At 66.9% G+C, this 55257-nt stretch carries 59 protein-coding genes and 1 pseudogene (1 of these 60 running past the window's edge); 28 read left to right on the plus strand and 32 right to left on the minus strand.

Features of this window, described 5'->3' with window-relative positions; genetic code table 11:
* Positions 1–9: 9 nt before the first annotated feature.
* Positions 10–432, plus strand: coding sequence for a YciI family protein (locus QM693_RS18040; protein WP_037236036.1), 423 nt, complete (start codon positions 10–12; stop codon positions 430–432).
* Positions 405–1729: pseudogene (locus QM693_RS18045) on the plus strand (RNA polymerase sigma factor). The gene QM693_RS18040 and the pseudogene QM693_RS18045 overlap by 28 nt, the downstream one beginning before the upstream one ends.
* 17 nt (positions 1730–1746) lie before the next feature.
* On the opposite strand, the gene QM693_RS18050 reads toward QM693_RS18045, so the two are convergent.
* The 3 genes from QM693_RS18050 to QM693_RS18060 all read right to left on the minus strand — a co-directional run bounded on the left by QM693_RS18050 (position 1747) and on the right by QM693_RS18060 (position 4340).
* Positions 1747–2127 carry a VOC family protein gene (locus QM693_RS18050; RefSeq protein ID WP_283353036.1) on the minus strand — a complete coding sequence of 127 codons (381 nt, stop codon included), beginning with the start codon at positions 2125–2127 and terminating at the stop codon, positions 1747–1749.
* A gap of 138 nt (positions 2128–2265) precedes the next feature.
* Positions 2266–3459, minus strand: a complete 1194-nt coding sequence (gene acmB, locus QM693_RS18055) for a methyl acetate hydrolase AcmB (RefSeq protein ID WP_283353037.1) — start codon at positions 3457–3459, stop codon at positions 2266–2268.
* Positions 3460–3530: 71 nt separating this feature from the next.
* Positions 3531–4340 carry a DUF1932 domain-containing protein gene (locus QM693_RS18060; RefSeq protein WP_283353038.1) on the minus strand — a complete coding sequence of 270 codons (810 nt, stop codon included), beginning with the start codon at positions 4338–4340 and terminating at the stop codon, positions 3531–3533.
* A 107-nt stretch (positions 4341–4447) separates the two neighbouring features.
* Between QM693_RS18060 and QM693_RS18065 the strand changes: the two genes are divergently transcribed.
* Positions 4448–5116, plus strand: coding sequence for a GntR family transcriptional regulator (locus tag QM693_RS18065; protein ID WP_283335731.1), 669 nt, complete (start codon positions 4448–4450; stop codon positions 5114–5116).
* A gap of 14 nt (positions 5117–5130) precedes the next feature.
* On the opposite strand, the gene QM693_RS18070 is transcribed toward QM693_RS18065, so the two are convergent.
* The 3 genes from QM693_RS18070 to QM693_RS18080 are packed head-to-tail and all read right to left on the minus strand — an operon-like array spanning position 5131 to position 8896.
* The gene (locus tag QM693_RS18070; RefSeq protein WP_283353039.1) at positions 5131–6477 is read right to left on the minus strand and encodes an MFS transporter; all 1347 of its coding nucleotides are present in this window, start codon (positions 6475–6477) and stop codon (positions 5131–5133) included.
* Between the two features lie 35 nt (positions 6478–6512).
* Positions 6513–7880: an MFS transporter gene (locus QM693_RS18075; RefSeq protein ID WP_280782783.1), complete on the minus strand. Its 1368-nt coding sequence runs from the start codon at positions 7878–7880 to the stop codon at positions 6513–6515.
* A gap of 41 nt (positions 7881–7921) precedes the next feature.
* On the minus strand, positions 7922–8896 hold the full coding sequence (locus tag QM693_RS18080) for an amidohydrolase family protein (RefSeq protein WP_280782784.1): 975 nt from the start codon (positions 8894–8896) through the stop codon (positions 7922–7924).
* A 359-nt stretch (positions 8897–9255) separates the two neighbouring features.
* On the opposite strand from QM693_RS18080, the gene QM693_RS18085 reads away from it, so the two are divergent.
* Genes QM693_RS18085 through QM693_RS18105 form a run of 5 tightly spaced genes read left to right on the plus strand, consistent with a single transcriptional unit; the run spans position 9256 to position 13111 of the window.
* On the plus strand, positions 9256–9993 hold the full coding sequence (locus QM693_RS18085) for a PIG-L deacetylase family protein (RefSeq protein WP_280782785.1): 738 nt from the start codon (positions 9256–9258) through the stop codon (positions 9991–9993).
* Entirely contained in the window at positions 9990–10706 is a 717-nt protein-coding gene (locus tag QM693_RS18090) for a 4-carboxy-4-hydroxy-2-oxoadipate aldolase/oxaloacetate decarboxylase (protein ID WP_283353040.1), read from the plus strand. Before QM693_RS18085 ends, QM693_RS18090 begins: the two co-directional genes overlap by 4 nt.
* Positions 10706–11797, plus strand: coding sequence for a 4-oxalomesaconate tautomerase (locus tag QM693_RS18095; RefSeq protein WP_283353041.1), 1092 nt, complete (start codon positions 10706–10708; stop codon positions 11795–11797). The genes QM693_RS18090 and QM693_RS18095 overlap by 1 nt, the downstream gene beginning before the upstream one ends.
* Positions 11794–12759, plus strand: a complete 966-nt coding sequence (locus tag QM693_RS18100) for a VOC family protein (protein WP_283353042.1) — start codon at positions 11794–11796, stop codon at positions 12757–12759. Before QM693_RS18095 ends, QM693_RS18100 begins: the two co-directional genes overlap by 4 nt.
* Positions 12760–12790: 31 nt before the next feature.
* Complete coding sequence (locus QM693_RS18105) at positions 12791–13111, plus strand: DUF2218 domain-containing protein (protein WP_283353043.1); 321 nt, start codon at positions 12791–12793, stop codon at positions 13109–13111.
* Here QM693_RS18105 and QM693_RS18110 read toward each other — a convergent pair.
* From QM693_RS18110 to QM693_RS18125, 4 genes are all read right to left on the minus strand, one after another.
* A complete protein-coding gene (locus tag QM693_RS18110) occupies positions 13096–15591 on the minus strand; it encodes an ATP-binding cassette domain-containing protein (RefSeq protein WP_283353044.1) in 2496 nt (831 codons plus the stop codon). The genes QM693_RS18105 and QM693_RS18110 overlap by 16 nt on opposite strands.
* 52 nt (positions 15592–15643) lie before the next feature.
* Positions 15644–16057: a VOC family protein gene (locus QM693_RS18115; RefSeq protein WP_005260756.1), complete on the minus strand. Its 414-nt coding sequence runs from the start codon at positions 16055–16057 to the stop codon at positions 15644–15646.
* A gap of 13 nt (positions 16058–16070) precedes the next feature.
* Positions 16071–16511, minus strand: coding sequence for a helix-turn-helix transcriptional regulator (locus QM693_RS18120; protein ID WP_105414745.1), 441 nt, complete (start codon positions 16509–16511; stop codon positions 16071–16073).
* A gap of 63 nt (positions 16512–16574) precedes the next feature.
* Positions 16575–16742, minus strand: coding sequence for a hypothetical protein (locus QM693_RS18125; RefSeq protein WP_009476923.1), 168 nt, complete (start codon positions 16740–16742; stop codon positions 16575–16577).
* Positions 16743–16942: 200 nt separating this feature from the next.
* Between QM693_RS18125 and QM693_RS18130 the strand changes: the two genes are divergently transcribed.
* The 12 genes from QM693_RS18130 (at position 16943) to QM693_RS18185 (ending at position 27001) form a co-directional block, all read left to right on the plus strand.
* A complete protein-coding gene (locus QM693_RS18130; RefSeq protein ID WP_283353045.1) occupies positions 16943–17644 on the plus strand; it encodes an RNA polymerase sigma factor in 702 nt (233 codons plus the stop codon).
* 12 nt (positions 17645–17656) lie between these two features.
* Positions 17657–17881 (plus strand): anti-sigma factor family protein, encoded by a 225-nt coding sequence (locus QM693_RS18135; protein ID WP_105414927.1) that lies wholly within the window; start codon positions 17657–17659, stop codon positions 17879–17881.
* A gap of 118 nt (positions 17882–17999) precedes the next feature.
* Positions 18000–18305, plus strand: a complete 306-nt coding sequence (locus QM693_RS18140; protein ID WP_283335741.1) for a hypothetical protein — start codon at positions 18000–18002, stop codon at positions 18303–18305.
* A gap of 121 nt (positions 18306–18426) precedes the next feature.
* A complete protein-coding gene (locus QM693_RS18145; protein WP_283335742.1) occupies positions 18427–19296 on the plus strand; it encodes a MurR/RpiR family transcriptional regulator in 870 nt (289 codons plus the stop codon).
* A 148-nt stretch (positions 19297–19444) separates the two neighbouring features.
* Positions 19445–20614 carry an ABC transporter ATP-binding protein gene (locus tag QM693_RS18150; RefSeq protein ID WP_283335743.1) on the plus strand — a complete coding sequence of 390 codons (1170 nt, stop codon included), beginning with the start codon at positions 19445–19447 and terminating at the stop codon, positions 20612–20614.
* Positions 20614–21972: an extracellular solute-binding protein gene (locus QM693_RS18155; protein WP_283353046.1), complete on the plus strand. Its 1359-nt coding sequence runs from the start codon at positions 20614–20616 to the stop codon at positions 21970–21972. The genes QM693_RS18150 and QM693_RS18155 overlap by 1 nt, the downstream gene beginning before the upstream one ends.
* A gap of 30 nt (positions 21973–22002) precedes the next feature.
* On the plus strand, positions 22003–22752 hold the full coding sequence (locus QM693_RS18160; RefSeq protein ID WP_283335745.1) for a tyrosine-protein phosphatase: 750 nt from the start codon (positions 22003–22005) through the stop codon (positions 22750–22752).
* 25 nt (positions 22753–22777) lie between these two features.
* Complete coding sequence (locus tag QM693_RS18165; protein ID WP_283353047.1) at positions 22778–23641, plus strand: phosphodiesterase; 864 nt, start codon at positions 22778–22780, stop codon at positions 23639–23641.
* Complete coding sequence (locus tag QM693_RS18170) at positions 23641–24594, plus strand: carbohydrate ABC transporter permease (protein ID WP_283353048.1); 954 nt, start codon at positions 23641–23643, stop codon at positions 24592–24594. Before QM693_RS18165 ends, QM693_RS18170 begins: the two co-directional genes overlap by 1 nt.
* Before the next feature lie 8 nt (positions 24595–24602).
* Positions 24603–25496 carry a carbohydrate ABC transporter permease gene (locus QM693_RS18175; protein ID WP_283353049.1) on the plus strand — a complete coding sequence of 298 codons (894 nt, stop codon included), beginning with the start codon at positions 24603–24605 and terminating at the stop codon, positions 25494–25496.
* 32 nt (positions 25497–25528) lie between these two features.
* Positions 25529–26371: a metallophosphoesterase family protein gene (locus QM693_RS18180; RefSeq protein ID WP_283353050.1), complete on the plus strand. Its 843-nt coding sequence runs from the start codon at positions 25529–25531 to the stop codon at positions 26369–26371.
* Between the two features lie 171 nt (positions 26372–26542).
* Positions 26543–27001, plus strand: a complete 459-nt coding sequence (locus tag QM693_RS18185) for a nitroreductase family deazaflavin-dependent oxidoreductase (RefSeq protein WP_105414774.1) — start codon at positions 26543–26545, stop codon at positions 26999–27001.
* A gap of 82 nt (positions 27002–27083) precedes the next feature.
* Here the strand turns inward: QM693_RS18185 and QM693_RS18190 are convergent, their stop codons facing one another.
* Genes QM693_RS18190 through QM693_RS18210 form a run of 5 tightly spaced genes read right to left on the minus strand, consistent with a single transcriptional unit; the run spans position 27084 to position 31710 of the window.
* Positions 27084–28271, minus strand: a complete 1188-nt coding sequence (locus QM693_RS18190) for a serine hydrolase domain-containing protein (protein WP_283353051.1) — start codon at positions 28269–28271, stop codon at positions 27084–27086.
* Positions 28272–28320: 49 nt separating this feature from the next.
* Positions 28321–28629: a DUF202 domain-containing protein gene (locus tag QM693_RS18195; RefSeq protein ID WP_283353052.1), complete on the minus strand. Its 309-nt coding sequence runs from the start codon at positions 28627–28629 to the stop codon at positions 28321–28323.
* Positions 28626–28964 carry a YidH family protein gene (locus tag QM693_RS18200; RefSeq protein WP_283353053.1) on the minus strand — a complete coding sequence of 113 codons (339 nt, stop codon included), beginning with the start codon at positions 28962–28964 and terminating at the stop codon, positions 28626–28628. Before QM693_RS18200 ends, QM693_RS18195 begins: the two co-directional genes overlap by 4 nt.
* Positions 28961–30145, minus strand: coding sequence for an acyl-CoA dehydrogenase family protein (locus QM693_RS18205; protein ID WP_283353054.1), 1185 nt, complete (start codon positions 30143–30145; stop codon positions 28961–28963). The genes QM693_RS18200 and QM693_RS18205 overlap by 4 nt, the downstream gene beginning before the upstream one ends.
* A 14-nt stretch (positions 30146–30159) precedes the next feature.
* Entirely contained in the window at positions 30160–31710 is a 1551-nt protein-coding gene (locus tag QM693_RS18210) for an acyl-CoA synthetase (protein ID WP_283353055.1), read from the minus strand.
* Positions 31711–31829: 119 nt separating this feature from the next.
* Between QM693_RS18210 and QM693_RS18215 the strand changes: the two genes are divergently transcribed.
* Positions 31830–32450: a TetR/AcrR family transcriptional regulator gene (locus QM693_RS18215; RefSeq protein ID WP_283353056.1), complete on the plus strand. Its 621-nt coding sequence runs from the start codon at positions 31830–31832 to the stop codon at positions 32448–32450.
* Here QM693_RS18215 and QM693_RS18220 read toward each other — a convergent pair.
* Complete coding sequence (locus tag QM693_RS18220; RefSeq protein WP_283353057.1) at positions 32396–33742, minus strand: MFS transporter; 1347 nt, start codon at positions 33740–33742, stop codon at positions 32396–32398. The genes QM693_RS18215 and QM693_RS18220 overlap by 55 nt on opposite strands.
* A gap of 321 nt (positions 33743–34063) precedes the next feature.
* On the opposite strand from QM693_RS18220, the gene QM693_RS18225 reads away from it, so the two are divergent.
* Positions 34064–34744 (plus strand): class I SAM-dependent methyltransferase, encoded by a 681-nt coding sequence (locus QM693_RS18225; RefSeq protein ID WP_283353058.1) that lies wholly within the window; start codon positions 34064–34066, stop codon positions 34742–34744.
* A gap of 13 nt (positions 34745–34757) precedes the next feature.
* On the opposite strand, the gene QM693_RS18230 is transcribed toward QM693_RS18225, so the two are convergent.
* A complete protein-coding gene (locus QM693_RS18230) occupies positions 34758–35978 on the minus strand; it encodes a cytochrome P450 (protein WP_283335760.1) in 1221 nt (406 codons plus the stop codon).
* A gap of 144 nt (positions 35979–36122) precedes the next feature.
* Between QM693_RS18230 and QM693_RS18235 the strand changes: the two genes are divergently transcribed.
* Positions 36123–36902: a hypothetical protein gene (locus QM693_RS18235; RefSeq protein ID WP_283353059.1), complete on the plus strand. Its 780-nt coding sequence runs from the start codon at positions 36123–36125 to the stop codon at positions 36900–36902.
* Positions 36903–37105: 203 nt separating this feature from the next.
* A complete protein-coding gene (locus QM693_RS18240) occupies positions 37106–38512 on the plus strand; it encodes a guanine deaminase (RefSeq protein WP_283353060.1) in 1407 nt (468 codons plus the stop codon).
* 54 nt (positions 38513–38566) lie between these two features.
* Here the strand turns inward: QM693_RS18240 and QM693_RS18245 are convergent, their stop codons facing one another.
* From QM693_RS18245 to QM693_RS18270, 6 genes are all read right to left on the minus strand, one after another.
* A complete protein-coding gene (locus QM693_RS18245) occupies positions 38567–39034 on the minus strand; it encodes a DUF4440 domain-containing protein (RefSeq protein WP_283353061.1) in 468 nt (155 codons plus the stop codon).
* A gap of 86 nt (positions 39035–39120) precedes the next feature.
* Positions 39121–40284: a Gfo/Idh/MocA family protein gene (locus tag QM693_RS18250; RefSeq protein ID WP_283353103.1), complete on the minus strand. Its 1164-nt coding sequence runs from the start codon at positions 40282–40284 to the stop codon at positions 39121–39123.
* 215 nt (positions 40285–40499) lie between these two features.
* Entirely contained in the window at positions 40500–40784 is a 285-nt protein-coding gene (locus QM693_RS18255) for a hypothetical protein (RefSeq protein ID WP_283335766.1), read from the minus strand.
* Positions 40781–41062, minus strand: a complete 282-nt coding sequence (locus QM693_RS18260) for a hypothetical protein (protein WP_283353062.1) — start codon at positions 41060–41062, stop codon at positions 40781–40783. The genes QM693_RS18255 and QM693_RS18260 overlap by 4 nt, the downstream gene beginning before the upstream one ends.
* Before the next feature lie 155 nt (positions 41063–41217).
* The gene (locus tag QM693_RS18265) at positions 41218–41619 is read right to left on the minus strand and encodes a LapA family protein (RefSeq protein ID WP_280782807.1); all 402 of its coding nucleotides are present in this window, start codon (positions 41617–41619) and stop codon (positions 41218–41220) included.
* Positions 41620–41692: 73 nt separating this feature from the next.
* A complete protein-coding gene (locus QM693_RS18270) occupies positions 41693–42481 on the minus strand; it encodes a serine hydrolase (protein WP_283353063.1) in 789 nt (262 codons plus the stop codon).
* Between the two features lie 83 nt (positions 42482–42564).
* On the opposite strand from QM693_RS18270, the gene QM693_RS18275 reads away from it, so the two are divergent.
* Together QM693_RS18275 and QM693_RS18280 are read left to right on the plus strand one after the other, a co-directional pair.
* Positions 42565–44013 carry a GlnX family signal transduction membrane protein gene (locus QM693_RS18275; protein WP_283353064.1) on the plus strand — a complete coding sequence of 483 codons (1449 nt, stop codon included), beginning with the start codon at positions 42565–42567 and terminating at the stop codon, positions 44011–44013.
* Positions 44013–45035, plus strand: coding sequence for a glutamate ABC transporter substrate-binding protein (locus tag QM693_RS18280; RefSeq protein WP_280782814.1), 1023 nt, complete (start codon positions 44013–44015; stop codon positions 45033–45035). The genes QM693_RS18275 and QM693_RS18280 overlap by 1 nt, the downstream gene beginning before the upstream one ends.
* Positions 45036–45550: 515 nt before the next feature.
* Here QM693_RS18280 and QM693_RS18285 read toward each other — a convergent pair.
* Both QM693_RS18285 and QM693_RS18290 read right to left on the minus strand, forming a co-directional pair.
* Positions 45551–46132, minus strand: a complete 582-nt coding sequence (locus QM693_RS18285; protein ID WP_283353065.1) for a hypothetical protein — start codon at positions 46130–46132, stop codon at positions 45551–45553.
* Positions 46129–46890, minus strand: a complete 762-nt coding sequence (locus QM693_RS18290; RefSeq protein WP_280782816.1) for a ParA family protein — start codon at positions 46888–46890, stop codon at positions 46129–46131. The genes QM693_RS18285 and QM693_RS18290 overlap by 4 nt, the downstream gene beginning before the upstream one ends.
* A gap of 380 nt (positions 46891–47270) precedes the next feature.
* On the opposite strand from QM693_RS18290, the gene QM693_RS18295 reads away from it, so the two are divergent.
* On the plus strand, positions 47271–47738 hold the full coding sequence (locus QM693_RS18295; RefSeq protein WP_283353066.1) for an SRPBCC family protein: 468 nt from the start codon (positions 47271–47273) through the stop codon (positions 47736–47738).
* Between the two features lie 28 nt (positions 47739–47766).
* Here the strand turns inward: QM693_RS18295 and QM693_RS18300 are convergent, their stop codons facing one another.
* Positions 47767–48126, minus strand: coding sequence for a DUF6537 domain-containing protein (locus QM693_RS18300; RefSeq protein WP_349307506.1), 360 nt, complete (start codon positions 48124–48126; stop codon positions 47767–47769).
* 334 nt (positions 48127–48460) lie between these two features.
* On the opposite strand from QM693_RS18300, the gene QM693_RS18305 reads away from it, so the two are divergent.
* The gene (locus tag QM693_RS18305) at positions 48461–49915 is read left to right on the plus strand and encodes a carboxylesterase/lipase family protein (protein WP_283353068.1); all 1455 of its coding nucleotides are present in this window, start codon (positions 48461–48463) and stop codon (positions 49913–49915) included.
* A 72-nt stretch (positions 49916–49987) separates the two neighbouring features.
* Here the strand turns inward: QM693_RS18305 and QM693_RS18310 are convergent, their stop codons facing one another.
* The 6 genes from QM693_RS18310 to QM693_RS18335 all read right to left on the minus strand — a co-directional run.
* On the minus strand, positions 49988–50749 hold the full coding sequence (locus QM693_RS18310; protein ID WP_283353069.1) for a dienelactone hydrolase family protein: 762 nt from the start codon (positions 50747–50749) through the stop codon (positions 49988–49990).
* Between the two features lie 235 nt (positions 50750–50984).
* Positions 50985–51563: a dihydrofolate reductase family protein gene (locus QM693_RS18315; protein WP_283353070.1), complete on the minus strand. Its 579-nt coding sequence runs from the start codon at positions 51561–51563 to the stop codon at positions 50985–50987.
* A 183-nt stretch (positions 51564–51746) separates the two neighbouring features.
* Complete coding sequence (locus QM693_RS18320; protein WP_283335774.1) at positions 51747–52232, minus strand: SRPBCC family protein; 486 nt, start codon at positions 52230–52232, stop codon at positions 51747–51749.
* 3 nt (positions 52233–52235) lie between these two features.
* Positions 52236–52577, minus strand: a complete 342-nt coding sequence (locus QM693_RS18325) for an ArsR/SmtB family transcription factor (protein WP_280782828.1) — start codon at positions 52575–52577, stop codon at positions 52236–52238.
* 836 nt (positions 52578–53413) lie between these two features.
* Entirely contained in the window at positions 53414–54043 is a 630-nt protein-coding gene (locus tag QM693_RS18330; protein ID WP_283353071.1) for a sigma-70 family RNA polymerase sigma factor, read from the minus strand.
* Between the two features lie 467 nt (positions 54044–54510).
* Positions 54511–55257, minus strand: partial view of an ABC transporter permease gene (locus QM693_RS18335; protein ID WP_283353072.1) — the 3' portion only. 81 nt of this gene lie beyond the right edge of the window; 747 of the gene's 828 nt are visible here — the last part of the coding sequence; its start codon lies beyond the right edge, outside the window — the gene reads right to left on this strand; the stop codon is at positions 54511–54513.

A 55257-nucleotide genomic window follows, 5' to 3' on the forward strand; every position in this document is an offset into this window, starting at 1 on the left:
GACGGAACCATGAAGTACATGCTGATCATGCGCGCCACCGACGAGACCTTCGCGGCGTTCCAGGACGTTGACTTCACCGAGATCATGGAGGCGATGGGCAAGTTCAACGACGAGATGATCCGCGCCGGCGTGCTGCTCGCGGCCGAGGGTCTGGACCCCGACCCCGAATCGGGTGTGGTGGTCGACTACTCCTCGGAGACACCTGTGGTGACCGACGGCCCCTATGGCGAGACGAAGGAGTTGTTCGGCGGCTTCTGGATGCTCAACGTCGCGTCGAAGGAGGAGGCCGTCGAGTGGGCCAAGCGTGCCCCGATGGCTGGTCCCGGTTCCAAGGCGGAGATCCGCCGGGTCGCGACGATCGACGAGTTTCCGCAGGACAACGTGTGGATCCAGAAGGAGCGGGCGTGGCGCGAAGCGACCGGTCAGCTCTGAGCGGGTCGACGGGTGACGGCCACACCGGGCGTGAGGCCGTCGCCGCCGTCTGGCGGATCGAGTCGGCACGGATCGTCGGTGCGCTCGCGCGGTACACCGGCGATTTCGCGCTGGCCGAGGACCTCGCCCAGGAGGCGCTGGCCGAGGCACTCGTGAGCTGGCCACGCGACGGCATCCCCCACAACCCCGCGGGATGGTTGCTCACCGTCGGCCGGCGCCGCGCGATCGACGCGTTCCGTCGGCGCTCCGCCCTCGACGAGAGGTACGCCGTCCTCGCTCACGACCTGGGCGAGGGCGGCGCCGTCTCGGGTAGCGGACCCGCCGATCCGGCCAAGGGCACCGGGGACGTGCTGTGGGATCCGGACCAGATCGACGACGACATGCTGGCGTTGATGTTCATCTCCTGCCACCCCGTGCTGTCGCGGGAGGCGAGGGTCGCGCTCACCCTGCGGGTGGTCGGCGGTCTGACGAGCGACGAGATCGCGAAGGTGTTCCTCGTCCCGACCGCGACCGTGCAGGCCCGGATCACCCGGGCGAAGAAGACCCTCGGGGCGGCCCGGGTGCCGTTCGAGGTGCCGCCCGCCGCCGAGCGGACCGGGCGACTCGGCTCGGTGCTCAGCGTGATCTACCTGATCTTCACCGAAGGGTCCTCGGCCAGCTCCGGTGACGACCTGATCCGCCTCGACCTCGCGAGCGAAGCGCAGCGCCTCGCTCGAGTGCTGACCCGGCTGGTGCCCGACGAGCCCGAGGTCCACGGTCTGCTGGCGCTGCTCGAACTGACCGCGGCGCGGTTCCCGGCCCGCACGGGGCGGACGGCGAACCGGTGCTGCTCGAGGACCAGGACCGCCGCCGCTGGGACCGCACCGCGATCCGCCGGGGACGCGCCGCCCTCGCCCGCTCGGAGCAGGTCGGCCGCGGGCTGGGCGCCTACGGCCTGCAGGCGGCGATCGCCGAATGCCATGCCGTCGCGCCGTCCGTCGACGCGACGAACTGGGAGCGGATCGTCCTCATCTACGAGGCACTCGGCCGGCTCGCGCCGTCACCGGTGGTCGACCTCAACCGGGCGGTGGCGGTCTCCATGGCCCAGGGACCAGCCGCGGCGCTGCCGATCGTGGACGAGCTGGTGGCCGCCCGGGCGCTGTCGAACTCGCACCTGCTGCCGAGCGTTCGCGGCGAACTGCTCACCCGCCTGGGACGCACCGACGAGGCGCGCACCGAATTCGAGGCGGCCGTGCGGTTGTGCGGCAACGAGCGCGAGCGGACGGTGCTGGGGCGTAAGCTCGCCGACCTGCGCTGACCCCGACCGGTGAGCGATCAGAGTGGGTCCAGGCGAGCCTTCGGCAGGCAGAACTCATTGCCTTCGGGGTCGGCCAGGACATGCCACTGCTCCTGCCCTGTCTGGCCGATGTCGGCCCGGCGCGCACCGAGCTTCAGAAGGCGGTCGAGCTCGGCGTCCTGATCGCGGTCGGTGGCGTTGACGTCGATGTGCAGCCGGGATTTCCCCTTCTCCGGCTCATCCCTGCGGCTGAGGATGATCGTCGGCTGCGGACCGCCGAACCCTTCGCGCGGCCCGATCTCCACCGAGCCGTCGTCCTCGCGATCGAGCACGACGAAGTCCAGGACCTCGCACCAGAACCGCGTCAGCAGCTCAGGGTCGCGGCAACCGAGCACGAGTTCACTGATACGACATGCCATGACGAAACCTGCTCTCAGCCCGGGAACTGCCGGGAGCCCACACACGAACCTCATGGGCTCCCAGCGGTGAAGACAATCCCGCGATCGTACCGGGCAGTGCTGCCGGCCATCCAGTGAAAAACTGGATTCGAGACCGACCTAGACGGGTGAGCCGACAGTGGCGTGACGGTACGTCGTCGTCTCGAAGTCCAGGTAGCCGCCGAACGACACGGGGTCGGCGAACGGCAGGACCTGGGTGGCCCAGTACCCGGCGATTCCGTTGCGGCGATCGATCCAGTAGTACGAGTTGGCGAGCCCGGCCCACCCGAGCGACCCCCGGGGCCGGCCGGTGGGTGCGTCCTCTTCGTTCACCATGAACGTGTACGCCCACGACTTGCGCTGTCCGGGAAAGAATTCGGCGTTGTTGGTGAGGGCCGGTATTACGGCAGGCAGCATCCCGACCTCTTGTCCCTCGAGGCCGTTGCACACGGCGGCCTGCACCGTGTCGGCCCGCAGCACTCGGCCACCTGGGGCGTCTCCGTCGTTCAGCCACATCCGCAGGAACTTCAGGTAGTCGCCCACCGTGGAGTAGAGGCCGTGCCCGCCCATGTCGATCTCGGGAGTCTGCGGCAGCACCAGATCCAAGGGAGTGAGCCGGCCGTCCTCCTCGCGCTGGTGGATGGTCGCGCGCCGGGCAGCCATAGATCCGGTCAGGGTGAAGGATGTGTCGTGCATGCCGAGGGGCGCGAACACCCGGTCTGTCATCACCTCGCCGAGCCGCTTGCCGCGGATCGCCTCGACCACCTGGCCGGCCCAGTCGATGTTCGTCCCGTACTGCCACTTCTCGCCCGGATCGAAGAGCAACGGCGTGGTCAACGACGCCCGGGTCGCGGTGATCACGCCGGGTTGACCGTGCTCCACCCCCAACCGGTTGTAGGTCTCGTCGAAGAAGTCGTATCCGAACCCGGCGGTGTGCAACAACAGCATCCGGGTGGTGATGTCCCGCTTCGGTGCTCTCAGCACCGGATCGCCGTGGGCGTCGAATCCCTCGATGACCTGAATGTCACCGAGTTCCGGAACGTATTCGCGGGCGGGCGCGTCGAGGTCGAGCAGACCCTCTTCGACGCACTGCAGCACGGTGGTCCCGGTGATCGCCTTGGTGGTGGAGAAGATCGCGAACACGGTGTCGGCGGTCATCGGCTCACCGTCGGCCAGGGACCGCACCCCGGCGGCACCCTCGAACACCGTGCGGTCGCGATCGGTCACCATCGCCACCACTCCGGGCACCCTCGGCGCACCTTCCTCGGTCACGCTGTCGAGAACCTTGCCGAGCGCGGCGTTGAGATCGGACATCCCACTCTCCTGTCGTGTCTGTGGTCACTGATCGAACGTGACGCTATGACCGGGCGGCGGGTGGCGACGTCTCAGTTCGGCACGGCACGTCTCGGTTCGGCACCTGCTGACGGCGCCGGGATCTTGGTCAGCAGTTCGTGGGTGGCCTGGGCGATGTCGGGGTCGATACCGAGGGCTCGGAGCATGGCTGCCGCGGCGTCCATTTCGTCGGCGCGGCGCCTGGCGTGGCGACGCGTTCCGTCGACGACGCGGGCAATCGTGGCGGCGTCGGCCCGGGTCAACTCGTCGGCGATATTGGTGGTGAGCCATTCTTCGAGGCCGAGCGCGCGACCCGCGGTGAGGGCTTCGACGATGGCCGCGGACATGCCCTTGTAGAAGATGCTGCGCAGCAGTTTTCGTTCCGCGGCCGCACCCGCCGGTGCGTCGAGCACGTCTACCGAGGCGCCGTAGCTGCCGAGAATGTCGGCGACCCGGTGTGCGTCGCGACCGCTGGCCATCAGCGGGGTGCGGAGTCCGCGGCCGGGGACCGGAGCCATGATCGCCACGTCGACGAAACCGAGTCCGCGTCGCGCGGCGTGAGCATCGAGGGTGCGTTTGAGGTCGGGCGCGGCGGTGTTCATGTCCACCCAGACGGCATCGGCACTCATTGCGGGGCTTCCCCGTTCGAGTGCGGCCTTTGCGGCGCGCGCGTTGTTCACGCCGAGGACGAGGTCGGCGGTGTCGACGGCCTCGGCCTCGGACCGGCACGCGACGGCACCGTCCGGTGCGGCGACTGCGGGGTCGAAGGCACGAACGGTGGCGCCGGCGGCGATCAGATCGCGCGCGAATGCGCCGCCTGCCTCGCCGAGTCCGAGGACGGCGATCGTCGTCTGCTGGGTCATCGGTTCCTCTTTCCTCGGTGGATCTGGTGCCATGTGCGATCCAGGCGACGACGGGTCGGTACAATATCGGTAACAATTTTGGTGATGATCTGAGCGGAGATAGCCCGATGCCGGTGAAGGAAGCTCGCGAGCACAGCACGGATCAGGCTGCGGTCACCGACCTGATACGCACAGCGATCCTCGACGGGGATTTCGCGCCCAACCAGCGCATGGTCGAGGCAGACCTGTGTGCGCAGTACGACGCCAGTCGCAGCGCGGTCCGGGCGGCCCTGCACGAACTCACCGCCCAGGGCCTCGTCGAACGGATCCAGAACCGCGGCGCCCGCGTGCGGTCGGTGTCGCTGGACGAGGCGGTCGAGATCACCGAGGTACGGATGGTCGTCGAAGGACTGTGCGCGGCGAAGGCGGCCCAGAAGATCACCGACGCGGAGATCGAGGAACTCACCGCCCTGCGCGAGGAATTGACGACGACGGTCTCGGCCGGAGACGTGTTCGGGTATTCGCGGGCGAACCAGTTGTTGCACAAACGCGTTCGGGAGATCAGTGCGCAGCGCTCGGCCGACGAGATCCTCGAGCGCCTGCGTGGCCAGCTGGTGCGACACCAGTTCAAGCTGTCGATGCACCCCGGCCGGATGTCGGTGTCGCTGCCCGAGCACGTCGCGATCATCGACGCGGTCTGCGCGCGCGACCCGGAGCGTGCGGAGGCAGCCATGCGGCACCACCTGGCGAGCGTGACCACTGCGCTCGAGGACGTCGCCGAAGCCCGGCAGGGATGACCGCACGCGGGCATTCACAAGGAGACCCGTTCGCGCACTGAACTCGTCGTCGCACGCGACCCGACGCGGTCCGTCACGAAGACCACCACCAGCGCTGCCACCGCGAGCAGGGCGGCAACCGCGAAGGCCCCGAACCCCCACCGTGGAGTCCCGGAAGCGACGAGCACGCCGCCCAGCCAGGGGCCGAAGACAGCGCCGAACCGGCCGATCCCCGACGTGAGCCCGACGGCGGTGGCCCGGAAGTCGGCCTCGCTGTGCGCGGCGGCGCCGGCGTAGACCATGGTCTGGGCGCTGAACAACCACACACCGGTCGCGAAGACCACGGCGTAGGTCGCGGCGAGCGGCATCTGCATCGACAGCGCCGCGATACCGATCGCGGTCAACGCGAACCACACGAGCGCGGTCGGGATCGGTCCGACCCGGTCGGCCACCTGCCCGGCGATCAGCATGCCCGCGATGCCACCGAGATTGATCACCAGCAGGAAGCTCAACGCCGAGCCGAGTTCGTACCCGGTCGACCGCATCATGACCGGCAGCCAGGTGGCCACCCCGTACACCAGCAGCAGCCCGGCGAACGACGCCGTCCACAACGCCGGGGTGGTGATCGCACGGGATCCGGCGAAGAGCAGGCGGATCCGGTGCGCAGTCGTCGACGACGCCCCGCCCGTGCCGGTCGGGGCCGTCACGAAGTCCGCGACCGCCACACCTCGACTGCGAGCGAGCGCTTCGGCATCGGCGACGCGGCCGCGAGCGAGCAGGTACCCCATCGATTCGGGGAGGAACTTCAGCATGAGCGGCACGGCGAGTATCAGCGGTAGGCCACCGAGCAGGAACAGGAAGCGCCATCCGCGGCTCTCCAGGAAAAGCATGCTCAGTCCCGGAGCGAGGATGCCACCGGCCTGATGGGCGGTCATCAGCGACGCGACCATCAGGTTCGCCCTGCCGCGCGGGGCGTACTCCATGACCATCGAGATGGCGGTGGGGATGAGCCCGCCGAGGCCGAGGCCGGCCACACCCCGCGCCGCTGCGAAGACCTCGACAGAGGGGGCGACCGCGCAGGCAAGTGACGCGATCGAGAACAACGCGACGCCCGCGACGATCGCGGTACGCCGGCCGAGCCGGTCGGCGATCGGTCCGGCAGCCAGCGCGCCGATCAGCATGCCGAGGGTCGCGACGCTGCCCACGGTGCCGGCGGCTCCGGGGCTCATTCCGAGGGCCGGGTCGGCGAGCATGCGCGGCAACACCGCACCGTAGACGAAGGTGTCGAGCCCGTCGCACAGGATGGCGAACCAACACAGGGCCAGCACCGTGAGAGCGAGGCGGGTCCGGGCGTGCTCGGACCCGGTGTGGTCGATGGTCATGGGCACTCCAGATGATTGTGGGGCTTCAGCCCTGGTCATGCCGTGGTGGGTGCTGTCGGTACCTCCACGGGCGGATCGGTGAGCCGGGCCTGCCGGGTCCTGGGTCCGAAGACGGCCAGAGCGAGCGCACCGACCAGCCAGCTTCCGGCGATGAAGTAGAAGACGCTTTGATACCCGGTGCCGGTGTACAGCGCGGCGATGACGAGCGGACCGACGGCGTTCGACAGACGTCCGAGCCCGTAGGAGACACCAGTGCCCAACGACCGGGTCCGAGTGTCGAACAGTTCCGGGGAGTAGGCGTAGGCCACTGCGGTGTACCCGCGCTCGAAGAAGTTCACGAGGAAGCCGAACACCACGATCATGATCGGGTTGAACGTCAGCCCGTAGAAGAGGCCGCAGATCGCGATCACCACACCGAATGCGACGAGGCACCACTTGCGTTCGACGCGGTCGGTGACCTGTGCGGCGAGGAAGCAGCCCAGCGGCGCACCGACCGTCGTCAGCGCGACGTAGAAGATCGACTTCTCCACGCTGAGGCCCTCCTGCGCCAACAGGGTGGGCGCCCAACTGGAGTAGCCGAAGAAGCCGACGGTCTGGGTCACCCACATGACCGAGAGCAGGACCGTGGGAACCAGGTACCTCTTCTGCAGGAGCAGCCGCAGCGGAGCCTTGGTCTGCTTGGTCGCCACCGCGATCGGGGCGGCAGGATCGGGCAGCGGGCCCTTCTCCGCGGCGACGCGGGATTCGATCTCGCTCAGAACGGCGTCGGCCTTCTCGTACTGCCCCTTGCTCTCGTACCAGCGGGGCGATTCCTTCAGGTGCCGGGTGAAGAGGAGGAAGAGGATGCCGAGACTGCCCCACAGGTAGACCAGCCGCCACGACCAGTCGGTGAGCGGAACGACCGCGGCGGCAACGAGGTTGGTGACCGGCGTGCCGCAGATGCCGATGACGATGGCGTAGGCCTGGTACTTCCCGCGAACGGCGGCGGGGTAGATCTCGTTGACGTAGATGACCGCCACCACGGTCATCGCCGACAGCCCCGCCGAGGTGAGAACCCGCAGTACGCCGAGGGACACGATGTCCCAGGAGAACACCGACGCGAACGAGAAGACGGCGAACCACAGGGTGGTGATGGCCAACGCGTTCTTACGGCCCCAGCGGTCGGCGATCCAGCCACCGATGAGGGAGCCGAAGAACATGCCGACGAAGGACAGGGAGGTCACGTAGGCGACCTGGTTGACGGTGACCCCCCACAGCTTGACGAGTTTGGGGACGGTGGTGGCGAACGTGTTGATGTCCGCGAACTCGAAGAAGTAGGCGAACGAGACGGCCACCAGGGTGATCTTGTGGAACCGCGAAATCGGCAGGCGGTCCAGCCGATTCGCTGCGTTGGAATGCTGCACGGGACAATCCTTCTCGGGAAATGTTGCAGTGGAGGGAGGGCTCAGTAGTCCTCGCCCGGCCAGTACAGGCGCATCGGATTGGCCACGAGGAGCTTGTGCTGCAGTTCCGGCGTGGTGGCCACGTGGGGAATGTGGTCGACGAGGAGCCCGTCGTCGGGCATGTGGTCGGTGAGATTGGGGTGGGGCCAGTCGCTGCCCCAGAGCACCGAATCCGGGAACTCCTCGACCACTCGTTGACTGAAGGGCACGACGTCGGTGTAGGCGTTCTGTTCGCCGTTCAGCGCCGGCGGGCCGGTGACGGTGAGCCGTTCCGGGCAGCTGACCTTCACCCACGCCTCGTTACGCGCGACGAAGCTCAGGAATCGGCTGAACTCCGGCCCGTCGACAGGTCGAGTGACGTCCGGTCGTCCCATGTGGTCCACCACCAGCGGGGTGGGCAACGTGTCGAAGAAACCCTCCAGGCCTTCCAGGTCGGGGCCCTCGAAATAGATGACGATATGCCAACCCAGGGGGGCGATCTTCTGCGCGATGGTGGTCAGGTCGTCCTTCGGGGTGCCCTCGACCAGTCGCGGAAGAAAGTTGAACCGCACTCCTCGCACGCCCGCCTCGTCGAGTCGGCGCAACTCGGCGTCGGTGATGTCGGGGCGGACCGTGGCGATGCCGCGTGCCCGGCCGCCTGCCGCCTGAACGGCGTCGACCATCGCGCTGTTGTCCGATCCGTGGCAGGTCGCCTGAACGATGACGTTGCGACTCATCCCCAGGTGATCACGCAGCGCGAAGAGTTGATCCTTGCTCGCATCGCACGGGGTGTACTTGCGTTCGGTCGCGAAGGGGAACTGGGCGCCGGGCCCGAAAACGTGGCAGTGGGCGTCCACCGATCCCGCCGGCACCTCGAAGCGCGGCGTGGATGGGTTCTGGTACCAGTCCAGCCAGCCCGGGGTCTTGGTGAAAGGTCCGGTCCCCGCCAGTAGTGCGGACGTACTTCCCTGGAACGCGCGTCGACTCAGATCCGACATAGTTTCTTTCTCCTTGGCATCCTGCACAATGCGTCAGCAGTGCGGCCGTTGTGTCCATGTTGACCGGAAATCCCTGCGGGCCAACGAGTACCGACGGCACCGCATCGCTCGCGCCCGAATCGGCGCGGCGCCGCGGCGCCGAACGAAACAGCCGGCATGGCACTCCTCACAGCGATGATCCAATCGCGTGACTCAGGTCACTCGGCACATAACCTATACGATCCGCCACGATCTCCACAACCTTCTCGTCGTGAAAAATGAGTACGTGATTGTTGACAATTTGGTCGGCAATATGCGCTACTTGCTACCGGGCGAGGTGCCCCCGTCCACATCTCGGACAGCGAGGAAAGGAATCTCTCATGGCACATCAGGTAGAACCGGCCCTGCTGGTCGTCAGCGCCCACGCGGGCGACTTCGTCTGGCGGGCCGGCGGAGCCATTGCCGCCGCCACTGCTCGCGGCGAACGCGCGAAAGTCGTGTGCCTGAGCTACGGCGAGCGCGGTGAATCCGCTCGGGCATGGCGGGACGGCAAGTCGCTCGAGGAGATCAAGGACATCCGGCGGGGAGAAGCGGAAGCGGCCGCGTCGGCCCTGGGAGCGGAGATCGAGTTCTTCGACGCCGGCGACTACCCGCTGCTGCCCTCGCCGGAGTTGGTCGACCGGTTGGTGCACGTCTATCGCGACGTCAATCCGACTGTCGTGCTGACCCATCCGCTGATCGACCCGTACAACGCCGACCATCCCGCGGCCGCCCGAATGGCGCTCGACGCCCGCATCCTGGCCCAGGCGATCGGGTACCCCGCCGAGGGTGAGCCCCTGGGCGCCCCGCCGGTGTTCTTCTTCGAGCCGCACCAGCCCGAACAGTGCGACTTCAAGCCGAACGTGCTGATCGACATCACCGACGTCTTCCCGCAGAAGCGCAAGGCGATGGAATCCCTTGTGGCGCAGGAACACATGTGGACCTACTACACCGACCTCGCGCGACGGCGCGGTGTCCAGGTCAAGCGCAACGCCGGACCGAACCTCGGCTTCAGCACCGACACGATGGGTGAGGCGTACGTGCGGTACTACCCGCAGGTGGCGGAGGTGCTGTCGTGAAAGACCCCGTGATCCTCACCGACCCGGCCAAGACCCCCCTCGACACGGTCGACGCCCTCGCCGAGTTCGGCACCGCGACGGTGCACGAGGCGCAGGGGCGTACCGGCCTCGCCGGCCCGCAGTTCCGTCCCATCCAGTCCGGCGCCCGGATCGCCGGCACCGTCGTCACCGTCCTGTCCTGGCCCGGCGACAACCTGATGATCCACGCCGCCATCGAACAGTGCAGCGCCGGCGACATCCTGGTGGTCACCACCAACTCCCCCTCGACGGACGGCATGTTCGGCGAACTGTTCGCCACCGCCCTGCAGGCGCGGGGTGTCCGCGGACTCGTCATCGACGCCGGCGTCCGCGACGTCGCCGAACTGAACGAGATGGGCTTTCCCGTGTGGTCCACCGCGGTGTCCGCGCAGGGCACGGTCAAGGCCACCGCCGGCGCGGTGAACATCCCCGTGACCCTGGGCCTCGTGTCCGTCGACGCGGGCGACGTCGTGGTGGCCGACGACGACGGTGTGGTCATCGTGCCCCGCGCCACCGCCGCCGACGCGGTCGCCGCCTCCCGCGCCCGGCTGGAGAAGGAAGAGGCTGCGCGACAGTCCTTCCGCGCCGGCGAGCTGGGCTTGGACCGGTACGGTCTGCGTCCGGTCCTCGACTCCCTCGGCGTGCGGTACCTGTCGCAGAAGCAGTACCGGCTGGAACAGCAGGAGACGCTGTAATGGGCGGCATCGCCTGCACGTGGATGCGGGGCGGTACGTCCAAGGGGGCGTTCTTCCTCGCCGCGGATCTCCCCTCCGACCTCCGCGAGCGGGACGATCTCCTGCTGCGCGTCATGGGCTCCCCCGATCCCCGTCAGATCGAGGGGATCGGCGGTGCCCACCCGCTCACCAGCAAGGTCGCGGTGATCGGCCCGTCGGATGATCCGCGCGCAGACGTCGACTACCTGTTCCTGCAGGTTGCGGTGGATCAGGCCCTCGTGTCGTCGGCGCAGAACTGCGGCAACATCCTCGCCGGCGTCGGCCCGTTCGCCGTCGAACACGGCCTGGTGCCTGCCGATTCCGAGCACACGAGTGTCCGGATCCGGATGGTCAATTCGGACGGCTTCGCCACGGCAACGTTCCCGACACCGGGCGGGCAGGTCGATTACGCCGGCACCTGCGAGATCGCCGGAGTGCCCGGCGCCGCCGCCCCGATCAGCATCGCGTTCTCCGGCACCGCCGGCTCGACCTGCGGGACGCTGCTCCCGACCGGCCGCGTCGTCGACACCATCGACGGAGTGGACGTCACCTGCATCGACAACGGCATGCCGACGGTCCTGATCGCCGCCGCCGATCTCGGGGTGAGCGGACACGAGAGCCCCGACGAACTCGAGGCCGACACCGACCTGGCCGACCGGCTCGCCCACATCCGTTCGCAGGCAGGAAAATTGATGGGCCTCGGCGATGTGTCCACCACGACCGTCCCCAAGATGACCTTGGTCGCCGCCCCGCTCGGCGACGGCACCCTCGACACCCGCACGTTCATCCCCGTGCGGTGCCACACCGCCATCGGCGTGCTCGGAGCGCTCACCGTCGGCACCGCGGTCCGGATCCCCGGATCGGTCGCCGATCGACTCAGCCGTCACCGCGACGACGGCGTCGTCCGCATCGAACACCCCACCGGGTACTTCGACGTCGACATCGACCTGACCTACACCGGTGACGCCGGCGTCGACATCCGCCGCGCCGCCGTGATCCGCACCGCCCGCACCCTGTTCGACGGCACCGTCTACCCCCGGCCCGCCGGCCCCCACACCGAGGACAACTCATGAGCACCGACGACGCCCGCTTCGACATCGCCCACCTCGGCTACGTCGAACTGTTCACCCCGACCTTCGACGAGAGCAGGTGGTTCTTCACCGAACTGCTCGGCCTGCGCGAAGTCGCCGCCGACGGCGACAGCGTGTACCTGCGTTCGTGGGACGACTACCAGCACCACTCCCTCAAGCTCACCGCCCACGACACGTCGGGCATCGGGCGGCTGGGCTACCGGACGTCGAGTGCTGCGGCACTGGAACGCCGTGTCGCGGCGATCGAGGCCGCCGGCCGCGGAATCGGGTGGCGCGACGGTGATCCCGGAATCGGCAAGACCTACACGTTCGCCGACCCCGACGGGCACCCGATGGACCTGTACTGGGAGGTCGAGAAGACCGCTCCTCCGGCGGAGTTCGCGCCGGCGCTGAAGAATCAGGCCGAACGCTACCCGGGGGCACCCGCCACGGTCCGCCGCCTCGACCACGTGAACTTTCTCGCCGCCGACGTCGAGACCAATGGAACCTTCGTCCGGGACGTCCTCGGCGGCCGTCCCACCGAACAGATCCGGCTGAACACCGGCAAAATCGCCGGACAGTGGCTGACCTTCACCAACAAGAGTTACGACGTGGTGTACACCGAGGACTGGACGGGCAGCAACGGGCGTCTGCATCACATCGCGTTCGCCACCGACACCCGCGAGGACATCCTCCGCGCCGCCGACGTCTTCCTCGAAAACGGTGTTTACATCGAGACCGGACCCCACAAGCACGCCATCCAGCAGACGTTCTTCCTCTACGTCTACGAGCCGGGCGGCAACCGCATCGAGTTCTGCAACCCCGGAGCGCGGCTGATCCTCGATCCCGACTGGGACGTCATCGAATGGACCGAGGCCGAACGCTCCAAGGGCCAGGCGTGGGGAATGAAGACCATCGAGACGTTCCACACCCACGGCACCCCACCCGTTCCGAGCACCCACTGAGACACGGGACGCACCGTCGAAAGGGACCGACATGACCGTCGACGTCACGGGCGGCGAATCGCACGCGACCGTCCGCACCGACCGGCCCGAACGGTACGGCAAACAACTCGTGTCCCACCTCGGCCGCCGCAACGGCGGAGAGTGGACACCGGACACACGATCCGGCTGGATCGACCTGGCCGGCGGCCGCGCCACGGTGACCGCCGGAGACGGCGAACTACACCTGCACCTCGTCGCCGAATCCGGCGAGCTGCCCCGACTGGAAGACGTCGTCGGAAGGCATCTCGTCAGATTCGGCGAACGTGACGGTCTGACCGTCGGATGGGTAAGGGACGGTCAGGTGCCGACGTAGGCCGCGAGGTGCTCGCCGGTGAGGGTGGAGCGGGCGGACACCAGATCCTCCGGCCTGCCCTCGAACACGATCCGGCCGCCGTCGTGGCCGGCGCCCGGGCCGAGGTCGATGATCCAGTCGGCGTGCGCCATGACCGCCTGGTGATGCTCGATGACGATGACCGACTTACCGGAGTCGACGAGCCGGTCGAGCAGTCCGAGCAGCTGTTCGACGTCGGCGAGGTGCAGGCCGGTGGTCGGTTCGTCGAGGACGTAGGTGTCGCCCTTGTCGGCCATGGCGGTGGCCAGCTTGAGCCGCTGCCGTTCGCCGCCGGACAGCGTGGTCAGCGGCTGTCCGAGGCTGAGGTAGCCGAGCCCGACGTCGGCGAGCCTCTGCAGAATCTTGTGCGCCGCCGGGATCCGTGCCTCGCCGGAACCGAAGAACTCCTCGGCCTCGGCCACCGGCATCGCGAGCACTTCGGCGATATTCCGGCCGCCCAGCGTGTACTGGAGCACCTCGGCCTGGAACCGCTTCCCCTCGCACTCCTCGCAGGGGGATTCGACGGTGGCCATCACACCCAGGTCGGTGTAGATGACACCGGCGCCGTTGCATGTGGGGCACGCGCCCTCGGAGTTGGAACTGAAGAGCGCCGGCTTCACGCCGTTGGCCTTCGCGAACGCCTTGCGGATCGGCTCGAGCAGCCCGGTGTAGGTCGCCGGGTTGCTTCGCCGGGAGCCCTTGATCGCGCCCTGGTCGATCGACACCACGCCGTCCCGCCCGGACACCGAACCGTGGATCAGCGAACTCTTGCCCGAGCCCGCCACTCCGGTCACGACCACCAGCATGCCGAGTGGAATGTCGACGTCGACGCCGCACAGGTTGTGGCTGTCTGCGCCACGCACCTCGAGTGCCCCCGACGGTGTGCGCACCGACTGCTTCAGCGACGCCCGGTCGTCCAGATGCCGCCCGGTGAGCGTGTCACTGGAACGCAGACCCTCGACGGTGCCCTCGAACACCACCTGGCCCCCCTCGGTGCCGGCGCGCGGTCCGAGGTCGACGACGTGGTCGGCGATCGCGATCGCCTCCGGCTTGTGCTCCACCACCAGCACCGTGTTGCCCTTGTCGCGCAACTGCAGCAGCAGGCCGTTCATCCTCTGGATGTCGTGCGGGTGCAGGCCGATGGTCGGCTCGTCGAAGACGTAGGTGACGTCGGTGAGCGACGAACCGAGGTGGCGGATCATCTTCGTGCGCTGCGCCTCTCCACCGGACAGGGTGCCCGACGGCCGGTCGAGGGAGAGGTACCCCAATCCGATCTCCGTGAATGAGTCGAGGAGATGTTGCAGCCCGGTGAGCAGCGGGGCCACCGTTTCCACCGCGACCCGTCCTCCGTCCGCTCCTCGCTCCTTCGTCGCTGCGATGCTCCGTCGTCCTCCTGTCGCCGGCGGTTCGTCCAGACCCCGGACCCAGTCGGCGAGGTCGCTGATCTGCATCGAGCAGACGTCGGCGATGTTCTTGCCCTTGATCTTCGACGATCGGGCACCCTCGCTGAGTCGGGTGCCGTCGCAGTCGGGGCAGGTGGCGAACGTGATCGCCCGCTCCACGAACGCGCGGATGTGCGGCTGCATGGCGTCGACGTCCTTGGCCAGGAACGACTTCTGGATCTTCGGGATCAGACCCTCGTACGTCACGTTGACGCCCTCGACCTTGATCTTGGTCGGCGGCTTGTAGAGCAGGTCCTGCAGTTGCTTCTTCGTGAACTTCGCGATCGGCTTGTCCGGATCGAAGTAGCCGCAGCCCCGGAAGATGCGGCCGTACCAGCCCTCCATGCTGTAGCCGGGGATCGTCAGCGCGCCCTCGTTGAGCGACTTGCTGTCGTCGTAGAGCGCCGTCAGGTCGAAGTCGGTGACCGAGCCCCGGCCCTCGCATCGCGGACACATGCCGCCGGTGATGCTGAAGCTCCGCCGCTCCTTCGTCTCCTGACCGCCGCGCTCGATGGTGACCGCGCCCGCGCCGGAGATCGACGCGACGTTGAAGGAGAACGCCTGGGGCGAGCCGATGTGCGGCTTCCCGAGCCGGCTGAACAGGATACGCAGCATCGCGTTGGCGTCGGTGGCGGTGCCGACGGTGGAGCGGGGGTTCGAGCCCATCCGCTCCTGGTCGACGATGATCGCCGTCGTCAACCCGTCGAGTACGTCGACGTCGGGTCGCGCCAGTGACGGCATGAAGCCCTGTACGAAGGCGCTGTAGGTCTCGTTGATCATCCGCTGCGACTCCGCGGCGATCGTGGCGAACACCAGCGAGCTCTTGCCCGAGCCGGAGACACCGGTGAACACCGTCAGCCGGCGCTTCGGAAGCTCGACACTGATGTCCTTGAGGTTGTTCTCGCGCGCGCCGTGCACGCGGATGAGATCGTGACTGTCGGCAAGGTGCAGATCCGGCGACCCTGAATCTTCCCGTCGCTTCGCTCGCCCCGTCGTGCCCGCCTTCGTGCCCGTGCTCATCGTGTCTCCCTCTGTTAGGCGGAGCCGCCTTCGCGGTCTCCGTCGGCGTCGATCAGCGCAGTTCCTGGATACGAACCATGTTGCCCGCGGGATCGCGGAAGGCGCAGTCGCGAACCCCGTACGGCTGCTCGGTCGGCTCCTGAACGACCTCCGCGGAGTCGCTGGCCTGCAGCTTCTCGAAGACGCCGTCGAGGTTCCTGGTGGCCAGGTTGATGGCTGCGTAGGTGCCCTTGGCCATCATCTCGGTGATGGTGCGGCGCTCGTCGTCGGTGATACCGGGGTCGGCGGCCGGCGGATGCAGAACGATGGACGTGCCGGGCTGGTCGGCCGGGCCGACCGTGATCCAGCGCATCCCGTTGTATCCGACGTCGTTGCGGACCTCGAAGCCGAGAGTGTCGCGATAGAAGGCCAACGCGGCGTCCGGGTCGTCCTGCGGGAGGTAGGTCTGGTGAATTGTGATGTCCATGGGATCACGATAATTACGAATCAGCGACCTGCGCTTCTCGATTCCTGATCGGTCTGGTGACCTGTTTCGCCACGCACGACGGAATGCCCGCCGTCGCGTCCGCCTGCTGGCGCCGGTAGGTGCTGGGCGGGACCCCGGTCAGCTCGGTGAAACGCGTGCTGAAGGTGCCCAGCGACGAGCAGCCGACCGCGAAACACACCTCGGTCACGCTGAGGTCGCCGCGACGCAGCAGCGCCATCGCCCGCTCGATGCGCCGCGTCATCAGGTACGAATACGGAGACTCGCCGTACGCGAGCCGGAACTGACGGCTGAGGTGCCCGGCCGACATGTTCACGCCACGGGCGAGCGACTCGACGTCCAGCGGCTGCGCGTGCTCCCGATCGATCCGGTCGCGGACGCGGCGCAGCAGCGCGAGGTCGCGTAAGCGCTGGTTCTCAGCGGTACTGCTCGTCACAAACGAGATCGTGCCACGTCGAACCGGAGTTGCCTAGCGTCACTCGCCCCGCGCTCACGCTCCTCACGCCGGGTCGGGTGTTGCGCCTCGGCAGTGGTCGACGAGCGAGACCTGTTCGTCCGGGGCCGGCAGCCGGTCCCGCTCGGCACCGTCCAGGTGCCGAGCTTCCACTGAACCCAGCTGCTCCCAGTAATTCTCCGACCGCGCCAGCGGAGTCCGCCGAAAGTCCATGCGTCGCCCTCCCTGGATTGCCAGGTCCAGTCGTTGTCTGGGCACCCGGGCCGCCGCGACCGTTACCGCATCGCCGCGGCCCGCCACCCCTCCGCACCGAGTCTTCCCCGCACCGCGAAGCCGAGACAGGGCCGTTCGGCCCTACCACCACGACATCGGGCAGCGTCATCGACGGCTGCCCCCGAGATCAGTAATGTTGGATGGCGTCCGGCCGTCTCACGCGGCCACGCTTCCGGAGCACCTCGATCACCGAGGAGGAGCGGATGACCGAGATCGATACCTCGCACGAGCACTGCCTCGTCGACTCTCTACGGGCACGCGACGAGTCGGCGTTCGCCGAACTGGTCGACCTGCACACACCGATGATGCTGCGCGTGGCGCGGGGATACGTGGCCAGCGCCGAGGTCGCGGAAGACGTCGTCCAGGAAACCTGGATCGCCGTCCTCCAGGGCATCGACAGATTCGAAGGCCGCTCCACCCTCCGTACCTGGTTGTTCCGGATACTCGTCAACATCGCCAAGAAACGGGGAGTGCGGGACCGGCACGATGTCGACGCCGCGCTGGCCGCCTACACGGGCAGCGCCGCCGTGGACCCGTCCCGGTTCCTGCCCGCATCCTCCCCGGAGGATCCACACCACTGGGCGACTCCGCCGACCAGCTGGCCGGAGACCCCCGAGGGGTCGGTCCTCGGTGCGGAGGTACTCGACGTCGCCGGCCGCGAACTCGAGCACCTACCCGACCGCCAGCGGATCGTGGTCGTTCTGCGTGACGTCCTCGGCTACGACGCCGAGGAAGTGTCCGCGATGCTCTCGATCACCCCGGCGAACCAGCGGGTGCTGCTGCACCGGGGTCGCGCGCACGTGCGCCAGGCCCTCGAGGATTATCTTGGAACGGGAGCGTGAGACATGGAAGACATGGACTGCCAGGACCTCGTCGAACTCGTCACGGCCTACCTCGAGAATGACATGGATCCCGACGCCAGGGTCCGATTCGAAACCCATCTGGGCGAATGCCCGGGATGCGCCACCTATCTCGAACAGATCGAGCAGACGGTGCACACCCTCGGCGCGCTCCCCCCGGACGAGCTCGATCCGGCGTTGCGGGACCGCCTGCTCGCCGCGTTCCGCGAGTGGCGTTGACGGCGGGAAACTCGCCGCAAAAATAATCTCCGGCAGGGTGTAACGTTTCGCGCCCTCGCAGACACCGTTCAAGTAGCCGTGAACGTTGGGTTCGCGCACTCGGACAGGAATTCAGACCATGAACGCCACACATTCGCACCAAGACGACCGACGCACCCACCGCGGCTCGCTGCGGAAGCGGATCGTGACCGTGGTGGTGGCTGCAGCCGCATTCGGCGTCCTTCCCGTCGGTGTCGCAGGCGCGGTCGCGCCGGCCGCGGAACACCCGGTCGCCGCAGTGGCCGCCCCTGACACCGGCCGCGACATCCCCGGCGGCAACGACGATCGGACCCGCGATCGGCAGCGCGACCAGCGGCAGGAACGCCGGGCGGAGAACATGCCCACCGATCAGGTCCCGATCATCTGGAACGTCCCAATCAACTGAGTTTGCATACCAACTGAGGGGCAGCATCTTTCGCCACACCCTCGGCTCGGCACCTCCGCCGGTCGGCAATCGGCGGGGCTGCTGTCGCCCTTCGTTCACCGCTGTGTGTTATTCAAGGCTCATGACTGCGTCGTCGATCGATCCGCCCGTAGGAGCCACCCTCTCAGCCATCCGGGCCGTCGCACCCAAGCTGGCTCCGAGCGAGCGTCGGGTGGCGGACGTGTGTGTGGAGCGTCCACAGGATGTTGCGTGGTGGTCGGCGGCCGATGTCGCGGAACACGCAGAGACATCGACTGCCACCGTGATTCGTGCGTGCCAGAATCTGGGTTTCAAGGGGTTCCAGCACTTACGGATGTTGCTGCTACGGGATCTGGGGTCGGCCGATACCGGATCGGGGGGAACACCCGCCCACGAAGAGAACGGCACCGGACTGGTGCGGGCTGTGTTCGCCGAGCTGGCGACGGATCTCGCCGGCGCCCTGGCACCGCTCGACGAAGACTCGTTCGAGCGGGCGGTGACGGCGCTCGCGGAGGCGGAGCGGGTGCTCGTTGTCGGCAACGGAGCGTCCGGACCGTCGGCGGCTGCCGTGGCCGTGCGGTTCATTCTGAACGGCCGCCACGCCGAGGCGCCGACCGACGCCGTGATCCAGCAATTGACTGCCGGGCGCCTGACCTCCCGTGACGTGTGCCTCGCGGTGAGCGACAGCGGGTTGAACTCGGTCACCCTGCGTCCGGTCGAGGCCGCGCGGGCAGCGGGGGCCACGGTCATCGGCGTCACCAGCTACGCCCGTTCGACTCTCGTGGAGAAATCCGACATCGGACTGGTCATCGGCGGCGGTACGGGACCGTGGGGTGGACTGGGCGCATCGGCCACGGTGGTGCAGCTCGCGTTCCTCATCAGCCTGCAGATCGCTGTCTGCCGGGCGCGGGGCGACTCGGCCGAGGCAGCGGCAGAGACGTTCAAACAGATTGTGCCGCTGATCTATCCGTGATGGCATCGTGCTACAGCCGTTGCGCGAAGCATCACCGCTGATTGGATCGCCATTAGCCCGCCATTAACCTGACCCTGGCTAACTACCGATGTAACGAAATTCCCCGTCTCGCCGAGATTGGGTAACGTCATTTCATCGGGAGAGGCCAATGGGCAGGATTCGGATCGAGAATCTGAGTCGAAAGTTCGCAGATTTCACCGCCGTCGACAACATCGACCTCGACATCCGGGACGGCGACTTCCTGGTCCTCCTCGGGCCCAGCGGATGCGGAAAGACCACGCTGCTGAGGATGCTCGCGGGGCTGCTCGCGCCGACCAGCGGACGGATCCTGCTCGACGACGACGACATCACCGCGGCGCCCTCCCGCCGCCGGGACGTCGCGATGGTTTTCCAGAGCTACGCGCTCTACCCGCACCTCAGCGTCGCGAAGAACCTCGCGTTTCCGTTGCGTGTCAAAAAGATGCGTAAGTCGGAGGCAGCGGAGCGCGTCGATGCCGTCGCCCGGCAACTCGACATCGCGCACCTGCTCGACCGAAAGCCGAAGGAACTGTCCGGTGGCCAGCGGCAGCGCGTTGCAGTCGGGCGCGCGATCGTGCGTGATCCGAAGGCGTTCCTGATGGACGAGCCGCTGTCCAACCTCGATGCGAAGCTCAGGACCGCGACGAGGCGCGAGCTCACCGACCTCCATCGTCGCCTCCGCGCCACATTCGTGTACGTCACCCACGATCAGGTCGAGGCGATGACGATGGCGACGCGGATCGCGCTGCTGAACAACGGCGCACTCGAACAGGTCGGAACACCCGAGGACGTCTACGACCGGCCGGCGTCCGTGTTCGTCGCAGGTTTCCTCGGCAGTCCCGCGATGAACCTGCTCGACGCACGCGTCCGCACCGTCGACGGCACTGTTGTCGCGTCCGCCGAGGGCGTGACCGCACCGCTGTGGCGTGGACAGACCGACGGCCGCGACGTCGTCCTGGGCATCCGGCCGGAGCATCTCCGCGTCGCCGACCCTGTGGATCATCCCGGGGTACGGCTGTCGGTCGACGTCACGTCCGTCGAGAATCTCGGCAGCGAGCAGGTCGCGTACTGCGAGGTCGGGGGTGCCACGGTCTGCGTGCGCGCACCGCGACCGATTGCACTGCGCGCCCATCGATCCGCCGCCCTGACCGCGGATCCCGCCCACGTGCACCTCTTCGACCGCGCGACCGGACGCCGCCTGGAATGGGTCGACGTCCCGGAACTCACCGACTCCGACTCCGCGGCCCCCACGGCTGTGGACCACTCTCCCGAAACACTTTCCGCAACAGGAGCAGCGTGATGCGTAGACCGACATTTATTGTCGTCGTAGTGGCGGCCGTGGCCGCCGCTCTGACCGGCTGTGCCACCGGCGGAGCCGCGCCGGGCGCCTCGGGCACCGGCGCACCGGTCCCGGAACTGTCTCCCGACCAGCAGGTCGACATCGTCTTCGAGTCGTACAACCTCCAGCAGGCCGGGCTCTGGTCGGACACGATCAACGGCCTCGTCGCCGACTTCGAGACGCAGCACCCGAACATCCACGTGAAGGCCCAGCCGCCGCAGGGCAGCGGCACGGCCGGCGCCGGAACCGCGAGTAGTGTGCAGACGCAGATGCTCGCCGGCTCGCCCCCCGATGTGGCCCAATTGACCTTCGACACCCTCGATTTCGCCGTCAACGAACTCGGCGCCCAGTCGCTCGACGGACTGTTCGGAGCCGAGGCCGTGGACGCGACGTTCAGTGGAGAGCATCCGTTCCACCCGCGGGCCGCGACCCTCGGCGACTGGGACGGCGAAACGTACGGCATCCCGTACGTGTTCTCCACACCCACCCTCTTCTACAACGCGACCGCGCTCACGAAGGCCGGGCTGCCCGCCGACGCCGACCTGTCGACGTGGCCGAAGGTGGCGGCTGCCGCCAAAGCCGTGACCGCGGCGACGGGCAAGCCGGCGCTGTCCGTGTCGTGCTCGGTCAAGGGCGGCAACTGGTGCATGCAGGCGCTGTTCCGCTCGGCAGGCGGCGATGTGCTGTCACAAGACCGCAAGACCATCGAATTCGGCGAGCCCGGTGCGGTGTCGGCGGTGACCGCGTTGCGGCAGATGTACGACGACGGCGTCCTCGCCAACCTCGACTCGACCACCCAGTACGAGAGTTTCGCGAAGGGCGACGTGGCGATTCAGCTGCAGACGTCGGCTCTGCAGGGGATGTTCATGAAGTCGGCGGCGACTGGCGGCTGGGACCTGCGTGCCGCGCCGATGCCCGCCTTCGAGGGTCACGCCGCGGTGCCCACCAACTCGGGATCCGCTCTGTTCACGTTTTCCCAGGATCCGGCGAAGCAGCGCGCGTCGTGGGAGTTCATCAAGTTCATGACGAGCGACCATGCGTACACCGAGATCTCCAGCAAGATCGGCTACCTTCCCCTGCGCCCGTCCCTCACCGAGGATCCGGCATCGCTGAAGGATTGGGCCGACAACAACCCCCTCCTGGCACCCAATCTCGGTCAGCTCGACAGGCTCGAGGCCTGGGAATCTTACCCCGGCAACAGTTATGTGCAGGCCGACGACATCCTCGGCCAGGCGGTGGAGGACGCGGTCTACTACGGCAAGGATCCGGCCGCCACCATGCAGGCGGCGCAGCAGCGCGTGCAGGAACTCATTCAGTAACCACTTCCGACAGAACGAGACACCGACACCATGACCAGCACTCTGCCTGCGTCGACGAATCATCGACGCCTGAATCTGACCGGCACCTATAACTTCCGCGACCTGGGCGGTTTCCCGACTGATACGGGGACCACCAAGTGGAACAAACTGTTCCGGTCGGACGCGCTTCACCAGCTCGACCAGCCGGCCCGCGACCTGCTCCGGAAGCGGAGACTCGCTCTCGTCATCGACCTCCGCGAACAGCAGGAGCTCGACGACAGCCCGAGCGCACTCGACGGCGTCGGACACCGGGTGGAACACCTGCCGGTGTACGAGGGCGAGATCGACCTCGACGGTGCGAACTTCGACCTCGCGGTCGTCTACCGCGACATGGTCGAGAACTACGGACATCGTTTGACCCGCGCCGTCCGCGCCATCGCCGCCTCGGGCGACGACCCGACCGTCGTGCACTGCACCGCGGGAAAGGATCGCACCGGGCTGGTCGTCGCTCTCACCCTCGCGGCGGTGGGTGTCGATCAACGGGACATCGTCGCCGACTACGCGATGTCCGAGGTCCTGCTGGCCGGCGACTGGGCGCTCGGCATGGCCGAGAAGATGCGCGGCCGCGGCCTCCCCGACGGCGTGGACGTCGATCACCTGGTCGGCGCCAGCCCGGCCGTGCTGATGCGCACGACCCTCGACTCCATCGCAGCCGCGCACGGCGGCGTCCGCGACTACCTCCTCGGCCACGGCATGACCGAGCGTGAACTCGACGACCTGCGCGGCGCACTCGTCGCCTGACACCCACTTCCACAGGAGAGACCTCATGTCCCAGTACGGGGAACCCGACCATTACATCCTGCATGTGAGCGACACCCACTTCGTGACCGATGGCGCCCTGCTCCACGATTCGGTCGACAGCGACGCCAACCTCTCCCGGCTGTTCGAGCGGCTCGAGAAGGCCGGCCGGCGACCCGAGGCCATCGTGTTCACCGGCGACCTCGCCGACAAGGGCGAGCCCGAGGCGTACGTGCGCCTGCGCCGGATCGTCGAGCCAGCCGCGGAGCGCCTCGGCGCGAAGGTGATCTGGGTGATGGGCAACCACGACGCCCGGCCCGCCTTCCGGAGCGGCCTGCTCGACACCGAACCCACCCAGGACTCGGTCGACGCGGTCGTCGATGTCAACGGATTGCGGATCATCGTGCTGGACAGCACGGTTCCGGGATTCCATCACGGCCTGATCAGCGACGAACAGCTGACCTGGCTGACGGACGTCCTGGCCGAGCCGGCACCGCACGGCACCCTGCTCGCCCTGCACCATCCGCCGGTGCCGGGCCTGCTCGACGCCATCGAGTCGGTGGAGCTGAAGGAACAGCACCGGCTCGAGACGGTGCTTGCGGGCACCGATGTCCGCGGAATCCTCGCCGGACACCTGCACTACTCCACGACGTGCACGTTCGCGGGCATCCCGGTGTCGGTGGCATCGGCCACCTGCTACACCCAGGATCTGCTCGTCGACGAGGGCAGCATCCGCGGTCAGGACGGCGCGCAGGGTTTCAACATGGTGCACGTCTACCGCGACCGTGTCCTGCACACGGTCGTCCCCCTCGACGTGTCCCCCGCCGTGTACGAAATGACTGCGGACGATATTCGGCAGTCGATCGAGCAGCTCACGGCGCCCGGCGTCTGATGTTCGTCGAAGTTCCAGCCGCTACCCCCGCCGGCCACGCGGAGACACCGACGGTTCCGTCGCGGGCCGGGCGGGTGCGGCGGGGTCTCGCGCCGTACCTGTATCTCCTGCCCGCCGTCGTTCTGCTGATCGTGTGGATCTACAAACCGCTCGGGGAGACCATCGGCCTGTCGTTCTACAAGTGGAACATGGTGCCCACCAGCCCGAAGGTTCCGGTGGGAATGGACAACTACGTTCGCGTACTGTCGCTGCCCGAGCTCCATCAGGCACTGCGGAACACGATTGTGTACGTCCTCGCGTTCATGGTGTTCTCGTTGCTGCTGCCGATGGTCGTCGCGCTGTTGTCGAACCGGGTCGCCGGACGGTGGAAGACGCTCTACCAGGCCCTGATCTTCGTCCCGTTCCTCATCACCCCGGTGGCCGGCAGCGCGATCTGGCGGTGGCTGTTCAATCCCGAGGGCGGCACGATTCCCCGGATGGCCGCAACCCTGGGGTTCGAGTTGGGCAACGTCTTTCGAGAACCCGGCCTCGCGATGCTCGGTGTCGTGCTGATCGTCGGGTGGCAGATGCTCGGCTTCGGTGTGCTCGTCATCTCCGCCGGACTGGCCGGAATCAATCCCGACTACGCGTCGGCGGCGGCCCTCGACGGCGCGTCGCAAGCGACCATCACCCGCAAGATCACCCTGCCGCTGCTGTCCCCGACCCTCGTGTTCCTCGGCCTCATGACGATTCTTCTGGGGGCGCAGTGGGCGTACCCGATCATCGACATCGTCACGCAGGGAGGTCCGAGCGGTGCCTCCACCAACATCTACTACCTGCTCTACCAGTTCGGATTCCAGAATTTCGACGCAGGACTGTCGGCTGCTGCGGGAACCCTGTTCTTCCTGGGCTTCGGATTGATCGCAGTCGTGTTCGTTCGTGTGTCGGACCGGCTGAGCTTCTACGACAACTAGGACACCCCATGGCATTTGCACTCGTCGATGCGCCGGCCCGATCGCCCGCCGCCGCTGCCCCGACCCGCGATCCCGGCGACGCCCCGGTCGCCACCCGTTCCCGCAGCCGGGTGGCGACCGGGCACGTGGTTCTCGCTGCCGTCACTGTGTTCAGTATCTTCCCGGTGTACTGGATGTTCGCCACCGCGTTCCGCCGTCCCGAGGACTCCCTGTCCGTCAGCCCCGTGCCGTCTCCGTTCAGTCTGGACAACTTCCGCTACGTGTGGGAGACCATTCCGATGGCGTCGATGCTCGTCAACACGTTCGTCATGGCGTTGGCGATGTCCGTCAGCCAGCTTCTGGTCGCGATCCTGGCCGCCTACGCGTTCGCGCGGTGGTCCTTCTTCGGGAAGCAGGTGCTGTTTCTGCTGTTCGTGGGATCGTGGCTGGTGCCGTTCCAGGTCACCATGATTCCGAACTACCTTCTCATCTCACAGATGGGTCTGCTGAATACCGTTGCCGGGATAGTGATCCCGAATCTGTGTTCGGCGTTCGGTGTTCTGCTGATGCGCCAGCACATGGAGGCGTTTCCGCGAGAGTTGCTCGATGCCTCCCAGATCGATGGCCAGAACTCGTGGGCCACCCTGTGGAAGGTGGTGCTGCCCAACATGAGACCGGCACTCGCTGCACTGGGTATCATGTTGTTCATCTCGGCATGGAACGAGTACCTCTGGCCGTCACTGATCATGCGCCAGTCGAATGCGGTCGTCCAGATCGGAATTCGCGGTTTCCTCGGCGCGGAAGGCAACAACTGGGGCGCTGTGATGGCCGCGTCCGGCCTCGCCTGCCTGCCCATCTTCCTGATCTACCTGTTCCTCCAGCGCTACGTGCGCGACGCATTCGTCCGCTCTGGCCTCAAATAACCTTCAGCCGAACACAACCCGAAGGAACTCCCATGAAGATCGTCCAGATCAGCGACACGCACCTGTCCGCCCGCGGCGGGCGCACACAGCAGAACTTCGAACGCGTCGTCGACTACGTGAACCATCAGGTCCGTCCAGATCTGATCGTGCACTCCGGCGACATCGTGATCATCCACCCCGATGATGCGGACGACCGTGCGCACGCCCACGAACTGATGCAGCGGTTCGCCGCTCCGGTGCTCGCCGTGCCCGGCAACCACGACATCGGTGAGCCGGGCTCTGCACCGTGGAAGGGAATCGGCGTGACCGATGAGCGGATCGCCGCCTTCGAGGAGGTGTGGGGTCCCGATCACTGGCGCCACGACGTCGACGACTGGACGGTGCTCGGACTGAACAGCGAGCTCTTCGGTTCAGGTCTCGACCGGGAAACCGCGCAGTGGGCCTGGATCGAAGACGTGGCCGCGGACGTCCCCGACTCGCAGCGGGTGATCGTATTCCTGCACAAGCCGATCTGGAGTGCGCTGGACGAGCCGGTCGGGCACGCCGTCGACATCGGGGAATCCCGTATCCGGTTGCTCACAGCTCTCGGGAAGATGTCACTCGCCGCCGTCGGCAGTGGGCACCTGCACTGCTACCGGCAAACCGTCCGCGACGGGGTGCGCGAGGTCTGGGCGCCGTCAACCGGGTTCGTGGCCGGCGAAGGCGAATCCCTGCCCGGGCCGCTCCACCAACTCGGCATCGTCGAGTACGACTGCACCGGAGAGGCCGTGCGCGCGAGCTACCGATCCGTGCCGGACCTCGAAGACGTCACGATTGCCGCCGTGCCCGAGGTGACCGCGGCCATCGACGCACTGGGACACAGCACAGTCGGCTGACGTCGAGTGGCGGCAGTCGCGATCCCGGTTTGATCATCGTCACCGGTAACCGAACCGATCAGGAATCGAGAAGCGCCGACCACCTGGCCGCACTAGCGTCATTGCCGAGAGCCGTAGCCGGCGGCTCAGTGGTGGATGTCGCGAGGCGAAGTGACCGATGGGAGAGAGCACATGACGAACAACCAAGGCAAGCGCAAACCCGGAACCCCCGGCGCGTTCTCGCGGTGGATGCAGCGAAAGATGAACGCCCGCATGAACCGCAAGATCCGACGCGGCCACGGCCAGTTCATGGGCATGGACGTGCTGATCCTGAACACCGTGGGTCGTCGCAGCGGACAGCCGCGGCAATCGCCGGTGGCGTGGTTCGACGACGGTGACGATGCCCGGCTGGTGGTCGCGTCGGGTGGCGGCAGTCAGAACCCGGACTGGCACGCCAATCTGATGGCGCACCCCGACAAGGCGTCGATCGAATTGCCCGGCCACGACGCCACGCCGGTGATTCCGCAGCAGCTCGACGGAGCCGAGCGTGAGCAGGCCTGGCAGCGCATCGCCGCCGCCCAGCCCCGTATCGCGAAGTACCAGAGCAAATCCGACCGGGAATACCCCGTCATCCGACTCACCGCGCGGTAAATTGCCCCGCTGCGCGTCCGTCAGGTGAGCGATCCGTCAGCGGGAGTTGTGGAGGACGTCCTCGCAGGCGCTCGACGCGACATCAGACACCCACCATCGACACCTCCGACCCGATCCGGGTGAACACCGCCGGGAACGGTGGTGTCGCCACGCACGGTGAGATGATCTGCGATCCGAAATGTGCGACGACGAGGTCGAGTTCGCGGGAGACGAACAACCGCTGGCCGTGGATTCCACTCGCCATGAAGGAGTCGAACGGGTCGTTGAGGATCCACCAGTAGTCCCGGTAGCTCATCGTGGCAGGCGAATTCGCCGATGCTCGCGGCAACCGCACCGAAGCGGTGGCTCCCTCGTTGACGGTGCTGATCGCACGCACCACCGACTCCGGCACGATCTGCCGGTCGCCGAGAGCGCCGCCGCAGCGAAGCATCTCCCCCACCTTGGCGATGTCCCGGAGGGTGGCCGCGTAGCCTCCGCAGGCGGTTTCGACGCCGGCGGCGTAGAGGATGTACCGGGCGTCCTCGTCGGCTCCGATCTTCGACCAGATCAACTCGCTCATCAGGTCCGAGACGGTCGCGCCGGTGACGCGGCTGATCAGGGCGCCCATCGCCTCGCAGCTGCCGTTCTCGTAGTGGAAGACCTCGCCGTACGGGCCGGTCGCGCGGGCCGTTTTCAATCGGTCGAGCAAGGTCGTCGGCCCGTCGTATCCGTCGGGCCGCATCCCGGGGGCCACGACTGCCCACCACCGGTGTGCCTCGACCTCACGATGGAACTTTCGTCCCCCGTAGGCCACCTGTGTCGTCATGTCGAGCAGATGACGAATGGTGGCGTCACCGAACGCCGTTCCCGCCAACTCTGGAACGTATGTGGAGACCTGATCGTCCCGCGTGAACAGTCCCCGGTCCTCGAGCATCCCGGCGAGCAGGCCGATGAACGCCTTGGCCATCGACGCGGTCAGGTGCAGGTCCTGACGGCGGAGGCCGTGCAGGTACTGCTCGTAGACGACCGCGCCGCGGTGCAGCACGATCATCCCGTCCGAATGCGAGTCGACGAGGAGCTGGTACAGGGTGCTCGCTCCTCCGCCTCCGGTCTCCACGGCGAGCCGTGAGAGGTCCTGCAATCGCTCCGGCAGTTCCCGGCGCGGACCGTCGCCGCGCCAGACTCGACGCGTGGGGCCGGTCTCGCCGACGGCCGTCGCCTGCCGCCGGACCTGCGCCGGGTCGGTGAATCCGAGCGTCCATTTCAGTTCTGCGAGTGGCAATTGCGGCACAGGGGATCTCCTCTGTCGGATCGGGATACGGGCCGGGGAACATCGAGTTTCAGGCCAGTGCGGCAAGGGCGGCGCCGGCCGTCGCGAGAACGCCGAGGCTGACGGCGGCGGGTATCAGAAGACCGAGCGGGCGGGGGTCCTCGGGGCGCCGACGGTATCGGCGGTGCCGCGTCACCGCGCCTGCGACCACCGAAGCGGCAGCGACGCATACTCCGGCCACCGCACCGACGTGGGCGATGTGCGGGTGCACGAGCGCGGCGCGCACGAGTGCGGCGAGGCACAGGCAGACCGCCGGTAGCGTGCGGCGCCACGCCAGCACCGTGCGTTCGGCCTGCAGCGCCGGTGCCGGCGCGGTCACGTCGCAGCCCAGACGACGCCGAGCGCGGCGGCGAGACACACGCCGCCGACCACGGCCGGAGCCAGACGTGATGCCGGCAGCGGGACGCCGCGGCGCATCGCGGACTGCACCGACCGCCATCGCAGCAGCGCACCGACCGCGACGAGGGCGGCCAGCAGGATGCAGACCGCACCCAGGGTGTCGTGGAGCGCGGACCCGCCACGCGGGAGGGGGAACTGGCTGACCGCGACCCCGCCCGCGAGCAGAGCGAGCGCGGTACGGATCCAGGCCAGGAAGGTCCGCTCGTTGGCGAGCGTGAACCGGTAGTCGGGCTCCGTCTCCGTGTCGGCGCTCACGGGAGCAGAAGGAATCGGGCGATGCCGTTCTTCTGGATCTCAGAGGACCCGGTGAGGATCCGGAACATCCGCAGACGCTGGAACAGCGATTCCACCTCGCTGCCGCGGACGACGCCCGACTTGCCGTGGATCTGCACGGCGGCGTCGGCGATCGCGAACGCCTTCTCCGCCACGAACAGCTTGCACATGAAGGCCTCGGTCCGCGGCCGCTCGCCCCGGTCGAGCGCGGCGAGTGCGTCGTAGGTCATCGACCGGGCCGCGTAGAAGTCGGTGGCCATGTCCGCGAGGCGGTGCTGGATGCTCTGCAGCATGCCGAGCGGCGCGCCCTGCACCTGCCTGGTGCGGGCGTAGTCGAGGGACAACTCCAGGGCTCGGCGTGCACCGCCGAGCGCCGTCGGGCAGTGCAGGAGCCGGTTGACCGTGACGCGTCCGAGCCCGATCTTCAGCCCCTGCCCCACTTCTCCGAGCAACTGTTCCGGTCCGACGTAGCAGTCGTCGAGAACGATGTCGGCCTCGATGTGCTGGCCCGACATCGGGGTCTCGCCCTGCTGCACCGTGCATCCCGGGGTGTCCAGGTCGACGAGGAACGCGGAGTAGCGCGCGCCGTCGTCGCCGTCGTCTGCCATCTTGGCGATGAGGATGGAGAAGTCCGCGAACGGCCCGGCGGTCGAGAACACCTTGTGACCGGTCAGGCGCCACCCGTCACCGTCCGGGGTGGCGGTGGTGAGCATGCCGCGCACGTCGGAGCCGGCGTCGTTCTCCGTGAGCGAGAAGCAGCACGCGCGTTCGCCGCGCGTGACGGGGAGCAGGTACTTCTCGATCTGGTACTCGGTGGCGTACTGGAAGATGCTGCCCACCCGCAGCGGTCCGCCCATGTCGCCGAGTACCGAGGTCGACAGCACCCGCGGTGACGCGCCCACTTCTTCCTTCAGGGCTGCGAGTTCGGTGAACGACAGTCCCGCGCCGCCGAGGTCCGCGGGCAAGCTGACACCGTAGAAGCCGAGTTCGCGGCTGCGTCGCCACACCGGTTCGAGCGTCTCGCGGGTGTACACGCTCTCGGAGGTGAGGCCGAGTTCGCGTTCGTAGTCGGCGAGTTCGCCGTCCAGGTAGTCACGCAGCCGTGCGACGAGGTCGTGCAGGCGAGGGTTGTGGTCGTGGGTGGGGTTCAGGGTGAAGGTCATCGACGGCTCCGCTCTCAGTTGACGTGGCGGGCGGCCTGCGCCCAGTAGGATTCGCGCACCGACTTGCGGTCGATCTTGCCGTTGCGGTTGACGGGGAGGCTGTCGACGAAGTCGATCGAGCGGGGTTTCTTCATGCGCGCGAGGCGTTCGGCGCAGTGCTCGATCAGCTCGTCCTCGGTGACCGGGGTCCGCGTGACGACGACGGCTTTGACTGCCTCGCCCCACTTCTCGTCGGGGACACCGACGACGCACGCACCGGAGACAGCCGGGTGCTCGTACAGCGCGGCTTCCACCTCGCTGCAGTAGATGTTGAAGCCGCCCGAGATGATCATGTCCTTCTTGCGGTCGACGATGAACAGGTATCCGTCGTGGCGGAAGTACCCGACATCCCCGGTGTGCACCCAGCCGTCGACGAACGTCTCGGCGCTCAGATCCGGTTCGTGCCAGTACTCGCGCACACAGTCGGGGCCGCGCGCGACGATCTCGCCGATCCCGCCGGCCGGCAGTTCGTTGCCCGCGTCGTCCACCACGCGAACCTCGGTGTCGAATACCGGTCGCCCGCAGGACATCAGCAGTTCCGGATCGGATTCGACCCCTCGCACGACGTCGTCGCAGGTGAGCACGGTGATACCACTCGTGGTTTCCCCGAGACCGTATCCCTGCATGATGACGGGGCCGAACATCGCGACGGCGTCGCGTAGCCGTTGCGGTGAGACCGGGGCGCCGCCCACGCCGACGCACCGCAGGCTCGACAGGTCGACGTCGTTCGCGGCGGGATGGTCCATCAGCATGTTGAGCATCGTCGGAACGACGAAGGTGGTGGTGATGCGTTCCTTCTCGATGGTGCGGAGGAACAACTCGGTGTCGAAGGCAGGCAGGACGACGACCGCGCCGCCGCGGGCGAGCACGCCGAGCATCATCATCCCGGAGGCGTGCGTGATCGGTCCCGGGGCCAGGTACCGGTCCGTCTCGGTGGGCGCGCCCGTCGGGCTCATCAAGCGTTTGCGCATGTTGGCGAGTCGGTTTCCGTAGGTCTGCACGGCGGCCTTGAGTTTTCCGGTGGATCCGGAGGTGTAGTTGAGGACGGCGGGCGCGTCTTCGGTGAGGTCGGCGGCGACGGGATCGCCGAGTCCGTCGGCGAGGAGATCGGCGTAGCGGTCCGCGCCGGGTGCGCTGTTCCCGTAGTCGTAAACGGCGATGTCGAGGCCCAGATCTGCGACGACCTTCAACGCGACGTCGGCGTGCGCGGCGTCGACGAACAGCGTCGTGACGTTCGCGTCGCGCAGGACGTGGCCGAGTTCGTCCGCTCCCAGGCGCGCGTTGACGGGCACGCGCACGAATCCGGCCTTGCACACGGCCATCTCGGTCACGACGAGTTCTCCGCAGTTGCCGGCGAAAGTGGCCACCGCGTCGCCGATTCCGAGGCCGGTGCGCATCAGCGCGGAGGCGAGACGGTTGGTCGAGTCGTCGAGTTCCCGGTAGGTCAGGCGACTGTCGCCGCACACCACGGCCTCGCTGTCCGGCCGGAATTTCGCACTCCGGGTGAGGTAGGTACCGAGATTCATACAGTCTCCAAGATCGACGTGTTGATCGTTATTGGACATACTGTCCAGCATCGGGCGCGATGTCAAGGGTGCACTATGCTGACGGAACTGCAGGCGTGAGACGAAGGGCGGAAGTCACCGTGGCCACCGAAGACCGGCGTGTGCGCCGCACCAAGCGACTGCTGCGCGACGCACTCGTCTCGCTCGCGCTCGAACGGGGTTATTCCGCAGTCACCGTGGAAGACGTCACCGAACGTGCCGACGTCGGCCGCGCGACGTTTTACACGCACTACACGGACAAGGACGAACTGCTCGGCCAGATCGTCGCCGACCTCGGTGAGGACCTGAAGGAGCGGTTGCGGCCCCTCGTGTCCGACTCCTCGGTGGGGTTCACCGGCAAACCGGTGCTCGAAATGTTCCGGCACGCCGCCGAGGAACGCGACGCCTACCGCGTCGTACTGCGCGGTGAGGGCGACGGGCGTGCACTGCGCCGATTCGTCGACGAACGGACCGCCCTTGCCGCCCAGATCTTCTCGACTCGATCCGCCGCCAACGGGGTCACACCCCGCATCGATATGGAAGTGCTGTCGCGGGCGTGGGTGGGCGAGCAGGTGGCCGTGCTGCAGTGGTGGCTCGAATCCGATCCACCACCGCTCACCCCGGAAGCCGTCACCGAAATGTTGCTGGAGCTGTCGCTGCGCGGGCGCTACTGGGCGTCCGGCTTCGACGGTTCACCCTCGTCGGACGACGACACCACCTGAGAGTCGCGCACCGCGGCGCTGTCTCGTGCGTACGGCCGGTACAGCAGACCGGAACACAGCCCGTTGACGACGGTGAGCGCCACGGTCACGAGCAGGAGCGCTCCCTGCAACCCGATCGCATCACCCAGATAGCCGACCAGCAGCGCATATCCCGCGTACGCGAGCGCCTCCACCGTCGACAGTGACACCGCGAAGGCCAGGGCCCGTTGTTCCGGGCGCACCACCGCCATGATCAGTGGACGGTTGACCACCGGTACCTGCCCTTGCAGGAACCCGACCACCGCGAAGATCGCGACGAAGAATCCGATCGACGACGTCGGCATCTGCAGCTCGACGAATACCGCTGCCGCGAAGGCCAACTGACTGGCCTGCAGCATCATCACCCGCCCACTCGCGGGCCACCGGCGGTGCGCGGCGTCGTTGAGGCGGCCGCCGACCACGGTTCCGAGCAGGTACCCGATCGCGAACGGCGTAGCGACGATCGCTGCGGTGGCCGTCGAGAATCCCCGCTCCTCCACCAGGAACACGACGCCGAAACTCATGATCACGTTCTGCCCCGAGAACAGCCGTTGCACCAGGATGTAACGGAAGGTTTTGATGCGCAGCAGCTCCCGCACACCGGCGACGACGTTCTGCGCCTTCTCCTCCGCTTTCACCGCCGCGTCGCCGGCCCTGTTCCCGCCCCCGCCGGGGCGTGTCTCGTCGAGAAACACGACGACGAGAACACCGATCAGAATGCACATACAGCCGGAGAGGACGTAGCCGTACCGCCAGCCGTCGTCGAACCCCGACAGCTGACCGAACAGCGGGGCGCTCACGCCGGTGATGATGGCGACGCCGCCGTACAGCATCCCGGTGGCCCGGCCGCGCCGTCTGTCGTCGTAGAGATCGCCCATGATCTCGAGAGCGATGGGCCCGGCGCCCGCGAAGCCCGCAGCCGCGATGCCGTACAGGATGACGAACTGGGTGAAACTGCTCGACAGGCCCGCCAGGATCACCCACACCCCCCAGAAGCCCGAGCACGTCGCAAGCACGGCCCGGCGCGAGAACCGTTTGGCCAGGAACACCCACGGAACCGCGGCGAAGATGCCCACCGCCTTGGACACCGCCACGATGACGCCGAGCGCCGACGACGAGAGCCCCAACGCCTCTCGCATCAGTGGGAACAACACCGTGGTGATGCTGTTCTCGGCGTTGTCCATCGCGGTCGAGGCCGTGAGCAGACTCAGGTTCTTCCCCCGGGTCCGCCGGCCGGCCGTCAGCGTGCGCGAGGTGGAAACGTCCAGTGCCATCTGCGTCCTCTCGACGAGTCACCCTGCGATGCGTGTGGTCCGCATCACAGGAGCCAATGCTGGCGACAGTATCCATAAATGGACGCTGTGTCTATGTTTGGATTTTCGAGGTTCGAAATAGTGACGCGTTTTCCGGATTCACGCTCGCAGGAGAGGACTGCACCGGGACCGACCCCGTGATCACCACTGATCAGCCTCCTCACGCACCCGGTGATCGTGCAAAAACCGACCGCACACCCGTTAATCTCGAATCGACAACGGGAAGTCGACCTGCGCGAGTTCGAGGCCGTGGGAACCGGGATATCAACGAGGAGCGCGACCATGCCGATGGCACCGTTCGACCCCATCACCGCGATCTACACGCCGGCGCACGCCTGGATGTACGAGACCATCGTGGCCCCGGCCGTCTACCGCTCACGCCACGTCATCGACGAGTACTTTCTGCCGCATCTCGCATCGAACGCCCGCATTCTGGATGTCGGATCGGGCGGGGCACTGTTCACGAACTACATCGCCGACCAGCGCCCCGACGTGCACATTCTCGGCCTCGATCTGTCGGAAGCCCAGATCAAGCGCGCCACCAAACGCATGCGTCACTACGGCGACCGGGTCCGGTTCGACGTCGGCGACGCCACGCGGCTCGACTTCCCCGACCAGACCTTCGACGGTGTGATCAGCTACGGCTCCATCAAGCACTGGTCGTCGCGCGAGGCCGGACTCGCCGAGTGCGTGCGCGTCCTCAAACCGGGTGGCCCCCTGCTGATCACCGATGCGGACCGCAGCACGAGTTTCGAGGACGCCGAAAAGTTCGTCGAGAACTACAAGGCGCCGCGCGTCCTCGGCAGCATCAATCTCGCGATCTTCCACACCTGGATTGCCGGTCGCTCCATCAGCCTCGACGAGGCGCGTGACCTCGCGAGCCGACTCGATCTCGTCGACGAGCACGTCTCCCGCATCACCGAGATGCCACTCGTCATGATTTCCGGTCGTCGGCCCGCGTGAACCTCACCGTCCGTCACGTGTTCCGGGCCGGCAGTGCGGCGATGCCGCTGATGAACGCGGAGAGCAGCAGTTCCGGTTCGCCCACCGCGTGGAGTGCGGGGTGGGCGATGAAAAGTTCTTCGAGCATGACGCGCAGCTCCAGCCGTGCGAGGTTCATACCCAGGCAGTGGTGGATGTCTTTCGCACCGAAACCGAGGTGCTTACCGGCGTTCGCCCGGGTGATGTCGAACCGGCCCGGACCGTCGAAGATGCGTTCGTCGTGGTTCGCGGACACGTACCACATGACGACCTTGTCCCCCGCCGCGATGTGGGCGCCGCCGAGCTCGGTGTCGACGGTCGCGGTGCGCCGCATGTAGGGCACCGGGGAGGCGAAGCGGATCACCTCGTCGATCGTGTTGTCGATGTGGCCGGCGAAATCGGCGAGCAGCAATTCTCTCTGATCGGGGTGCTCGGTGAGCAGATGCAGCGCCCAGGCCAACGCTTGCCGGGTGGTCTCGAAACCCGCCGTGATCAGCAGGATGACGAACGAACCGAACTCGGTCGGCGTGAGGGCCTCGCCGTCGACCATCGTCGACACCAGCCGGGACGTCAGATCCTCACCGGGATCCGTCTTGCGTCTCTCACCCAGCTCGAGGGCATACCCGTAGATCTGGCCCAGGCCGGCCGCGCCGCCGGGTGCGGTGACGAACTCCTGATCACCACCTCCGGCAACGACGTCGGCCGCCGCGGCCAGGATCATCGGCCGGTCGCTCTCCGGGATCCCGATCAACTCGCAGATCACCTGCACCGGCAACCGGGTCGCTACGTCGGGGACGAAGTCGAACTCGGCATCTCGGGGAAGGTCCGCGGCGATCTGCGCAGCGTAGCCGCGCACCCGCTCGGCGATGCCCCGCACCGACGCCGCGGTGAACGCCGATTGCACGATGCCCCGCAGACGCCGGTGACGGGGATCGTCCATGGCGATCATCGACATGGCGAACTCGAGGATCTCGACCGGGACGTCGTCGATGGTGAAGCCCTTGGCCGAGGAGAAGACCTCCGGGTTCCGGCTGACCGCCACCACGTCGTCGTATCCGACGACCGACCAGAAGCCCGGACCGGCTGTTTCCGTGTGGAACTCGATCGGCGATCGCTGACGAAGCTCCTCGAACATCGCGCGACGACCCGCGAAACTGCGGTCCCAGAACGCCCGTGATGCGGGCGAGATGATTTTTTCGGACGCAGAACCCGTCACCGGTCCCCCTCGGTCGGTCGTATCGATACTGCGACCCTACTGGGGAAGCCATGGTTACGCTGATGAGGCATCACCGCAGGTCAACAGCTATGATCATAGGATCACCCGGCGGTGCGCCGGAGATGAAACGGGGAGGATCGACCTGTGGCGTCGAGGGTTCGGCTCGGCAACCTGCGAGAGGTGCGCGATCATCCGTTGGGGATGACCGAGACCGGGTTTCGCGCCGACCTGACCCAGCCCGAAGCGTTCGCCAGAGGTCGTGGCCCGTTTCCCGGTGATGCCGACAGCGTCCGGTCCGAGCGTGAACTGTTCGTCACCGCGCCGGACGACGAGGTGCTCGCGGTGGCGACGATCACCGGGGTCCGCGAGCACGACGGCGAACTCGTCGTCGACGGAGACCTGGTTGTCGATCACGAACGGGTCGGGACGCGGCTGCTGATACGAACACCGGCCGAGAACGTCTTCTCCTGCGCGGACGAGGAATCGGCGTGGGCGGGCTCGATCGAGCGGGCGCGGTGGGTCTACGTGCGGGCGCTGGTCGAGGTCGCAACGGTCAAGACGGCGTCCTACGACCGCAGGCTCGCGGGCGCAGATCCCGCCGCCGACCCCGAGCTGACCCTGGCGACTGCCAACGAGACGATGCAGGTGGTTCCGCGGTACGTGATGATCCACCGCAGCGGAAAGCTGCGTCTCGGCGGGCCGTACGCCGACACCGCGGACTGGGACGGCCACGTCGAACCCTGGACGGATTACGGGTACGTCGATTGCCTGCGCCTCGACGACGTCCTGGGCACCAGCGGCGACCTCGACATCGACGTGCTCCGGCCGCTCACGTCGCGGGCCACCGCCGCGGAACTTCTCGAGTCATTGGGCTGGGACAAGGTCATCCGTCGATTCGTCGACGACCGCACACCCCCGCAGTAGCACCGAGCCGGCAGTGATTGCCGCGGGCGCTTGGCCTGTTCGGCCGCGACCCGGGTCGGATCGGTGGCATTGTTAGTACGGGCTGTTATCTCATCGTGGGTGCGGCACGCGGCCGCACAGGTGCTACTCGGCTGGGCTTCGTCCAGCCGCCGAAGTTCATTGCAGAAGGCATGATCCGTTACCACTCGACGGGAGTTCATCGCATGGCCACGCACACCCATCTCGGACACATCTTCCACATCGCCGGCACACCGAAAGTGACCGAAGCCGCGGCCGCCCTGGTATCGATTCCCGACGGCGCCCTGGTGCTGGACGACGGCGGGCGAATCGTGTTCTGCGGTGACCGAGCCGAGATCCCGTCGGATTACGAGTCCGGCACCGTGCACGACCACAGGCCCGGCTTTCTGCTGCCGGGGTTCGTCGACACCCACATCCACTTCCCGCAGACCTACGCCGGCGACTCCTACGGCGGCGGTCAGCTGCTGGAATGGCTGACCCTGTGCATGTTCCCGTCGGAGACGAAGTTCGCCGACCCGGAGTTCGCGCAGCAGGCGGCCGTCGAGTTCACCAACCGGCGCATCTCGGCGGGCACCACGGCCGCCATGGTGTTCGGGTCGGCGTTCCCACATGCGCAGGACGCGTTGTTCACCGAGACGCAGAAGGCCGGTCTGCGGATCGTCAGCGGCCGCGGAATTCAGACCGTCGGCGGCGAAACCGCTCAGCCGCTGATGACCTCCGAAGAGGACGCGATCCGGCTCACCCGCGAGGAGATCGAGAAATGGCACGGCGCCGACACCGGCGATGTCGCCACGGCGTTGCTGCACGTGGCGATCATCCCGCGGTTCTCGCTGTCGGTGACCCCCGAGACCCTGAAAAATCTCGGAGAACTCTACGAAGAGGTCCGCGACCGCGGGGTGTACGTGCACTCGCACCTCAACGAGAACAATCGTCCCGGCACCGGCGAGGTCGACTCGACCAAAGAGACCTATCAGGTGAATTCATACCTGGACACCTACGACGGGAAGTTCCTGCCCGGTTCGGAAGTGGGCGGGAAGAGCCTGCTGGGCCGACGCACCATCCTCGCGCACTGCGTGCACTGTCAGGATGTCGAGCTCGAACGGATGGCCGAGACCGGCACGTCCGTCTCGCACTGCCCGATCTCGCAGCTGTTCCTGGGATCCGGAACGATGCCGTGGAAGCGCACCGTCGCGTCGGGCGTCAACATCTCGGTGGGAACCGATTTCGGCGGCGGCGACGAATGGCTGATTCCCCGGGTGCTCGGCGACGCGTTCAAGGTGCACATCACCGAGGCCGGTGACGACGGGGTGTCGATGCATCCGGCCGAGATGCTGTTCGTCGGCACCCTCGGCGGTGCCCGGGCACTGGACATGGAGGACCGGTTCGGCAATTTCGACGTCGGGAAGGAAGCCGACTTCGTCGTCGTCGACCCGTCCGGCACGCCTGCGCTCGACGGGCTGCTGCGCAACGCCGTTCGCGCCGCCGATCCCGATCTGGCCCGCAATCAAACCCTGTTCGCGTTGCTGATGGGGATACGCGACACGTCCATCTCCGAGGTCTACGTCGCAGGCCGGAAAGCCAAGGCGTCCTAGACGGGTGGTTCCCCGTGACCGCCGGACGACCTCACGGTCAACCGGCGGTCACGGCTAGGGGTTCACCGACGAATGGTGGTTGGCGATCAGCCACCTTCCGTCTTCGTACCGATAGACCCACGTCACCCTGGCCGCCACATCTAGACCGTTGGCGTTGATGACCCAACGGCCCACGTTGTAGGCGAGGTTGCATTCCGAATACTTGACACTTTCTTCCATACGGGCAATGGGATCGGCCTTGATCAGGTTGCCGAAATACTCCGTTATCTCCTCCGGAGTGTCCGCCATAGGCACCGACAGGGCCGGCAGCAGCACCGCATCCGGCCGGTACAACGCGGCGACCCTCCTCGCGTCACCGCTTTCCAGTGCGTCATTCCAACTCGTGAAGAGCGCATCCAGTTCATTGTCTGTCGCGCGCACGCAATTGTCTTCGGAGTCAGAGGATCTGCCCGAGGAACAGGCGACCGCCGAAATCGCCAACGCGAGAATCGCGAAGCCCGAGCCGAACGGTGTGGTATTCATACCAACCTCCGCGGAGAAAGGCGCCTACCGGAATTGACCCGCTAACCGATAAAGCGTAACTCCGGGGCCTGGCTCTGCGGATCGGATCAGCGCACGTCGACCCACGCACGAGATGCGACCGATGCCGTAATGGCGTCGAGAGTTTCGGCCGCGGCCACGGCGTCGGCGATCGTTGCGCCACGGGGCTTTCCGTCGACGATCGAGGCGATGAAGTTGTTTCCCTCGATGACCTTGAGGTCGTCGTAGCTCATCGAGGACGCGGAACCCGGCTGGAAACGGGCATACGCTCCGGCGTCGGGGCCCACCCACACCGTGGTGATCGACTGGTCCTGGTATGTGCTCCCGAGGCTCGTTCCGAGTTCGTTCATCCGGCGGAAGTCCCAGTACACCGCACCCCTGGTGCCGTGGATTTCGAACCCGTAGTTGTTCTGCTCGCCGACGGCCACGCGACTCGCGTCCAGCGTGACCCGTCCGCCGGACGACAGGCGAACCAGCGCGCTGACGAAGTCGTCGTTCTCCACCGGCCCCAATTCGCCGCCCGTCGCGCGCGCATGCCCGCTGGTGGCACCCGTCGGGATGGCGCGCTGGGGGATGAAGATCGCGGTGTCGGCCACGACTGCGTCGATGTCGCCGAGCAGGTACCGGACCAGGTCGACACCGTGCGAGGCAAGGTCGCCCAGAACGCCCGACCCACCGCGCGCGTTCTCGTAGCGCCAGCTCAGCGCGCCGTCCGGATGCGCGGCGTAGTCGCTGAGGAAGCGGAAGCGTGAGTGCGTGATGGTGCCCAGCTCGCCCGCCGCGATGAGGTCGTGCGCCATCGCAACGGCCGGTGCGTTTCGGTAGTTGAATCCGACGGTCGACTGAACGCCTGCCTTCTCCACGGCGGCGGCGACTGCCTTCGCGTCCTCGGACGACAGCCCGACCGGCTTCTCGATCCAGATGTGCTTGCCCGCCTCCGCCATCGCGACGCCGATCTCGCGGTGCAGGAAGTTGGGTGCGGTGATGCTGACCGCGTCGATGTTCTCGTCGGCGGCGATGTCGCGCCAGTCGGTCAGCGCTGCGCCGAACCCGAACTGGGCGGCAGCTTCCTCGGCGCGGCCGGGTACCTCATCGGCGACGGCCCCCAGACGGATGGACGGCGCTTCCGGAAAGTGCTGGCGCTGACGCAGATACGCGTTCGTGTGCACTCGGCCCATCCAGCCGAATCCGGCGACGGCTACTGCGATTTCGGTGGGGTTGACGTTGGTCAAGATCGACTCCGGAATGATCGGTGCGGCGTGTGTCTCTACGACAGTGCTGCGCGCCACGAGCGAAGTCAATCATTTGTTCTGACAAAGTGGCTCTCGAGGTGATTTTGATGGCTTTTCCGGGCCTCGCACCGCCATCGCGCGGAGGGACCGCTGATCGCGCGGACCAGCGTTCCCCTTCCGCAGCAGGTGCCGACCCGGCGCACCTCCACCAGCGACTACGCGCCCGCGCGTCGCACCAACGCCGGTACGCCGGCGTCGACCCGAACCATCCACTGATCCAGCGACTCGAACATCTCGTCCCCCGACGGTCCACCGGGCACAGAGAGTTCATGCAACGCTTGGCCTTCCGAAGGAACAAGCGAAACCTGAGGCGGAACGTCCTCACCCGATGCCGGGCCCGACGCCACGTCCGCAGTTCGCAGGACAGCGGCGAGAATGCTGCCCTGTTCGTCCGTCAGGACCTGCATCTGGGAAACCCTTGGCGATTCCTGTGTCGTCATGCGGGGACGCCTCCTTCCAGATGGAACCACACGCCCGAAGTGGAGCTGTTGTGAATGCCGAGCACGTAGTACTGCTTGCTGGGGCCGCCGAATACCGGTGCGTTGGCGGTGCCCTGCCACTGCGTCATCAGGATCTTCGTGCCACCACCACCCTGGCTGGCGTCGAGTCTCGCAGTCGCCAACTGCGGGCCCTTCCAGATGTCTCCAAACGAGAAGGAGAATTGATTCGCCTGCCCAGCGGCGAGAAAAAGCCCCTGAGGAGTTGTCGACCAAGCCATTTCGGTGTCCTTTCGTCGAATCACGAATGCGATACAGGACCGACCCTATGAGGACCCTCGCCAGTTGAACCGAGTAGTCGACTACTCGAATCTCTCGGCCGAGGGCCTGACCGGTCGACGCATCGATCGATGCGAACACGGAAAATGAGCAACGGTCAGGTGGTCAGTTTCCGTTGCCGGTTCGCTGCCCGCCGGATCTGAAGGATCCGGACACCGCCGACGAGCGCCATGACCACCGCGCCCGCGATGGCCGCGAACAGCAGAGTGACCCCGAGCGGGACCGTGAACTCCCAGACGAACAGTTCCAGGACGACGCTGTCGAGGTTCTGCAGGATGAACACGAGAAGCAGGACCAGAACGAGAATGCCGATGACCAGACCAGTCCACGTCGCCCCGGTACGGGTGTGCTTGATCCCCTTACCTCTCGCCACATCCGGCGGTATCCCGGAACCCGCGTCATGGGCGTGCGGGTCGGAAGGAGGCACCCCGCCGCCCGGCGTCTGTCCTGCCGGCAGGTGCGGTCCGGCGTTCGGTGTTTCGTCCGTTGGGGGCAACATGGGACCCGATTACCCAGGCCGTCACCCCACCAACCGGGTCAGGGCTGTTCCCTCCGGCACGTCGGGATGTCGATCATCGTGGTGTGATCAACAGGGGCATGAACCGATCGATCAACTCCTGGATGGGATCCTGCGCCACCGGCGGTGGTGGTGACGCCGGATCCTCCGCGAAGGCACCGAGAACGTCACCGGTGTGCTGGTCGGCAGTGCCGTACGTGTTGGCCGCTACCGAGAAATCGGGCCCGAACGACGCGGAAGCGACAACACTGGGCCCCAGGTCCGACCACCCCCACTTGGTTCCGGTCACCGACGGCAGCCGCCCGGTACCCCAGTTCTGATGGGTTCCGTCGGCGGCGACGGGGGCCGCGTTGGCCATCCACTCCAGAATGCGGCTGTCCGGATCGGTGGTCTTCTTCGCCTCGAGGAACGTCACGGTGTCCGCGGTGCTGGTAACCGCATCGCCCCAGAATCCGGAGTCACGGGTACTGGTCAGCCCGTACTCGGCGGCGATCGCATCGATCGACTGCGGGTACTTGGCGTACGCCTGCGAGGCGGCGGTGTCGTCGCTGTCGCGGATCATTTGCTGTCCGAGCGCGAGGTCCTCGGGAGAGCCGTCGCCGTGCCGGAGCATGTAGTCGGCTACATACAGCTTCACGATCGACAAACCCGGCCGGGCTTCCCCCTGATTCGCCGTCCCGACGCGGGTTCCGCTCGGGGTGTGCATGAACGACAGCGCCGTCCGCCCCGGCACCTCGTCGATCCTGTCGGGCGCCGGAGCCGAATGGGCCGTCACTCCGGACGCGGACGCGACGAGCCCGGCCACCAACAGTGACAGCGCGGCGCGGCACGCCCACCTCTTCATAACGTGCGAGTACCCGGTTCCACCCGGGCTCAGCCGCCCGATCACCGGAAATCTGGTTCCTGCGGTGCCTGTTTCCCGAGTCGGTGCGCCGCTCGGCACCGTCGGTGCACACTGAACTCAGTCCCGCGGCCCGGATCGGTGCTCTTACCGGAACCGCGGTGGCGGTGCAGGAGGACCGGATGTTCCACCGCGGCGAGCACGCCGTCACCGAAGCCCACACGCTCGACGAGGACCTGCTCGTCGAGCCCGTGGTCCGCCGCCGCCCGTGGGTCGAATTCTTCACTTCGACGCCCGGGCGGCTGACCGTGCTGGGGATCGCACTCATCGCCGCGGTCATCGCCGCGGGCGCCATCACCTCGGCGGCGGTCGGCGCGCGCCAACAGCGAGTCGAGACACTGCGCACCCACACCGAGCCCCTCGCAAACGCGGCCCAGGCGCTCTACAGCTCGCTGTCGATCGCCGACGCCGCCGCGACCACGTCGTTCGTCTCCGGTGGCGGTAGTGTCGAGTCGACTGCTGGCGCGGAGCAGTTCACCCAGGCGATCGGGGACGCGTCGAACGCGCTGGTCACGGCGACCAATGGGGTGTCGTCGCAGGACGCCGAATCGCTGGCACTGCTGTCGGACGTGGTGCGCGACCTCGCCGAGTACTTCAACCTCGTCGCCACGGCTCAGGCGAACGACCGGGCCGGTAACCCGGTCGGGGTGGCGTATCTGGCCGATGCGTCCGCGCTCATGCAGGCCACCATCCTCCCGTTGGCGGAGCGACTCTACGTCCATCAGGCCGAGGCGGTCGCCGAGATCCAGACGCACACCGCCCAGCTGCCCGCGACCGCCTTCACGGTGACCGCGGCCGCCCTCGTCGCCCTCGTCCTCGCCCAGCTGTACCTCGTCCGGAAGAGCAAGCGCCGGTTCAACCCCGGCCTCGCTGTCGCCACCCTGCTCATGGCCGGGCTTCTGCTGTGGCTGATCGGCGGAAGCCTGGTGTCGACGTCGGCGAGCGAACACGCGAGAACCGAAGGAACACAACCGATCAACGCGGTTGCCCGCGCTCGCATCCTGGCGCAGCAGGCCCGCGCCGACGAAACCCTCGCAATCCTGCAACGCGGTTCCGACACCCAGTCGGAAGTCGACTACGCGCGGCACTCCCAGGCCTTGTCCGACGAACTCACCCGGCAGCTGGAGAGCTCGCATGGTCGCGCCGCCGAGCAACACCTTCGCGACGCCGTGACGGCCCGCGACGGCTGGCTGGCCGCGCACCGGGACATCGAGATCGCCCTCGAGCGCGGTGACTACCCGACCGCCGCGGCGATCGCCGCCGGATCCGGCTCGGGCACGTCGTCGACGCAGTTCGCCGCCCTGGACGAGTCCCTCCGGAACGCGATCGACCGACTCCGCGACGACGAGGCCAACGCGGTGACGGACGTCTACCGGTCGATGTCGGCACTGGCAGTCGGTAGCATGATTATTGGCGTGTCCTGCGGATTCGCCGTCGGCGGGGGGATCTGGCCGCGACTGAACGAGTACCACTGATGACACAGGTGAGGCTTCCGAGACCGGGGGCGAGACCGCGTGCCCGGCACCTCGTCGGCGTACTCGCCGTCGCCGTGCTCGCCGGCTGCGCCGCACCCGACCCTCTCACCCCGACCGTCGCGGCCACGTACACCGCACGACCGATGACGGACGGTGCGCAGATCATCCCGCCCACGGACAGTCCGCCGCCGGAGCCACCGCTCCCCGAGTCGTGTGGGGCGCTCGCGAGCCTGCGCCCCGGCCCGCAACCCCCGCCCGGGCAGATGCCGCCCGGTGGATCACTTGCCGAGATCGCAGGGCGGGGCCGGTTGATCGTCGGCGTCGACCAGAACACCAATCTGTTCAGCTTCCGAGATCCGACCACCGGCACCCTGCAGGGGTTCGAGATCGATGTGGCGAAGGAGATCGCCCGCGACATCTTCGGCGATCCGACGAAAGTCGAGTTCCGGCTACTCACCACCGCCGGCCGGTTCTCCGCACTCGAGAACAACGACGTCGACGTCGTCGCACATGGATTCTCGATCACGTGCGAACGCGCCCAACGCGTCGGTTTCTCCACCGAGTACGTCCGCGCCTTCCAGCGTATTCTGGTCCCTCGCGGTTCCGACATCGCCGGACCGGCGGACCTGGCCGGAAAACGGGTCTGCACCTTTCTCGACACCACCTCGCTCGGCACCGTCCAACGAGTCGCGCCGGACGCCACGATCATCGCGGTCCCCAACTGGGACGACTGTCTCGTCACCATGCAGAAACGGCAGGCCGACGCGACCAGCACCTCCGACTCGCTCCTCGCCGGGCTCGCCTCCCAGGACCCGAATTTTCAGATCGTGGGGCCACGGCTGGAGACAGAAGAGCACTGGGCGATCGGTGTCAACAAGTACAAGGAGGACCTGGTGCGGTTCGTCAACGGCACCCTCGAACGCATACGCGCCGACGGAACGTGGATGCGCGTGTACGACCGGTGGCTGGCCACACCACTCGGGCCGATCGCGGGCCCACCCCCGGCCACGTATCGCGATTGAGGGTCGACGCGGACATCGGACGTGCTGGAAAGTTGTTGCGACACTGAGCGCGCCCACCACCGATCCCGAACCTCCGACGGTGTGGGGAAGGCCCACGCATTCTGGCTGAAAACCCCCCGGCGAGTCGTATCCCGGACTGCCTGATCTCGACCCGACGGGATACGGCCCGCACCCTCCACGGTAAACCGCCTCCGGACGGACCTCAATAGCCAGTACGACGGCGGTTTCCGTCGTTAGCCGGGACCGTCATTGCACCGGCGTCAGCGATGGCGTCGCACCAGCTTCGGGGCGGGAAACAACGCGTGCACCAGCGTCCTCTGCGACTGCAACCGTGCGTGCCGCGTCCATGCCTCTGCAACAACACCGCCGAGCGCGTCTGGAGACCCGGCGTCGACGACGATCAAGTCCGGATCGAGGCAGCCGCGAGACCCGCACGCGCACAGAACGTCAGAGGTGTCGTCGATGCGTAGCGACCGCACCTACCGACAGCCCGCCACGATCCGCCGACGAGCCGGCTAGTTGATGCGTGGCCTCCGGACGCGTTCGGCGTTGCGCGGCGGGAAGGGTTCGCCATTGTTGTATTCGCGTTCGAGGACGGTGAGGTAGTGGGCGAGGGCTTCGTCGACGAGGCTGGACCAGCTGTTGGGGGCGCCGGCGATGTGGCCGATGGCGGCGACGGCATTCTTGCCGTTTTCGACCTTGGCGCGGTTGATGAGGACGGATTCCTGCTTCTTGTCTGCGGGGACCCGTCTGGTGGTCTTCTTTTCCTCGCCGAGGGCCACCGGTTCGGCTGTGGTGGCTGCTTCTTGTGCGACGTCCACGCCCTGTTCGACGAGGTTCGGCAGTCGTCGCTTGCGGCGTTCGAAGGGGTTGCTTGCAAGTCCTGCGACGTCCACGCCCTGTTCGACGAGGTGCGGCAGTCGTGGCTTGCGGCGTTCGAGGGGGTTGTTGGCGAGTCCGGGTTTACGTGTCACGCTCGTCAGGAGGTCCTTGTGACCGGTTGTCGAGTACGTCCCGTCCTGGTGGGCGCCTGTGCGGGGCTGGGGGCGGCGTGCGAGGGGGTTGTTGGCGAGTCCCGGCTTACGTGTCACGCTCATCGGGGGTCCCTTTCGACGAGTTCTTGGGCGGCGTCGCGGTAGGCGCGCGCTGCGGAGGAGGACGGTGCCCACCTGACGACGGGTTCTTCGGCGCTGTAACTTTCGCTGACGCGGACGGACTTCGGGATGATGGTGTGCATCGTCTGATCGGGGTAGGTTTCGCGGAGCGCGGCGAGGACCTGCTGGTCGATGACCTGGCCGAGTTCGACGCGGCCGCACAGAATGTGATTGAGCCGTGCAGTGGGATTGAGCAACTCGACCTGCTCGGTGATGTAGTTCTCGATCCGCATGAGCGCTTCGAGTTCCATGGCTCCCGTCATGACAGCGGCAAGCACTTCGGTGCAGGCGACGAGTGCGCTGATGGTCAGGTGGTCGAAGTCTCCGGGGCAGTCGAGGAGGTTGAAGTCGACGTCGGGGGCGCCGGCGAGGGCTTTGCGCAGGACGCCGTGTGCACCGGGCTTCTTGAGGAAATAGGGCCCGACGGAATCGAGTTCCTTGGTGGCGGGAACGAGGTGGATCCCGGACGCGGTGATGGTGGTGGCATCTTCGATGCTCGCCACCAGCATGAGTACCGACAGGACATCGTTGTCGACGGCTTCGGGCGTGGCGCCGAGCCAGGTGGTGGCGTTGCATTGTGGGTCGAGGTCGACGACGCGGACGGTGTAGCCGGCTTCGACGAGGGCTTGGGCGAGGTTGACCGCGCTCGTGGTTTTGGTGGAACCACCTTTATGGTTGACCACTGCGATGGTGCGGGTCATGTGGGCCTGTCCCTTCGTGTAAATATAGTGACCTAGCTCAAGATACTTAACTTGGTCGAGGCACGCGGATGACCCGCCGATCCGAGCGCGGAACCCTCGACCTCTGTGTGACGGCGGCTACACGGATGTGAACTACAGCCGCGTCAGGTGGGAGTGCGGCCTGAACGATTCGGCCTGCCCCGCCGGCCCGCCCGCCAGGCACTCCCCCGGTGGTCCGACTACCGACGTGGTTCTACAGCGGCTACCGGTAGCGTGCTCCGCATTTCATCGGATGCAGATGTCGTGAACCGCCGCACACAAGTCGAGTGGCGTGTGAGAACGAACGAGTGGCACTCGGCGAACAGAGATCTCCTGGTGCTCCTCGGCCCTAGAATCGAGCGATGGACAGAACCGACCGCGCCAGCCGGGTGATCGCGGCATCACCGGCGACTGTCTACGGCGCCCTCCTCGACCGGGAGTCCCTCGAGGCCTGGTTGCCGCCGGACGGCATGCGCGGGCGGGTCGAACGGTGGGATCCTCGGCCCGGTGGTGGATTTCGGATGGTCCTCACCTACCTCGACCCTGCCGACAGTCCCGGCAAGACTTCGGATACGACGGATGTCGTCGATGTCGGATTCGCCGACCTGGTGCCACCGGAACGGGTGGTGCAGCTGGCGGTGTTCGAAGCCGACGACCCGTCCTACGCGGGCACCATGACGATGACCTGGCACCTCGCTGCCGCCGGTGACGGGACCGAGGTGACCGTCACCGCCACGGACGTGCCACCCGGCATAGACCAAGCAGCACACGAGGCCGGGATCGCCTCCTCGCTGGCGAACCTGGCATCGTACGTCGAAGGATCCCGCTGATCAGGTCGGCTGCGACTCGGGCCGGGCCCTACACGGCCTGCTTCTCGGCTCGGGCGGTCAGCGGGTACGCCTCGACGAGCTTGTCCAGTTCCTGGTGGTACGACTCCACGTTGGCGACCTTGATCTGTTCGTACCCACGGATGAGGTCGGGCAGTTCGGCGATCTCCACCGCGGCGGTCAGGCTGTGCGGGTTGAGTAGGTGAAGGATTTGCTCGATGGTTTCGCGGTATTCGGTGATCAGCTCGCGTTCCATCTTCCGGATGTGGTGGTAGCCGATCACATCGAGCTTGGTGCCGCGGATCTTGCGCATGCGGTGCAGGGCCCGGAATCCGGGGTTGATCCAGGATGCGAGTGAGAGCTTGTTCTTCATCCCCATGGCGCGCAGCACCGGGGGTGTAGCCGGACGGCGCTACCGGCGCGCCCGCGATGACTCGATCGACTCTGTCAGCTGAGCTGCTCCATCCGTTGAATCGTCATGTTGGTACTCCTACTTCGTCGCGCGGCCCCTCGTGGCCACTGGTCTTCCTGGAACGGAGCCGGACCGTCGTCGGTGAGGTCTATCACGACCCACAACGACCTGGCGGCGACTATCTCAGGCCGGACACCGAGCCCATGGCAGGCTGGGACGAGGTGGGGTGCTGATTCACACGGCCACCCTCGGCCCGACCATCCGAGGTGAGGCGCACAGATGAAAGGGGACGTCGCCGATGACCGTCCGCACCGTGAACACAGAGGCAGGGCGACTCTCCGGTGACCACACCGACGGGGTCGCCCGATTCCTGGGAATCCCCTACGCAGCAGCTCCAGCGGGCGAACGCCGATTCGCACCCCCTGGTCCTACCGAACGATGGGCAGGGACCAGGAACGCCACCGGTTACGGCGCTACCGCACCCCAGCCGGCATTGCACCCCGCTCACGGGAATCTGGCGCCGCTGATCGGGCCTGGATGGGTCGCCGGAGACGGCGACTACCTCAATCTCAACGTCTGGACACCCGACCCCGGCACGGGTGGGCTTCCGGTGATGGTCTACGTCCACGGCGGCGGGTTCATGATCGGCTCGGGCGCCGCCCCCGCCTTCGACGGCACCTCGTTCGCGCGCGACGGCGTCGTCCTGGTCACCGTCAACTACCGACTCGGGGCGGAGGGCTTCCTCGCACCGTCCGGTGCGGTCGCGAACACGAACATCGGATTGCGCGATCAGATCGCGGCCCTGCGCTGGGTTCGCGACAACATCGCCGGGTTCGGTGGAAACCCGGACAACGTCACCGTCTTCGGCGAATCGGCCGGCGGCTCCTCGGTCGCGTTCCTGCTGCGCTCCCCACTGGCCGTCGGACTGTTCCGACGCGCGATCGTCCAGAGCGGACACGACGAGATGGCCCGCCCGCTCGAGGTCACCGAAGAACTCACGAAGGCACTCGCCGCCCGGCTCGGAACCTCCCCGACCACAGACGCATTCCGCGAATTCCCTGCCCCCGACCTGGTGCGCGCGCAGGCAGCTCTGCTCAGAAACGAACCCCACCCAGACCTGCGCGACGGCAACGGTGTCGACCCAGGCCACCGTCGTGCCATGTTCCTCCCCACCACGGGTGACGACGTCCTCCCCGACCCGGTCGGAGTCCCGAGCACCCATTCGCGCGGCGTCGACCTGCTGATCGGCACAACACTCGAGGAGGCCAACCTCGGTTTCGGTGCCGACCAGTTCGCCGCCTTCGACGCGCATGACGCCGTAGCCGAGCTGGCCGCCACCTACCCCGATGCCGAAGCGCTCCTCGAACGACACGGTCTCCACGACCCGGCCGTCACCCCCGCGCGTGCACTCACAGCCGCCTACACGGACCTGATGTTCCGATCACCGAGCCGCCGCACCGCGCGCCGCCACCCAGGCCCCACCTACGTCTACGAATTCGCATGGCGATCACCACTGCACGGCGCCGCACACGGCCTCGACGTCCCCTTCGTCTTCGACACCACACAGGCATGCCGCGGCCTGATCGGCGACGCCGCACCCGGCGCCCTCACCCAGGCGATGCACCAAGCCTGGCTCGACTTCGCAACCCACGGAGATCCAGGCTGGCCCACCTACGACGACGCCAGAAACGCGATGAGGTTCGATGCCGGCCCGCACCTCTGCGAGGACACCGCTCCCGACGACACCGGCGCCGAATACCTGCCCTGACCCAGGCCGGCGGGAGCGCGGCACTGGCGGTATCGGCGTCCGGCGCGGATCCGGACGCCGATCCCGTTCACGTCAGTCCGAAACCGTGTCGGCGGCCCGGCCGAGGTGGCGGGCGAAGAACCGGGCCGAGCTGTCGCGTTCGTATTCGGGTACCGGGTAGTGCCTGCCCGAGTAGGCGTGCAATGTCTTCTCCTTCGCGGCGAAGGCGTCGAACAACGCGACCCCGGAGGTGCGGTCGAATTCCTCGTCGTCCCAGGGAATCCGGTACTCGACCGGGACGGTGATCTTTCTTGCCACCTCGATCAGAGCGTCGCACACGAAAACCCCACCGAAGCTCACGGCAGCGATCCGGGATTCGACCGCCGTCAACATCAGCCCGGTCACGACACCCAACGTCATGCCGCCGTAGCCGATCGGCGCTTCGACGCCGATCTCGGGCAGCGCCTGCAGGGCGTCCAGAGTCGCTTGCCATTCCGGCACCGCACGCTCCGCCAGCGACATGTTGTAGTCGATCACGATCGGGGCGATCGGCTCGCCCGCCGCCCGGGCCCGATGGATCGCCTCGGCCCACCGTTGATCCTGAAGGTTTCGCGGCCGGTCGCCATGTCCGGGCGCGTCGATGGCGGCGACGGTGTACCCATAGGTGGTCACGCAGTGGAGTGCACCGGCGACCAGCCCCGGCGCCTTCTTGTGCATGCCGCCGGAGTGCCCCGACAGCAGCAGCGGTGCGCCGACGGTTCCGGATGTGGGCGACCAGAGCACGCCGGTGATCTCATCCAGAGTGAATGTACGTTCGATGACACCGTTCGACGATGTCTCAGAGGTAAAATGCATGGTGTTGCCTTTCGGGATTGCCTTGTTGTCGAGGCGCTCCCGGCGACACCTATATCAATCGCCGAACCGTGAACACGAGTGGGAGCACCCACATGGTTACTGCGTTCATGGGTCTCACCTCCTCGCGTGATGTCACGGTCTCGCGCACGCTATCAACCTGAACCGAATCCCGTCCAACCTATTTCCTGCACGCGAGGGCCGATCGCCGATGGGCCGCGCCTGGTATTCCTACAGGTCAATGGAGTGTGGGTCGGTAGATGAGCTCTTGGATGTGACCGTCCAGCGTCCGGTTCTCGAGCAGTTCCAGGTCGAAGTCGGCCCCACCCTGGAAGATCGGGTCATCACCGGTCAGACCGGTGATCACAGGGAAGAGCGTCACCTGCAGGCGGTCGACGAGGCCTGCGGCCATCAGCGCCCGATTCATCGACAGGCTGCCGTGCGAGCGCAACGGCACCTCGGACTCCTCCTTGAGCCGGGCGACGACGTCGACAGCGTCACCGCTCACGACGGTCGCGTCCGGCCAGTCGAGAGGCCCTTCCAGTGTCGTCGACACCACCGTCGCCGGCAGGCTCCTCATCCGGGTGACCCATGGGTCACGCACTTCGGACTCCTCGGTGCTCGAGGCCAGCATCTGCGCGAATGCCCGATACGTGTTGGCCCCGAAAATCATCCGCTGCTCCGCGCCGTACAAGGCAAGGCGGTGGTCGAGCAACTCGGGGCCTTGCTTGCCCCAGTAGCCGCCCCAGTCGCCGCCGCTGATTCCGCCGAAGCCGTCGAGGCTGGAAAAGACGTCGAAGGTGTAGGTCGCGGTCATGTCGTTCTCCTCGAGTGTGGTTGTGATCGGTGTAGGTACAGACTGGGAACCACTGCGAAACTCATCGCCGTCGGAGTGGGCGACTGTGGTCGCAACAAGAGTGTCGCGTCCTTCGTGCCGGCTCGCCGCCTCGCACGTGGCGGGCGAGGCGGCGAGATCGGTCTGTGCGGTGAACCGTCAGGCTCAGCCCTTGATGAGGTCGTCGATCTGGCCGATCGCCTGCGAGGCACCCTCGACCACACCCATGTCGAGCACCTGCTGGAGACCTTCGGCGGTTGCGTAGGTACTGACGTAGGTCGCGATGGTGCTGCCGTCCTTCTCCTCGAAGGAGAACTCGTTGGTGGACACCGGCATCGATTCGATCGGGGTGAAATCCGCATCGGCGAATCCGTCGGTGAAGGTGAAGCCGGTCGGCTCATCGACGGAGACGATGTTCCAGTAGCCCGCATGCTTGTCACCCTCGGGTCCGGTCATGTAGTAGGTGACCCGACCGCCGGGAGTGAACTCGTGGTCGACCACCGTCGCCGGGTACGTCGGCGGACCCCAGATCTTCTCGAGCTGGCGAGGATCGGCATAGATCTGCCAGATCCGCGCGCGGGGCGCGGCGAACTCGGCGGTGATGGTCAGGGTCAGTGCGTCGATGTCGTGGCTGACATTGGTGACAGGCATCGTTCATTCCTTCCGTTGGGGTTCTGTCGCGATCAGTTCGTCGATGCGCGCGATTCGCCCACGCCAGACGTGTTCCAGCTCCGCGAGCATGGACGACACCGCGCGAACTGCGTCCACATCGCCCGTGGCGAGTTGTTCACGGCCGCTGCGTCGTTTGACGAGTAGGCCTGACTTCTGGAGAACGGCGACGTGCTTCTGTACCGCAGCGAAACTCATGTCGTACTTCGCTGCCAGTGCCGAGACGGAATGCTCGCCGGCCAGCACGCGACGCATGATGTCGCGCCTCGTTCGGTCGGACAGCGCGTGGAACAGGGCATCGGCCCGGTCCTCATCTGTTTCTGACACACCCCAAACATACAACCGATTGGTTGTATGTGCAAGGCCCCTGCGACTCTCAGCTTGAAGTTATTGCATGCGGCGTGCCGACGAGCGCGATCTAGCTCGGGGAGAACCCGCCGACATCGATCGAGATCCACAGCGGTGCGAACATCAGGCAGAGACCGGTGAAGCCCAGCAACACCGTGAGCGGCGGCGGTATCGCCCACGCCACCCAATACCCCACCGTTGGGCCAAGGACACCCGGTGCCCGGTCTGCGATCCAGCGAACTGGCCCAGCAGAGCGGCCACCAGCTCATACCAGGGCTCCTCACCCGCGCCCGCCGTTCCGGCGTCGTCAAGGTTCGGCTCGGATCGCATCGTCCCATTGTCCTCCGCAGGATTCATCCGTGCTGGTCGCCGACGGTTTCGCACACAAGTTTCGACACGCCACGTATCTCCGTGGGGGCGCGGCCAGGCACGGGCGCACCTCATCCTTCGCGACGGGCCAGTGCGTCCATTTTCGGTCTCCTCCGTCTGATCTGGTACCCATCCCCACGGATCAAGGAGTCACCATGACCAACGCCGACAAGTTCGAAAACCCGACGACGGATCGGACGGACGCAAACCCACGGACTGCGGCACCCACGTGTTGCAGCACCGAACGACAAGCCACCTGCTGCGACCTCAGCGAGAAGTCGACGTGCTGCGGTCCGACGGCGACGGCCGGCGACGGATGCGGCTGCCAGTAGCCCTCACGTGACAACGGTGCGGTGCGAGCGAAGATGGCTCGCACCGCACCGCAGTCTTGTCAGCGTGACCTCGCGCGGTCGCCCCGTCGCCGTCACCAGAGATGATTCGCCGGTCTACTCGTCGTCCGATGGCGTGGCTCCGCAGGCGCAGGATCCGCTGCGGGGCTGGTAGTCGTGGACATGGCCGGTGCGATCCTGGCTGATCTGACAGCAGGCGTGCAATTGGGCCTGGAGGGCGGCGCGGCCGCGTTGGACCCGGGATTTCATCCCGGACACCGAGATTCCCACCTCGTTGGCGGCGGCGGCGTTGGTTCGGGCGTCGAGGTCGACCATCCTCACCGCCGCGGCCTGCTCGGCGGGCAGCCCGGAGAGCATCGGCACCAGGCAGGAGGCGAGTTCCTTCTCCGCCGTCTCGTCGGCGTCAGGTTCTCCGTCGGGCCGGTTGTCGGGGACACTGTCGACAGCCAGCTCGCGGCGGTGGGGTGCCGACCGGTAGTAGTCGGTGATCGCGTTGCGGGTGATGGCATACATCCACCCGAGGATTCGGTCCTGCTCCCGCAGGTTGTCGAGGCTCTTGGCCATCCGCAGGAACACGATCGACAGAATGTCGTCGGCGTCCTCGGGACGGGAGACCCGGCGGGCGATGAAGGCCCGCAAGTCGCTCGAGAAGCGGCGCCAGAGCTGGTCGAGATCAGCTGGTGCCGGCTGGGGTGTCGTCGCGGTGGTGGCCGAGTCCTCGTTCATGATCTGTGGTTCCTCTCCGTCTTTCAGGATCCCCGCCTTACGGCGCGGTCGCGACCCCCTGAGGGCGTCCTCTCTCAGGTACGGACGACGGTGACCGCGGTCGGACGCACCTGCGTCCGAATCCGAAGTTCCTCGTCTGTATGGGTGTCGATGTCGATTCCGGATGCTCCGGTTCGACGTACCAGTAGAAGCACGGTGAGGAGGTGAGAGCAATGCTGACTACACATCTGTTGTCGGGCCTGACCAGTGAAGAGGTCGATCTGATCGTGGCGGAGGAGCTGCATCTGCTCGACGCCGCCGCATGAGCGTCATCGACGCCCGCACCGGGCGCATCTGCTGACCACAGCGCTCTCCTAGCCTCTACCCCTCCATCGGGTAGGGGCTTGGAGAGTGCCCGGCTCCGGACGGACATCGAACACGCAAAACCCGGCCCGTCCCCGTGGGATGGGGACGGGGCGGGTTCGTTGTCAGCGGGTTCGCACTGACCGAATCATGCGGGTGACGACGGGAACGGCGGTCACCACCGCCCACAAACCGATCGCCGCGACCAGGGCGGTAAGAGTGTCCCCGGCGGTGGCGGTGCCGAGCACGTGGCCGCGCAGGGCGTCGGTGGCGTGCGCAACCGGATTCACTGTCGCCATGGCCTGCATCCAGCCGGGCATGGTCTCGATCGGCGCGAACGCACTCGAGACGAACATCAGCGGCATCATCACCATCATCCCGGCGAACTGGACCACGTCCGGCCGCCGGAGCCGGTCCCCGATCAGCCCGAAGAGGGCGCTCATCGCCCCGGCCAACACCACCAGCACGACAACCGCGGCGACGGCATCCCCTGCGGTGCCGTGGAACTCGAAACCCAAAGCGATGGCGGCGATCCCGAGCAACGCAGCCCGGGCGAGCGTAAACACGGCCTCGTTGATGGTGCGAGCCACCCCCGGCAGCGCCGTCCGCATCGGCAGGGCCGCGAAGCGGTCGTGCAGGCCGTTGGTGTGATCGATCGCGGCGGAGACTCCGGCGTTGGTGCCGGCCATCACCGTGGAGACGGCGAGCATCGCCGGGGTGAGGAAGACGATGTAGCTGACCCCGGCAGGAAATCCCGGTCCTGCGGCGACGCTGCGGAACACCTGACTGAACAGCACCAGCATCGCCATCGGCATGGTCAGCGAGAACATCAACAGCTGCGGAACGCGGGCGCTGGTGCGCAGGTTCCGGAC

It is taken from the genome of Rhodococcus sp. IEGM 1305 (assembly GCF_030058635.1).
Taxonomy (GTDB): domain Bacteria; phylum Actinomycetota; class Actinomycetes; order Mycobacteriales; family Mycobacteriaceae; genus Rhodococcus_F; species Rhodococcus_F opacus_D.

What these genes read in the sequence shown, in the direction of transcription:
- QM693_RS18205 (WP_283353054.1), bottom strand. Translation starts at nt 30,145, where the DNA reads ATGACCTTCACCCTGAACCCCACCCACGACCACAACCCTCGCCTGCAC.
- QM693_RS18260 (WP_283353062.1), bottom strand. Translation starts at nt 41,062, where the DNA reads ATGGCTTGGTCGACAACTCCTCAGGGGCTTTTTCTCGCCGCTGGGCAG.
- QM693_RS18080 (WP_280782784.1), bottom strand. Translation starts at nt 8,896, where the DNA reads ATGTCGGATCTGAGTCGACGCGCGTTCCAGGGAAGTACGTCCGCACTA.
- QM693_RS18245 (WP_283353061.1), bottom strand. Translation starts at nt 39,034, where the DNA reads ATGAATACCACACCGTTCGGCTCGGGCTTCGCGATTCTCGCGTTGGCG.
- QM693_RS18185 (WP_105414774.1), top strand. Translation starts at nt 26,543, where the DNA reads ATGACGAACAACCAAGGCAAGCGCAAACCCGGAACCCCCGGCGCGTTC.
- QM693_RS18050 (WP_283353036.1), bottom strand. Translation starts at nt 2,127, where the DNA reads ATGGCATGTCGTATCAGTGAACTCGTGCTCGGTTGCCGCGACCCTGAG.
- QM693_RS18135 (WP_105414927.1), top strand. Translation starts at nt 17,657, where the DNA reads ATGGACTGCCAGGACCTCGTCGAACTCGTCACGGCCTACCTCGAGAAT.
- QM693_RS18095 (WP_283353041.1), top strand. Translation starts at nt 10,706, where the DNA reads ATGGGCGGCATCGCCTGCACGTGGATGCGGGGCGGTACGTCCAAGGGG.
- QM693_RS18140 (WP_283335741.1), top strand. Translation starts at nt 18,000, where the DNA reads ATGAACGCCACACATTCGCACCAAGACGACCGACGCACCCACCGCGGC.
- QM693_RS18110 (WP_283353044.1), bottom strand. Translation starts at nt 15,591, where the DNA reads ATGAGCACGGGCACGAAGGCGGGCACGACGGGGCGAGCGAAGCGACGG.
- QM693_RS18315 (WP_283353070.1), bottom strand. Translation starts at nt 51,563, where the DNA reads ATGACCGCGACCTACACCTTCGACGTCTTTTCCAGCCTCGACGGCTTC.
- QM693_RS18170 (WP_283353048.1), top strand. Translation starts at nt 23,641, where the DNA reads ATGTTCGTCGAAGTTCCAGCCGCTACCCCCGCCGGCCACGCGGAGACA.
- QM693_RS18220 (WP_283353057.1), bottom strand. Translation starts at nt 33,742, where the DNA reads ATGGCACTGGACGTTTCCACCTCGCGCACGCTGACGGCCGGCCGGCGG.
- QM693_RS18295 (WP_283353066.1), top strand. Translation starts at nt 47,271, where the DNA reads ATGGACAGAACCGACCGCGCCAGCCGGGTGATCGCGGCATCACCGGCG.
- QM693_RS18265 (WP_280782807.1), bottom strand. Translation starts at nt 41,619, where the DNA reads ATGTTGCCCCCAACGGACGAAACACCGAACGCCGGACCGCACCTGCCG.
- QM693_RS18320 (WP_283335774.1), bottom strand. Translation starts at nt 52,232, where the DNA reads ATGCCTGTCACCAATGTCAGCCACGACATCGACGCACTGACCCTGACC.
- QM693_RS18065 (WP_283335731.1), top strand. Translation starts at nt 4,448, where the DNA reads ATGCCGGTGAAGGAAGCTCGCGAGCACAGCACGGATCAGGCTGCGGTC.
- QM693_RS18040 (WP_037236036.1), top strand. Translation starts at nt 10, where the DNA reads ATGAAGTACATGCTGATCATGCGCGCCACCGACGAGACCTTCGCGGCG.
- QM693_RS18210 (WP_283353055.1), bottom strand. Translation starts at nt 31,710, where the DNA reads ATGAATCTCGGTACCTACCTCACCCGGAGTGCGAAATTCCGGCCGGAC.
- QM693_RS18240 (WP_283353060.1), top strand. Translation starts at nt 37,106, where the DNA reads ATGGCCACGCACACCCATCTCGGACACATCTTCCACATCGCCGGCACA.
- QM693_RS18070 (WP_283353039.1), bottom strand. Translation starts at nt 6,477, where the DNA reads ATGACCATCGACCACACCGGGTCCGAGCACGCCCGGACCCGCCTCGCT.
- QM693_RS18155 (WP_283353046.1), top strand. Translation starts at nt 20,614, where the DNA reads ATGCGTAGACCGACATTTATTGTCGTCGTAGTGGCGGCCGTGGCCGCC.
- QM693_RS18105 (WP_283353043.1), top strand. Translation starts at nt 12,791, where the DNA reads ATGACCGTCGACGTCACGGGCGGCGAATCGCACGCGACCGTCCGCACC.
- acmB (WP_283353037.1), bottom strand. Translation starts at nt 3,459, where the DNA reads ATGTCCGATCTCAACGCCGCGCTCGGCAAGGTTCTCGACAGCGTGACC.
- QM693_RS18280 (WP_280782814.1), top strand. Translation starts at nt 44,013, where the DNA reads ATGACACAGGTGAGGCTTCCGAGACCGGGGGCGAGACCGCGTGCCCGG.
- QM693_RS18130 (WP_283353045.1), top strand. Translation starts at nt 16,943, where the DNA reads ATGGCGTCCGGCCGTCTCACGCGGCCACGCTTCCGGAGCACCTCGATC.
- QM693_RS18125 (WP_009476923.1), bottom strand. Translation starts at nt 16,742, where the DNA reads ATGGACTTTCGGCGGACTCCGCTGGCGCGGTCGGAGAATTACTGGGAG.
- QM693_RS18255 (WP_283335766.1), bottom strand. Translation starts at nt 40,784, where the DNA reads ATGACGACACAGGAATCGCCAAGGGTTTCCCAGATGCAGGTCCTGACG.
- QM693_RS18150 (WP_283335743.1), top strand. Translation starts at nt 19,445, where the DNA reads ATGGGCAGGATTCGGATCGAGAATCTGAGTCGAAAGTTCGCAGATTTC.
- QM693_RS18115 (WP_005260756.1), bottom strand. Translation starts at nt 16,057, where the DNA reads ATGGACATCACAATTCACCAGACCTACCTCCCGCAGGACGACCCGGAC.
- QM693_RS18285 (WP_283353065.1), bottom strand. Translation starts at nt 46,132, where the DNA reads ATGAGCGTGACACGTAAGCCGGGACTCGCCAACAACCCCCTCGCACGC.
- QM693_RS18330 (WP_283353071.1), bottom strand. Translation starts at nt 54,043, where the DNA reads ATGAACGAGGACTCGGCCACCACCGCGACGACACCCCAGCCGGCACCA.
- QM693_RS18165 (WP_283353047.1), top strand. Translation starts at nt 22,778, where the DNA reads ATGTCCCAGTACGGGGAACCCGACCATTACATCCTGCATGTGAGCGAC.
- QM693_RS18060 (WP_283353038.1), bottom strand. Translation starts at nt 4,340, where the DNA reads ATGACCCAGCAGACGACGATCGCCGTCCTCGGACTCGGCGAGGCAGGC.
- QM693_RS18290 (WP_280782816.1), bottom strand. Translation starts at nt 46,890, where the DNA reads ATGACCCGCACCATCGCAGTGGTCAACCATAAAGGTGGTTCCACCAAA.
- QM693_RS18175 (WP_283353049.1), top strand. Translation starts at nt 24,603, where the DNA reads ATGGCATTTGCACTCGTCGATGCGCCGGCCCGATCGCCCGCCGCCGCT.
- QM693_RS18225 (WP_283353058.1), top strand. Translation starts at nt 34,064, where the DNA reads ATGCCGATGGCACCGTTCGACCCCATCACCGCGATCTACACGCCGGCG.
- QM693_RS18180 (WP_283353050.1), top strand. Translation starts at nt 25,529, where the DNA reads ATGAAGATCGTCCAGATCAGCGACACGCACCTGTCCGCCCGCGGCGGG.
- QM693_RS18100 (WP_283353042.1), top strand. Translation starts at nt 11,794, where the DNA reads ATGAGCACCGACGACGCCCGCTTCGACATCGCCCACCTCGGCTACGTC.
- QM693_RS18310 (WP_283353069.1), bottom strand. Translation starts at nt 50,749, where the DNA reads ATGCATTTTACCTCTGAGACATCGTCGAACGGTGTCATCGAACGTACA.
- QM693_RS18160 (WP_283335745.1), top strand. Translation starts at nt 22,003, where the DNA reads ATGACCAGCACTCTGCCTGCGTCGACGAATCATCGACGCCTGAATCTG.
- QM693_RS18085 (WP_280782785.1), top strand. Translation starts at nt 9,256, where the DNA reads ATGGCACATCAGGTAGAACCGGCCCTGCTGGTCGTCAGCGCCCACGCG.
- QM693_RS18145 (WP_283335742.1), top strand. Translation starts at nt 18,427, where the DNA reads ATGACTGCGTCGTCGATCGATCCGCCCGTAGGAGCCACCCTCTCAGCC.
- QM693_RS18270 (WP_283353063.1), bottom strand. Translation starts at nt 42,481, where the DNA reads ATGAAGAGGTGGGCGTGCCGCGCCGCGCTGTCACTGTTGGTGGCCGGG.